This window comes from Pseudomonas sp. EpS/L25 (assembly GCF_001512295.1).
In the GTDB taxonomy this organism is placed as follows: Bacteria; Pseudomonadota; Gammaproteobacteria; order Pseudomonadales; family Pseudomonadaceae; genus Chryseomonas.
Window position 1 is genome coordinate 297886 of record NZ_LNUP01000011.1, and the last position, 55756, is coordinate 353641.

General features: G+C 65.4%; 55 protein-coding genes (2 of these 55 running past the window's edge). 36 read left to right on the forward strand and 19 right to left on the reverse strand.

Annotated elements, in window-relative coordinates; all coding sequences use genetic code 11:
* The 19 genes from yidC to AR540_RS10540 form a co-directional block, all read left to right on the forward strand.
* Positions 1 to 1371: the 3' portion of a membrane protein insertase YidC gene (gene yidC, locus AR540_RS10450; RefSeq protein WP_059228639.1), read on the forward strand. The gene continues 345 nt to the left of window position 1, outside the view; only the last 1371 of its 1716 coding nucleotides appear in the window; the start codon falls outside the window, past its left edge; its stop codon occupies positions 1369 to 1371.
* Positions 1372 to 1433: 62 nt separating this feature from the next.
* Complete coding sequence (gene mnmE / locus AR540_RS10455; protein ID WP_059228641.1) at positions 1434 to 2798, forward strand: tRNA uridine-5-carboxymethylaminomethyl(34) synthesis GTPase MnmE; 1365 nt, start codon at positions 1434 to 1436, stop codon at positions 2796 to 2798.
* A 443-nt stretch (positions 2799 to 3241) separates the two neighbouring features.
* Positions 3242 to 5134 (forward strand): tRNA uridine-5-carboxymethylaminomethyl(34) synthesis enzyme MnmG, encoded by a 1893-nt coding sequence (gene mnmG, locus AR540_RS10460; protein ID WP_059228643.1) that lies wholly within the window; start codon positions 3242 to 3244, stop codon positions 5132 to 5134.
* The gene (rsmG, locus tag AR540_RS10465) at positions 5134 to 5778 is read left to right on the forward strand and encodes a 16S rRNA (guanine(527)-N(7))-methyltransferase RsmG (protein WP_059228645.1); all 645 of its coding nucleotides are present in this window, start codon (positions 5134 to 5136) and stop codon (positions 5776 to 5778) included. The genes mnmG and rsmG overlap by 1 nt, the downstream gene beginning before the upstream one ends.
* 9 nt (positions 5779 to 5787) lie before the next feature.
* Complete coding sequence (locus AR540_RS10470; protein WP_059228648.1) at positions 5788 to 6582, forward strand: ParA family protein; 795 nt, start codon at positions 5788 to 5790, stop codon at positions 6580 to 6582.
* Positions 6583 to 6591: 9 nt separating this feature from the next.
* Entirely contained in the window at positions 6592 to 7464 is an 873-nt protein-coding gene (locus tag AR540_RS10475) for a ParB/RepB/Spo0J family partition protein (protein ID WP_059228650.1), read from the forward strand.
* Positions 7465 to 7610: 146 nt separating this feature from the next.
* Positions 7611 to 8015 (forward strand): F0F1 ATP synthase subunit I, encoded by a 405-nt coding sequence (locus AR540_RS10480; RefSeq protein WP_059228651.1) that lies wholly within the window; start codon positions 7611 to 7613, stop codon positions 8013 to 8015.
* Between the two features lie 17 nt (positions 8016 to 8032).
* Positions 8033 to 8896, forward strand: a complete 864-nt coding sequence (gene atpB / locus AR540_RS10485; protein WP_059228653.1) for a F0F1 ATP synthase subunit A — start codon at positions 8033 to 8035, stop codon at positions 8894 to 8896.
* A gap of 139 nt (positions 8897 to 9035) precedes the next feature.
* Entirely contained in the window at positions 9036 to 9293 is a 258-nt protein-coding gene (gene atpE, locus AR540_RS10490; protein ID WP_003097235.1) for a F0F1 ATP synthase subunit C, read from the forward strand.
* 55 nt (positions 9294 to 9348) lie between these two features.
* Complete coding sequence (locus AR540_RS10495) at positions 9349 to 9819, forward strand: F0F1 ATP synthase subunit B (protein WP_059228655.1); 471 nt, start codon at positions 9349 to 9351, stop codon at positions 9817 to 9819.
* Positions 9820 to 9831: 12 nt separating this feature from the next.
* A complete protein-coding gene (locus AR540_RS10500; RefSeq protein ID WP_059228660.1) occupies positions 9832 to 10368 on the forward strand; it encodes a F0F1 ATP synthase subunit delta in 537 nt (178 codons plus the stop codon).
* A gap of 18 nt (positions 10369 to 10386) precedes the next feature.
* Positions 10387 to 11931 carry a F0F1 ATP synthase subunit alpha gene (atpA, locus tag AR540_RS10505; RefSeq protein WP_017641467.1) on the forward strand — a complete coding sequence of 515 codons (1545 nt, stop codon included), beginning with the start codon at positions 10387 to 10389 and terminating at the stop codon, positions 11929 to 11931.
* Between the two features lie 48 nt (positions 11932 to 11979).
* Complete coding sequence (gene atpG, locus AR540_RS10510) at positions 11980 to 12843, forward strand: F0F1 ATP synthase subunit gamma (RefSeq protein WP_059228661.1); 864 nt, start codon at positions 11980 to 11982, stop codon at positions 12841 to 12843.
* Positions 12844 to 12873: 30 nt separating this feature from the next.
* On the forward strand, positions 12874 to 14250 hold the full coding sequence (gene atpD / locus AR540_RS10515; RefSeq protein ID WP_059228664.1) for a F0F1 ATP synthase subunit beta: 1377 nt from the start codon (positions 12874 to 12876) through the stop codon (positions 14248 to 14250).
* A 38-nt stretch (positions 14251 to 14288) separates the two neighbouring features.
* Positions 14289 to 14714, forward strand: a complete 426-nt coding sequence (locus tag AR540_RS10520) for a F0F1 ATP synthase subunit epsilon (RefSeq protein WP_007160117.1) — start codon at positions 14289 to 14291, stop codon at positions 14712 to 14714.
* Positions 14715 to 14868: 154 nt separating this feature from the next.
* A complete protein-coding gene (gene glmU, locus AR540_RS10525; RefSeq protein WP_059228665.1) occupies positions 14869 to 16236 on the forward strand; it encodes a bifunctional UDP-N-acetylglucosamine diphosphorylase/glucosamine-1-phosphate N-acetyltransferase GlmU in 1368 nt (455 codons plus the stop codon).
* Positions 16237 to 16290: 54 nt separating this feature from the next.
* Positions 16291 to 17061, forward strand: coding sequence for a DeoR/GlpR family DNA-binding transcription regulator (locus AR540_RS10530; RefSeq protein WP_059228667.1), 771 nt, complete (start codon positions 16291 to 16293; stop codon positions 17059 to 17061).
* Positions 17062 to 17128: 67 nt separating this feature from the next.
* A complete protein-coding gene (gene glmS / locus AR540_RS10535; RefSeq protein WP_059228669.1) occupies positions 17129 to 18964 on the forward strand; it encodes a glutamine--fructose-6-phosphate transaminase (isomerizing) in 1836 nt (611 codons plus the stop codon).
* A gap of 240 nt (positions 18965 to 19204) precedes the next feature.
* Complete coding sequence (locus AR540_RS10540; protein ID WP_059228671.1) at positions 19205 to 19840, forward strand: LysE family translocator; 636 nt, start codon at positions 19205 to 19207, stop codon at positions 19838 to 19840.
* A gap of 38 nt (positions 19841 to 19878) precedes the next feature.
* Here AR540_RS10540 and AR540_RS10545 read toward each other — a convergent pair whose 3' ends face one another.
* The gene (locus AR540_RS10545; RefSeq protein WP_059228673.1) at positions 19879 to 20229 is read right to left on the reverse strand and encodes a hypothetical protein; all 351 of its coding nucleotides are present in this window, start codon (positions 20227 to 20229) and stop codon (positions 19879 to 19881) included.
* 51 nt (positions 20230 to 20280) lie between these two features.
* Here AR540_RS10545 and AR540_RS10550 point away from each other — a divergent pair, with 51 nt between their 5' ends.
* Positions 20281 to 21237 (forward strand): CobW-like GTP-binding protein, encoded by a 957-nt coding sequence (locus AR540_RS10550; RefSeq protein ID WP_059228677.1) that lies wholly within the window; start codon positions 20281 to 20283, stop codon positions 21235 to 21237.
* 131 nt (positions 21238 to 21368) lie between these two features.
* The gene (locus AR540_RS26205; RefSeq protein WP_059228680.1) at positions 21369 to 22337 is read left to right on the forward strand and encodes an energy transducer TonB; all 969 of its coding nucleotides are present in this window, start codon (positions 21369 to 21371) and stop codon (positions 22335 to 22337) included.
* Here the strand turns inward: AR540_RS26205 and ybaL are convergent.
* The 5 genes from ybaL to AR540_RS10580 form a co-directional block, all read right to left on the reverse strand.
* Positions 22318 to 24057 (reverse strand): YbaL family putative K(+) efflux transporter, encoded by a 1740-nt coding sequence (gene ybaL, locus AR540_RS10560; protein WP_059228682.1) that lies wholly within the window; start codon positions 24055 to 24057, stop codon positions 22318 to 22320. The genes AR540_RS26205 and ybaL overlap by 20 nt on opposite strands.
* A gap of 74 nt (positions 24058 to 24131) precedes the next feature.
* A complete protein-coding gene (locus tag AR540_RS10565) occupies positions 24132 to 24614 on the reverse strand; it encodes an acyl-CoA thioesterase (protein WP_059228684.1) in 483 nt (160 codons plus the stop codon).
* Positions 24615 to 24676: 62 nt separating this feature from the next.
* Positions 24677 to 25435, reverse strand: coding sequence for an SDR family NAD(P)-dependent oxidoreductase (locus AR540_RS10570; protein WP_059228686.1), 759 nt, complete (start codon positions 25433 to 25435; stop codon positions 24677 to 24679).
* Between the two features lie 69 nt (positions 25436 to 25504).
* Positions 25505 to 25906: an SMI1/KNR4 family protein gene (locus AR540_RS10575; RefSeq protein WP_007160107.1), complete on the reverse strand. Its 402-nt coding sequence runs from the start codon at positions 25904 to 25906 to the stop codon at positions 25505 to 25507.
* Between the two features lie 180 nt (positions 25907 to 26086).
* Entirely contained in the window at positions 26087 to 26947 is an 861-nt protein-coding gene (locus tag AR540_RS10580) for a Tim44 domain-containing protein (protein WP_059228689.1), read from the reverse strand.
* A gap of 269 nt (positions 26948 to 27216) precedes the next feature.
* Between AR540_RS10580 and AR540_RS10585 the strand changes: the two genes are divergently transcribed.
* Entirely contained in the window at positions 27217 to 28977 is a 1761-nt protein-coding gene (locus AR540_RS10585; RefSeq protein WP_059228690.1) for a cation:proton antiporter, read from the forward strand.
* 180 nt (positions 28978 to 29157) lie between these two features.
* Here AR540_RS10585 and AR540_RS10590 read toward each other — a convergent pair whose 3' ends face one another.
* The 3 genes from AR540_RS10590 to AR540_RS10600 all read right to left on the reverse strand — a co-directional run bounded on the left by AR540_RS10590 (position 29158) and on the right by AR540_RS10600 (position 32403).
* Positions 29158 to 29586 (reverse strand): EamA family transporter, encoded by a 429-nt coding sequence (locus AR540_RS10590; protein ID WP_059228692.1) that lies wholly within the window; start codon positions 29584 to 29586, stop codon positions 29158 to 29160.
* A 2-nt stretch (positions 29587 to 29588) separates the two neighbouring features.
* Positions 29589 to 31757 (reverse strand): DNA helicase II, encoded by a 2169-nt coding sequence (gene uvrD, locus AR540_RS10595; RefSeq protein ID WP_059228694.1) that lies wholly within the window; start codon positions 31755 to 31757, stop codon positions 29589 to 29591.
* A 127-nt stretch (positions 31758 to 31884) separates the two neighbouring features.
* Entirely contained in the window at positions 31885 to 32403 is a 519-nt protein-coding gene (locus tag AR540_RS10600) for an Hcp family type VI secretion system effector (protein WP_059228695.1), read from the reverse strand.
* Between the two features lie 344 nt (positions 32404 to 32747).
* On the opposite strand from AR540_RS10600, the gene hexR reads away from it, so the two are divergent.
* A complete protein-coding gene (gene hexR, locus AR540_RS10605) occupies positions 32748 to 33617 on the forward strand; it encodes a transcriptional regulator HexR (protein WP_059228697.1) in 870 nt (289 codons plus the stop codon).
* Between the two features lie 74 nt (positions 33618 to 33691).
* The gene (locus tag AR540_RS26055) at positions 33692 to 33913 is read left to right on the forward strand and encodes a PA3496 family putative envelope integrity protein (protein WP_082706973.1); all 222 of its coding nucleotides are present in this window, start codon (positions 33692 to 33694) and stop codon (positions 33911 to 33913) included.
* On the opposite strand, the gene AR540_RS10610 is transcribed toward AR540_RS26055, so the two are convergent.
* The gene (locus AR540_RS10610; RefSeq protein ID WP_059229723.1) at positions 33843 to 34817 is read right to left on the reverse strand and encodes a LysR family transcriptional regulator; all 975 of its coding nucleotides are present in this window, start codon (positions 34815 to 34817) and stop codon (positions 33843 to 33845) included. The genes AR540_RS26055 and AR540_RS10610 overlap by 71 nt on opposite strands.
* Positions 34818 to 34954: 137 nt before the next feature.
* Here AR540_RS10610 and AR540_RS10615 point away from each other — a divergent pair, with 137 nt between their 5' ends.
* From AR540_RS10615 to AR540_RS10650, 9 genes are all read left to right on the forward strand, one after another.
* On the forward strand, positions 34955 to 36370 hold the full coding sequence (locus tag AR540_RS10615) for an acetyl-CoA carboxylase biotin carboxylase subunit (RefSeq protein ID WP_059228699.1): 1416 nt from the start codon (positions 34955 to 34957) through the stop codon (positions 36368 to 36370).
* Positions 36371 to 36380: 10 nt separating this feature from the next.
* The gene (gene oadA, locus AR540_RS10620) at positions 36381 to 38186 is read left to right on the forward strand and encodes a sodium-extruding oxaloacetate decarboxylase subunit alpha (protein ID WP_059228701.1); all 1806 of its coding nucleotides are present in this window, start codon (positions 36381 to 36383) and stop codon (positions 38184 to 38186) included.
* Positions 38187 to 38334: 148 nt separating this feature from the next.
* A complete protein-coding gene (locus AR540_RS26210; RefSeq protein WP_269085529.1) occupies positions 38335 to 38466 on the forward strand; it encodes a hypothetical protein in 132 nt (43 codons plus the stop codon).
* Between the two features lie 194 nt (positions 38467 to 38660).
* A complete protein-coding gene (locus AR540_RS10625; RefSeq protein WP_059228703.1) occupies positions 38661 to 39554 on the forward strand; it encodes a metal ABC transporter substrate-binding protein in 894 nt (297 codons plus the stop codon).
* The gene (locus AR540_RS10630) at positions 39551 to 40312 is read left to right on the forward strand and encodes a metal ABC transporter ATP-binding protein (protein ID WP_059228705.1); all 762 of its coding nucleotides are present in this window, start codon (positions 39551 to 39553) and stop codon (positions 40310 to 40312) included. The genes AR540_RS10625 and AR540_RS10630 overlap by 4 nt, the downstream gene beginning before the upstream one ends.
* Positions 40312 to 41166, forward strand: coding sequence for a metal ABC transporter permease (locus AR540_RS10635; RefSeq protein WP_153014215.1), 855 nt, complete (start codon positions 40312 to 40314; stop codon positions 41164 to 41166). Before AR540_RS10630 ends, AR540_RS10635 begins: the two co-directional genes overlap by 1 nt.
* Positions 41166 to 42011, forward strand: a complete 846-nt coding sequence (locus tag AR540_RS10640) for a metal ABC transporter permease (protein ID WP_059228709.1) — start codon at positions 41166 to 41168, stop codon at positions 42009 to 42011. Before AR540_RS10635 ends, AR540_RS10640 begins: the two co-directional genes overlap by 1 nt.
* Before the next feature lie 66 nt (positions 42012 to 42077).
* A complete protein-coding gene (locus AR540_RS10645; protein ID WP_059228712.1) occupies positions 42078 to 42512 on the forward strand; it encodes a CBS domain-containing protein in 435 nt (144 codons plus the stop codon).
* Between the two features lie 82 nt (positions 42513 to 42594).
* A complete protein-coding gene (locus AR540_RS10650; protein ID WP_059228714.1) occupies positions 42595 to 44538 on the forward strand; it encodes a TonB-dependent receptor domain-containing protein in 1944 nt (647 codons plus the stop codon).
* Positions 44539 to 44675: 137 nt separating this feature from the next.
* Here the strand turns inward: AR540_RS10650 and AR540_RS10655 are convergent, their stop codons facing one another.
* The 5 genes from AR540_RS10655 to AR540_RS10675 form a co-directional block, all read right to left on the reverse strand.
* The gene (locus AR540_RS10655; protein WP_236712044.1) at positions 44676 to 46031 is read right to left on the reverse strand and encodes a sensor histidine kinase; all 1356 of its coding nucleotides are present in this window, start codon (positions 46029 to 46031) and stop codon (positions 44676 to 44678) included.
* Positions 46032 to 46033: 2 nt separating this feature from the next.
* A complete protein-coding gene (locus AR540_RS10660; protein ID WP_059228716.1) occupies positions 46034 to 46756 on the reverse strand; it encodes a response regulator transcription factor in 723 nt (240 codons plus the stop codon).
* A gap of 66 nt (positions 46757 to 46822) precedes the next feature.
* The gene (locus AR540_RS10665) at positions 46823 to 47488 is read right to left on the reverse strand and encodes a GNAT family N-acetyltransferase (RefSeq protein WP_059228718.1); all 666 of its coding nucleotides are present in this window, start codon (positions 47486 to 47488) and stop codon (positions 46823 to 46825) included.
* A complete protein-coding gene (locus AR540_RS10670; RefSeq protein WP_059228720.1) occupies positions 47485 to 47934 on the reverse strand; it encodes a GNAT family N-acetyltransferase in 450 nt (149 codons plus the stop codon). The genes AR540_RS10665 and AR540_RS10670 overlap by 4 nt, the downstream gene beginning before the upstream one ends.
* Positions 47935 to 47947: 13 nt before the next feature.
* A complete protein-coding gene (locus AR540_RS10675) occupies positions 47948 to 48580 on the reverse strand; it encodes an FMN-binding negative transcriptional regulator (protein ID WP_059228722.1) in 633 nt (210 codons plus the stop codon).
* An 80-nt stretch (positions 48581 to 48660) separates the two neighbouring features.
* On the opposite strand from AR540_RS10675, the gene pdxR reads away from it, so the two are divergent.
* Positions 48661 to 50085, forward strand: a complete 1425-nt coding sequence (gene pdxR, locus AR540_RS10680; RefSeq protein ID WP_177339221.1) for a MocR-like pyridoxine biosynthesis transcription factor PdxR — start codon at positions 48661 to 48663, stop codon at positions 50083 to 50085.
* A gap of 4 nt (positions 50086 to 50089) precedes the next feature.
* Here the strand turns inward: pdxR and AR540_RS10685 are convergent, their stop codons facing one another.
* Positions 50090 to 50944 carry a LysR family transcriptional regulator gene (locus tag AR540_RS10685; protein WP_059228726.1) on the reverse strand — a complete coding sequence of 285 codons (855 nt, stop codon included), beginning with the start codon at positions 50942 to 50944 and terminating at the stop codon, positions 50090 to 50092.
* 138 nt (positions 50945 to 51082) lie between these two features.
* Here AR540_RS10685 and AR540_RS10690 point away from each other — a divergent pair, with 138 nt between their 5' ends.
* On the forward strand, positions 51083 to 52606 hold the full coding sequence (locus AR540_RS10690) for an MFS transporter (protein WP_059228729.1): 1524 nt from the start codon (positions 51083 to 51085) through the stop codon (positions 52604 to 52606).
* Here the strand turns inward: AR540_RS10690 and AR540_RS10695 are convergent.
* Together AR540_RS10695 and AR540_RS10700 are read right to left on the reverse strand one after the other, a co-directional pair.
* On the reverse strand, positions 52603 to 53409 hold the full coding sequence (locus AR540_RS10695; RefSeq protein ID WP_059228731.1) for an amino acid ABC transporter permease: 807 nt from the start codon (positions 53407 to 53409) through the stop codon (positions 52603 to 52605). The two genes, AR540_RS10690 and AR540_RS10695, sit on opposite strands and share 4 nt — an antisense overlap.
* The gene (locus AR540_RS10700) at positions 53406 to 54233 is read right to left on the reverse strand and encodes an ABC transporter substrate-binding protein (RefSeq protein WP_059228733.1); all 828 of its coding nucleotides are present in this window, start codon (positions 54231 to 54233) and stop codon (positions 53406 to 53408) included. Before AR540_RS10700 ends, AR540_RS10695 begins: the two co-directional genes overlap by 4 nt.
* 101 nt (positions 54234 to 54334) lie before the next feature.
* Here AR540_RS10700 and AR540_RS10705 point away from each other — a divergent pair, with 101 nt between their 5' ends.
* On the forward strand, positions 54335 to 55237 hold the full coding sequence (locus AR540_RS10705; protein WP_059228735.1) for a homocysteine S-methyltransferase family protein: 903 nt from the start codon (positions 54335 to 54337) through the stop codon (positions 55235 to 55237).
* A 65-nt stretch (positions 55238 to 55302) separates the two neighbouring features.
* On the opposite strand, the gene AR540_RS10710 is transcribed toward AR540_RS10705, so the two are convergent.
* Positions 55303 to 55756 carry the 3' portion of an SDR family NAD(P)-dependent oxidoreductase gene (locus AR540_RS10710; RefSeq protein WP_059228737.1) on the reverse strand. 299 nt of this gene lie beyond the right edge of the window, so only the last 454 of its 753 coding nucleotides appear in the window; its start codon lies off the right edge, out of view — the gene reads right to left on this strand; it ends in the stop codon at positions 55303 to 55305.

Here is a 55756-nt window from a genome sequence, read left to right on the forward strand (position 1 = left end):
GACAACGGCAACGAGCGCCTCTACCTGGCCCAGAGTGGCCTGACCGGTACCGACGGTCCCGACGCCAACAGCGCCGGTCGGCCACTGTACTCCTCGGCGCAGTCCAGCTATGTGCTCGCCGATGGCCAGCAGCAGCTGGTGGTGGATCTGAAGTACCAGGCCAATGGCGTGGATTACATCAAGAGATTCACCTTCCACCGTGGGCTGAAGGTCGACTGCTCGGATGCCGAGAAGGCGCAGAAGAAGATCACCTGCATCAACCCGGACGCCTACCAGATCCAGGTCAGCTACCTGGTCGACAACCAGAGCGCCAAGGCCTGGAACGGCGTGCTCTACGCCCAGCTCAAGCGTGACAACAGCGGCGATCCCTCGGCCACCACCGCCACCGGCGTGTCCACCTACCTGGGCGCCGCGGTCGGTACTCCCGCCGAGCCCTATCGCAAGGTGTCCATGAGCGACATGGACAAGCACCGCCTGCAGGAAACCGTGCAGGGTGGCTGGGTCGGCTGGCTGCAGCACTACTTCGTCACCGCCTGGGTGCCGAACCAGGACCAGCAGGACCAGCTCTATACCCGCAAGGACGGCCAGGGCAACTACATCGTCGGCTTCACCGGTCCGCAATTCAGCGTACCGGCGGGTGGCAAGGGCGAGACCTCGGTCACCCTCTACGCCGGTCCGAAGATCCAGGAACACCTGAAGACCCTGTCCCACGGTCTGGAACTGACCGTCGACTACGGCTTCCTGTGGTTCATCGCCCAGCCGATCTTCTGGCTGCTGCAACATATCCACAGCATCCTGGGTAACTGGGGCTGGTCGATCATCGTCCTGACCATCATCATCAAGCTGCTGTTCTTCCCGCTGTCCGCCGCCAGCTACCGCTCCATGGCGCGCATGCGTGCCGTCGGCCCGCGACTGCAGGCGCTGAAGGAACAGCATGGTGACGATCGCCAGAAGATGTCCCAGGCGATGATGGAGTTGTACCGCAAGGAGAAGATCAATCCGCTCGGTGGCTGCCTGCCCATCGTGGTACAGATGCCGGTGTTCCTGGCGCTGTACTGGGTGCTGCTGGAAAGCGTCGAGATGCGCCAGTCGCCCTGGATGTTCTGGATCACCGACCTGTCGGCCAAGGATCCCTACTTCATCCTGCCGATCATCATGGGCGGCACCATGCTGGTACAGCAGATGCTGAACCCGGCACCGCCGGATCCCATGCAGGCACGGGTGATGAAGATGATGCCCATCGTCTTCACCTTCTTCTTCCTGTGGTTCCCGGCCGGCCTGGTGCTGTACTGGATCGTCAACAACTGCCTGTCGATCCTGCAGCAGTGGTACATTACCCGGAAGATCGAGGCGGCCAGCAAGAAGGCCTGATCTCGCTCACCTATCCACACGACGCCCCTTGATTGGGGCGTCGTGCTTTCTGGAGGATCGTCATGGCTCTGCCTTCCGACAGCATCGCGGCCATCGCCACTGCCACCGGTCGTGGTGGCGTCGGCATCGTCCGCGTCTCCGGGCCCCTGGCCGCCCCCCTGGCGCGGGCGATCTGCGGCCGCGAGCTGCCCCCGCGACATGCCCACTACGGCAACTTCCTCGCCGCCGACGGCAGCGTGCTGGATGCCGGCATCGCGCTGTTCTTTCCCGGGCCGAATTCCTTCACCGGCGAAGACGTGCTGGAGCTGCAGGGCCATGGCGGCCCGGTGATCCTCGACCTGCTGCTGCGCCGCACCCTGGAAGAGGGGGCGCGTCTGGCCCGGCCGGGTGAATTCAGCGAGCGCGCCTTCCTCAACGACAAGCTCGACCTGGCCCAGGCAGAGGCCATCGCCGACCTCATCGAGGCCAGCACCGAACAGGCCGCACGCAATGCCCTGAGGTCGCTGCAGGGTGAATTCTCCCGGCGGGTGGAAAGCCTGGTCGAGCAGCTCATCCGCCTGCGCATCTACGTCGAGGCCGCCATCGACTTCCCCGAGGAGGAGATCGACTTCCTCGCCGATGGCAAGGTGCAGGGCCTACTGGAGGACGTCCAGGCGGAACTGTGCGACGTCCAGCGCGAGGCCAATCGCGGTGCCCTCTTGCGCGACGGCATGACCGTGGTGATCGCCGGTCGACCCAACGCCGGCAAGTCCAGCCTGCTCAATGCCCTGGCCGGGCGCGAGGCGGCCATCGTCACCGACATCGCCGGTACCACGCGGGATGTCCTGCGCGAACATATCCACCTCGATGGCATGCCGCTGCATGTGGTCGATACCGCCGGTCTGCGCGATACCGACGACCGGGTCGAGCAGATTGGGGTCCAGCGCGCCCTGGACGCCATCGCCAGCGCCGATCGCGTGCTGCTGGTGGTGGACGCCAGCGCTCCGGAAGCCCGGGATCCCCAGGCGCTCTGGCCGGAATTGCTCAGTACCCGGCCGCCGCTGGACAAGCTGACGGTGATCCGCAACAAGGCCGACCTTACCGGCGAGGCGACTGGCCTTGTCGCCCACGACGAGACGGTCGAGATCGCCCTCAGCGCCACCGATGGCCAGGGTGTCGAGGCCCTGCGCGAACACCTCAAGGCCTGCATGGGCTTCGAGCAGACCACTGAGGGCGGCTTCAGCGCCCGGCGCCGCCATCTGGACGCCCTGCAGCGTGCCGCCAGTGCCCTGGATCACGGCTATCGGCAGCTCACCCTGGCTGGCTCGGGCGAACTGCTGGCCGAGGATCTGCGCCAGGCCCAGCAGGTGCTTGGCGAGATCACTGGCGCCTTCAGCTCCGACGACTTGCTCGGCCGCATCTTCTCCAGCTTCTGCATCGGCAAGTAAGTCCCTCTCCGCTGTATCAGGCCTGTGCAATGCAGGCCTTGTCCGTCCTCACTTCCCCCTTCCAGAGCCCTGTTGATAAACCCGCCTGAGGTCTGCCCATAAATCGGTGCACGACCTGTCCATGACCTGCGTTGTGGATAAGCAGGCAAAGGATCCACAGGATGCTGAGAGCTTGTGATCACCCACCGCACAAGACGCGCACGGGGTTCAGGTTTTCCCCAGCCCAGGCCTGCAAAGGGTTGGACAAGCTTATCCACAGCGAAGGGCCTGCATATACATAAGCTCTATATCAGTCCTTTTAAACATTTCTTCCCTATTGTTTATATTGAGTCGCTACAGCGGTACCTGATCATTTTTTGGCCAGAGCCCTTCTGCAAGCTAAGCCCAGGCCTTATACTTGCCGGCTTTCCTTCGAATTCCTGCCAACAGGCACGAGGTGCGTGGTGGACTTTCCTTCCCGTTTCGACGTCATCGTGATCGGTGGCGGCCATGCCGGTACCGAAGCGGCCCTGGCGGCCGCCCGCATGGGTGTGCGCACCCTGCTGCTCACGCATAATGTGGAAACTCTCGGCCAGATGAGCTGCAACCCCGCCATCGGCGGCATCGGCAAGAGCCATCTGGTCAAGGAGATCGATGCCCTGGGCGGCGCCATGGCCGCGGCCACTGACCTGGCCGGTATCCAGTTCCGTATTCTCAACAGCCGCAAGGGACCTGCCGTGCGCGCCACTCGCGCCCAGGCCGACCGCGTGCTGTACAAGGCGGCGATTCGCTACACCCTGGAAAACCAGCCGAACCTGTGGATATTCCAGCAGGCCTGCGATGACCTCATCGTCGAGGGCGATCGTGTCGCTGGCGTGATCACCCAGATGGGCCTGAAATTCCATGCCGACAACGTGGTGCTGACCGCCGGGACCTTCCTCGGCGGTCTTATCCACATCGGCCTGCAGAACCACAGCGGTGGACGAGCCGGGGATCCGCCGGCCATCGCCCTGGCCCAACGCCTGAGAGAATTGCCGCTGCGGGTCTCGCGCCTGAAGACCGGCACGCCGCCGCGTATCGACGGTCGCTCGGTGGACTTCTCGGTGATGACCGAGCAGCCCGGGGATACCCCGCTGCCGGTGATGTCCTTCCTTGGCAATCGCGAGCAGCATCCGGCTCAGGTCAGCTGCTGGATCACCCATACCAACGCCCGTACCCACGACATCATCCGCGCCAACCTGGACCGTTCGCCCATGTACTCGGGGGTGATCGAAGGGGTAGGGCCGCGCTACTGTCCGTCCATCGAGGACAAGATCCATCGTTTCGCCGACAAGGACAGCCACCAGGTCTTCCTCGAGCCAGAAGGCCTGACCACCCATGAGCTCTATCCCAACGGCATCTCCACCTCGCTGCCCTTCGACGTGCAGCTCGAGGTGGTGCGCTCCATGCGCGGCATGGAGAACGCCCACATCCTGCGACCCGGCTACGCCATCGAATACGATTTCTTCGATCCGCGGGATCTCAGGTATAGCCTGGAGACCAAGGTCATCGCCGGGCTGTTCTTCGCCGGCCAGATCAACGGCACCACCGGTTACGAAGAAGCCGGCGCCCAGGGCCTCCTGGCCGGTGCCAACGCCGCGTTGCGCGCCCAGGGTCGTGAGGCCTGGTGTCCGCGCCGTGACGAGGCCTACCTCGGCGTGCTGGTGGACGACCTCATCACCCTGGGCACCCAGGAGCCCTATCGGATGTTCACCTCGCGCGCCGAATACCGGCTGATCCTGCGCGAGGACAACGCCGACCTGCGCCTGACCGAGAAGGGTCGGGAACTGGGCCTGGTGGACGACCAGCGCTGGGCACTGTTCGAGGCCAAGCGCGAGGGCATCGCCCTGGAAGAGCAGCGCCTCAAGGCCACCTGGATTCGTCCGGGCACACCCCAGGGCACGGCGGTGGCCGAGCGCTTCGGCACGCCGCTCAACCACGAATACAACCTGCAGAATCTGCTGGCCCGGCCGGAGATCGACTATGCCGGTCTGATGGCCGCGGTGGGCGAGACGCCGGCCGAGACCCAGGTCGCCGAGCAGATCGAGATCAAGACCAAGTACGCCGGCTACATCGATCGCCAGCAGGACGAAATCCAGCGCCTGCGCGCCAGCGATGCCGTGGTCCTGCCCGCCGAGCTCGACTACGCCAGCATCTCCGGCCTGTCCAAGGAGATCCAGCACAAGCTGGCCCAGGCCCGTCCCGAGACCCTTGGGCAGGCTTCGCGCATCCCCGGGGTCACGCCGGCGGCGGTCTCGCTGCTGCTGATCCACCTGAAGAAGCGCAGCGCCGGTCGCAGCCTGGAGCACAGTGCCTGATGGCCAGCGCGATCCAAGCCAACGAACTGCGCCAGGGCGCCGCGACCCTGGGCGTCACGCTCTCCGCCACGGTGGAAGAGCGACTGCTGGGCTACCTGGACCTGCTGGTCAAGTGGAACAAGGCCTACAACCTCACCGCGGTGCGCGATCCCAACGAGATGGTCTCGCGGCACCTGCTCGACAGTCTCAGCATCGTCCCCTACGTTACCGAAGGAAATTGGCTGGACGTGGGCAGCGGCGGTGGCATGCCAGGCATCCCCTTGGCGATCCTCTATCCCGAGTCGCGCTTCACCCTGCTCGACAGCAACGGCAAGAAGACCCGCTTCCTGACCCAGGCCAAGATCGAGCTGGGCCTGGCCAATCTCGAGGTGGTGCATGCCCGCGTCGAGGCCTACCAGCCCGACGCGCCCTTCACCGGCATCGTCTCGCGGGCGTTCAGCGCCATCGACGACTTCGCCAGCTGGACGCGCCACCTCGGTGACGACCAGACACAGTGGCTGGCGATGAAGGGGCTGCACCCCGACGACGAGCTGGCCAAGCTACCAGCGGATTTCCGGGTTGCGGCGGCGCACGTCCTCGCGGTTCCCGGTTGCCAAGGCCAGCGGCACTTGCTGATACTGCGCCGCACGATTGGAGAGGGGTAAGGCGGGGACATGGCCAAGGTTTACGCGATAGCCAACCAGAAGGGCGGAGTGGGCAAGACCACCACGTGCATCAATCTCGCCGCTTCCCTGGCCGCCACCAACCGGCGCAAGGTGCTGTTGATCGACCTCGATCCCCAGGGTAACGCCACCATGGGCAGCGGGGTGGACAAGCACGCCCTGGAGCATTCGGTGCTGGACGTCCTCACCGGCGCCTGTGGCCTGATCGACGCCATGCACTTCTCGGAGCACGGTGGCTACCAGCTGCTGCCCTCGAACCGCGATGTCACCGCTGCGGAAGTCGAGCTGCTGGAACTGCCCGGCCGCGAGAGTCGCCTGCGCGACGCCCTGGCACCGGTGCGGGACAACTACGACTTCGTGCTCATCGACTGCCCGCCGTCGCTGTCCATGCTGACCATCAACGGCCTGGTAGCCGCCGATGGCGTGATCATCCCCATGCAGTGCGAATATTTCGCCCTGGAAGGCCTGACCGACCTGATGGGCAGCATCCAGCACATCGCCCAGCGGCTCAATCCGCAACTGAAGATCGAAGGCCTGCTGCGCACCATGTTCGATCCGCGCATCGGCCTGGCCAACGACGTCGCCGCCCAGCTCAAGCAGCATTTCGGCGACCAGCTGTACGAAACCATCATTCCACGCAACGTCCGTCTGGCCGAAGCGCCCAGCTACGGTATGCCCGCCCTGGTCTACGACAAGAGTTCGAAGGGCGCCGTGGCCTATCTGGAGCTGGCCAGCGAGCTGGTCAAACGTCAGCGCAAGGCGGCTCGTACCGCCAAGACCGCCTAAGGAATCCCCATGGCTGTGAAGAAACGAGGACTGGGCCGCGGCCTCGATGCCCTGCTCGGTGGCGCCAGCGTCAAGGTCCTGCAGGAGCAGGCCGCCGCCGCACCGGTCAGCGAACTGCAATCGCTGCCGCTGGACATCATCCAGCGTGGCAAGTATCAGCCGCGTCGGCACATGGATCCGGTCGCTCTGGAAGAGTTGGCCAACTCCATCCGCGTCCAGGGGCTGATGCAACCCATCGTGGTACGCGCCATCGGCGAGGGTCGCTACGAGATCATCGCCGGCGAGCGCCGCTGGCGTGCCAGCCAGCAGGCTGGCCTGGACCGTATCCCGGCGCTGGTGCGCGACGTGCCCGACCAGGTGGCCATCGCCCTGGCGCTGATCGAGAACATCCAGCGGCAGAACCTCAATCCGCTGGAAGAGGCCATAGCCCTGCAGCGGTTGCAGGACGAATTCGAACTGACCCAGGCCCAGGTGGCCGAGGCCGTCGGCAAGTCGCGTTCGGGGGTCACCAACCTGCTACGCCTGCTGGCTCTGGCCGACGAGGCCAAGGAGCTGCTGGCCAAGGGCGAACTGGAAATGGGGCATGCCCGCGCCCTGTTGGGACTGCCAGCGAAACGCCAGGCCGAAGGGGCGCGGCACGTTGTCGCACGGGGTTTGACGGTACGCCAGACCGAGGCCCTGGTCCGCCAGTGGCTGAGCGGAGCCGAACCCACCGAGAAGCCGGCGGTCGTCGATCCCGACATCAGCCGTCTGGAGCAGCGGCTGGCCGAGCGTTTGGGGGCTAGCGTCCAGATCCGCCACGGCGAGAAGGGCAAGGGCCAGTTGGTGATCCGCTACACCTCTTTGGACGAACTTCAAGGCGTACTGGCGCACATTCGCTGACACAAATGGCTGTCAGCCTGGGCGGCAATCTGTCCGGGGTGGCTTGAACCACCCCTGGCACGCCCCTATACTTTGCCCGCTTTTTGTCGGCACAAAGCATGCCAGTGAAAACAACTATTAAGCCGACACCAGAGGACTTCGAGCCGATGGACCGCCGCACGCCCAAACGCCTGCCTTTCCATCACCAGCCTGCCTTTCGCCTGCTGCTCGTCCAACTGGCTGTCGCGTCGTGTGCCGCCGTTGTCTTGTTTTGCTTCGTCGGTAAGGTCGCCGGTTATTCCGGATTGTTGGGCGGGCTGATTGCCTGGCTGCCCAATCTGTATTTTTCGTTCAAGGCGTTCCGCTATCGCGGCGCCCATGCCGCCCAAGACATCGTCCGTTCTTTCTACTCGGGCGAGGCGGGCAAACTGATTCTCACGGCAGTGCTCTTTGCACTGGCGTTTGCCGGGGTAAAACCGCTTTCGGCTCCTGCACTGTTCGGCGTCTACCTGTTGACGCTGATGGTCAATGCCGGCGCCCCCCTGCTACTGAAAAAACCGACTAGACCTTAAAGGCATTCGAGGCACACATGGCAGCAGACTCCGCTTCGGCTTATATCCAGCACCACCTGCAGAACATGACCTATGGCCTGCACCCGGTGAACGGCTGGAGCTTCGCCCATACCCCCGCCGAGGCCAAGGCCATGGGCTTCTGGGCCTTCAACCTGGATACCCTGGGTTGGTCGGTCGCCCTTGGCCTGATCTTCCTGTTCATTTTCCGCAGCATCGCCAAGAAGGCCACCAGCGGCCAGCCCGGTCGTGTGCAGAATCTGGTCGAGATCCTGGTCGAGTTCGTCGATGGCAGCGTCCGTGACACCTTCCACGGCAAGAATGCCCTGATCGCACCCCTGGCCCTGACCATCTTCGTCTGGATCTTCCTGATGAACCTGATGGACCTGGTACCGGTGGACTGGCTGCCGATGCTGGCCATGGCCATCGGCGGTGACCACACCTACTTCCGCGTCGTGCCCACTACCGATCCGAATGCCACCCTGGGCATGGCCCTGTCGGTGTTCGCCCTGATCATCTTCTACAGCATCAAGATGAAGGGTATCGGCGGCTTCTTCGGCGAGTTGACCCTGCACCCCTTCAGCAGCAAGAACATGCTGCTGCAGATCATCCTGGTCCCGATCAACTTCCTGCTCGAATTCGTCACCCTGATCGCCAAGCCGATTTCGCTGGCACTGCGACTGTTCGGCAACATGTATGCTGGCGAGCTGATCTTCATCCTGATCGCCATCATGTTCGCCAACGGTCTGGCACTGGGTGGTCTGGGTATCGTGCTGCATTGGGCCTGGGCGGTGTTCCACATCCTGATCATCACCTTGCAGGCCTTCATCTTCATGATGCTGACCATCGTCTACCTGTCGATGGCGCACGAAGAAAGTCACTAAGGAATGGCCCCTGGACGCTGCTGACGGCGTCCGGAGGCGGTTCTGCCGTGAGTCCCGGGGGGCCTTGTCCGCCGGGTAACTTGGGAAAACTTTTTCGCTTCAACCTTAACCAAGACGACTAAAAAAGTCGGGAGGAAAGATGGAAACTGTAGTTGGTCTGACCGCGATCGCCGTTGCTCTGCTGATTGGCCTGGGCGCTCTGGGTACCGCCATTGGCTTTGGTCTGCTGGGTGGCAAGTTCCTCGAAGGCGCCGCTCGTCAGCCGGAAATGGTTCCGATGCTGCAAGTCAAGATGTTCATCGTCGCCGGTCTGCTCGACGCCGTGACCATGATCGGTGTTGGTATCGCCCTGTTCTTCACCTTCGCTAACCCCTTCGTTGGTCAGATCGCCGGCTGATCACCCTTCGGGGTGCAGGCAGGACTGATGGACAACGAACGAGCGAGGTGTTGGCGTGAACATTAATGCAACCCTGATAGGCCAGTCCGTTGCCTTCTTCATCTTCGTGCTCTTCTGCATGAAGTACGTGTGGCCGCCGATCATCTCGGCGCTGCGTGAGCGTGAGAAGAAGATTGCCGATGGCCTTGACGCTGCCAACCGCGCGGCTCGTGATCTGGAAGTGGCACAGCAGCAAGCCAACCAGAAAGTGAGCGAAGCCAAGGGCCAGGCAGCCGAGATCATCGAGCAAGCCAACAAGCGTGCCGCCCAGATCGTCGAGGACGCACAGGCCAAGGCCCGTGTCGAAGGCGAGCGGATCAAGGCGCAGGCTCAGGCTGAAATCGAGCAGGAAATCAACAGCGCGAAGGACGCCCTGCGTGCTCGCGTCGGTCTGCTGGCCGTGGCCGGCGCCGAGAAGATCCTCGGATCGACCGTTGATGCCAATGCTCATGCCCAGTTGGTCGACCGACTGGCAGCGGAAATCTAAGCGAGGCCACCAATGGCAGAACTGAACACGCTGGCCCGGCCCTATGCCAAGGCGGCTTTCGAGTTCGCACAGGCCCAGCAGCAGCTGACCCAATGGTCGGCAGCGCTCGGGCTGCTCGCCGCGGTATCCCAGGACGGGACCGTGCGCCAGCTGCTTCAGCAGCCGCAGTTGACCGCGGACGCCAAGGCCGGATTGCTCATCGACGTATGTGGCGATCAGCTGGATGCACAGTCCCAGAACTTCGTTCGGACCGTGGCAGAAAACGACCGGATCGACCTGTTCCCGGCCATCGCCGAGATCTACGAGGCGTACAAGGCCGAACAGGAAAAATCCATTGAGGCGGAAGTCACCAGTGCTTTCGCCTTGAGCGACGAACAGCAAGACAAACTCGCCAAGGCTCTCAGCGCAAGGCTAGGTCGACAAGTGCGACTAAATGCATCCGAGGATGCGAGCCTGATCGGTGGTGTGGTTATCCGCGCCGGCGACTTGGTAATCGATGGCTCCGTTCGCGGCAAGCTCGCGCAACTGGCCGAAGCGTTGAAACCTTGAGTTTGAAGGGGCAGTAGCATGCAGCAACTCAATCCTTCCGAAATTAGTGAAATCATCAAGGGTCGCATCGACAAGCTCGACGTGACCTCGCAAGCCCGCAACGAAGGCACCATCGTCAGCGTCTCCGACGGTATCGTGCGCATTTTCGGTCTGGCCGACGTCATGTACGGCGAAATGATCGAATTCCCCGGCGGCATCTATGGCATGGCACTGAACCTGGAGCAGGACTCCGTCGGCGCCGTGGTCCTGGGTAGCTACCTGGGTCTGGCCGAAGGCATGAGTGCCAAGTGCACCGGCCGCATCCTGGAAGTCCCGGTCGGTCCGGAACTGCTGGGGCGCGTCGTCGACGCCCTGGGCAACCCCATCGATGGCAAGGGTCCGCTGAACGCCAGCGCCACCGACGCCGTCGAGAAGGTCGCACCGGGCGTGATCTGGCGTCAGTCGGTCGACCAGCCGGTGCAGACCGGCTACAAGGCCGTCGATGCCATGATCCCGGTCGGCCGCGGTCAGCGTGAGCTGATCATTGGTGACCGTCAGATCGGCAAGACCGCCATGGCGATCGATGCCATCATCAACCAGAAGAACAGCGGCATCCGCTGCGTCTACGTCGCCATTGGTCAGAAGCAGTCGACCATCGCCAACGTGGTGCGCAAGCTGGAAGAGAACGGCGCTCTGCACAACACCATCGTGGTGGCAGCCAGTGCGTCCGAATCGGCTGCCCTGCAGTTCCTCGCGCCCTACTCGGGTTGCACCATGGGCGAATACTTCCGCGACCGCGGTGAAGACGCCCTGATCGTCTATGACGATCTGTCCAAGCAGGCCGTGGCCTATCGCCAGATATCCCTGCTGCTGCGTCGTCCGCCGGGCCGTGAAGCCTATCCCGGCGACGTGTTCTATCTCCACAGCCGTCTGCTCGAGCGCGCTTCCCGCGTCTCCGCCGACTACGTCGAGAAGTTCACCAACGGCGCCGTAACCGGCAAGACCGGCTCGCTGACCGCGCTGCCGATCATCGAGACCCAGGCCGGCGACGTGTCCGCCTTCGTTCCGACCAACGTGATCTCCATCACCGACGGCCAGATCTTCCTGGAAGCCGGCCTGTTCAACTCGGGCATCCGCCCGGCGGTCAACGCCGGTGTCTCGGTATCCCGTGTGGGTGGTGCGGCCCAGACCAAGATCATCAAGAAGCTGTCCGGCGGTATCCGTACCGCGCTGGCCCAGTACCGTGAACTGGCGGCCTTCGCCCAGTTCGCCTCGGACCTGGACGAAGCCACCCGCAAGCAGCTCGAGCATGGTCAGCGCGTCACCGAGCTGATGAAGCAGAAGCAGTACGCGCCCATGTCCATCGCCGAGATGTCCCTGAGCCTGTACGCCGCCGAGCGTGGTTTCCTGAGCGATGTGTCCCTGGACAAGATCGGTAGCTTCGAGCAGGCCCTGATCGCCTACTTCAACCGCGATCACGCCGACCTGATGGCCAAGATCAACGTGAAGGGCGACTTCAACGACGAGATCGACGCCGGCATCAAGGCGGGAATCGAGAAGTTCAAGGCCACGCAAACCTGGTAAGCCGCGACGGGGGCGCCAGCCCCCGTTTGCCAACCCGATAGGTGTCACATGGCAGGCGCAAAAGAGATTCGCGGCAAGATCGCGAGCATCAAAAGCACACAGAAGATCACCAGCGCCATGGAAAAGGTTGCGGTCAGCAAGATGCGTAAGGCTCAGGCCCGCATGGCTGCCAGCAAACCTTATGCCGAGCGCATCCGCGCTGTGATCGGCCACCTGGCCAATGCCAACCCCGAGTACCGCCATGCCTTCATGGTGGAACGCGAGGTCAAGCGCGTCGGTTACATCGTGGTCAGCTCCGATCGGGGTCTGGCCGGTGGTCTGAACACCAACCTGTTCAAGGCTCTGGTCCGCGACATGAGCGACCAGCGCGGCAAGGGTGTGGAAATCGATCTGGCGGTGATCGGGGCCAAGGGTGCCTCCTTCTTCCGCAGCTTCGGCGGCAACGTGGTCGCGGCCATCAGCCACCTTGGCGAAGCCCCGGCGATCGGCGACCTGATCGGCAGCATCAAGGTGATGCTGGATGCCTACCTGGACGGCCGTATCGACCGTCTGTACGTGGTGTCCAACGTCTTCGTCAACACCATGACCCAGAAGCCGACCATCCAGCAGCTGGTACCCCTGGTACCGACCGAGGGCGGTGAGCTGCAGGGCAAGCATTGGGACTACCTCTACGAGCCCGACGCCAAGACCCTGCTCGACGGTCTGCTGGTGCGCTACGTGGAATCCCAGGTGTACCAGGCCGTGGTCGAGAACGCTGCCAGCGAACAGGCCGCGCGGATGATCGCGATGAAGAACGCCACCGACAACGCCGGCGATCTCATCAAGGAGCTGCAGCTGGTCTACAACAAGGCTCGCCAGGCTGCGATCACCCAGGAAATTTCGGAAATCGTCGGCGGCGCCGCCGCGGTCTGACGGACAGCTTAAACATTCGAGGAACGCGAAATGAGTAGCGGACGTATCGTACAAATCATCGGCGCCGTGATCGACGTGGAATTCCCGCGCGACGCGGTACCGCGCGTCTATGACGCCCTCAAGGTGCAGGGTGCCGAAACCACCCTGGAAGTCCAGCAGCAGCTGGGCGACGGCGTGGTCCGGACCATCGCCATGGGTAGCACCGAAGGCCTCAAGCGTGGCCTGAACGTGGGCAACACCGGCGAGGCCATCAAGGTCCCGGTCGGCGTCAAGACCCTCGGCCGCATCATGGACGTGCTGGGCAACCCCATCGACGAAGCCGGCCCCATCGGCGAGGAAGAGCGCTGGGAAATCCACCGCAAGGCCCCGTCCTATGCGGAGCAGGCCGGTGGTAACGATCTGCTGGAAACCGGCATCAAGGTCATCGACCTGGTCTGCCCCTTCGCCAAGGGCGGCAAGGTCGGCCTGTTCGGCGGCGCCGGCGTGGGCAAGACCGTCAACATGATGGAACTCATCCGTAACATCGCCATCGAGCACAGCGGTTATTCCGTGTTCGCCGGCGTGGGCGAGCGTACCCGTGAAGGGAACGACTTCTACCACGAGATGAAGGACTCCAACGTTCTGGACAAGGTCGCCCTGGTCTATGGCCAGATGAACGAGCCGCCGGGCAACCGTCTGCGCGTGGCCCTGACCGGCCTGACCATGGCCGAGAAATTCCGTGACGAAGGCCGTGACGTCCTGCTGTTCGTCGACAACATCTACCGCTACACCCTGGCCGGCACCGAAGTGTCCGCGCTGCTGGGTCGTATGCCGTCCGCGGTGGGCTATCAGCCGACCCTGGCCGAGGAAATGGGTGTCCTGCAGGAGCGCATCACCTCCACCAAGCTGGGTTCGATCACTTCCGTACAGGCCGTCTACGTCCCTGCGGATGACTTGACCGACCCGTCCCCGGCGACCACCTTCGCCCACCTGGACGCCACCGTGGTTCTGTCCCGTGACATCGCCTCCCTGGGTATCTACCCGGCGGTCGATCCCCTGGACTCCACCTCGCGCCAGCTGGACCCGAACGTGATCGGCCAGGAGCACTACGATACCGCTCGCGGCGTCCAGTACGTGCTGCAGCGCTACAAGGAGCTGAAGGACATCATCGCGATCCTGGGCATGGACGAACTGTCCGAGTCCGACAAGCAGCTGGTATCCCGTGCTCGTAAGATCCAGCGCTTCCTGTCCCAGCCGTTCTTCGTGGCCGAGGTCTTCACCGGTTCGCCCGGCAAGTACGTGTCCCTCAAGGACACCATCGCCGGCTTCTCCGGGATCCTGCGTGGCGACTACGATCACCTGCCCGAGCAGGCGTTCTACATGGTCGGCGGCATCGACGAAGCCATCGAGAAAGCCAAGAAACTGTAACTGCCGCGCCCGGCGACGGGCGCTCTTAGAGGCATGCTATGGCCAAGACAGTCCAATGCGACATCGTCAGCGCGGAAGGGGAAATCTTCTCCGGCGCGGTGGAGATGATCATCGCCCACGGCCACCTGGGTGATCTGGGTATCGCCCCGGGCCATGCGCCGCTGCTCACCGATCTGAAACCGGGCCCCATCCGCCTGGTCAAGGCCGGGGGCGCCGAGGAGGTGTTCTACATCTCCGGCGGTTTTCTGGAAGTGCAGCCGAATGTCGTCGAAGTACTGGCCGATACCGCCAGCCGCGCCGGTGACATCGACGAAGCTGCCGCTCTGGAAGCCAAGCAGCGCGCCGAGGCAGCCCTGAGCGACAAGGGCACGGAGTTCGACTACACCGCTGCCGCGACACAGCTCGCCGAAGCCGCCGCCCAGCTGCGCACCATCCAGCAGCTCAAGCGGCAGGCCAAGCGCTAAGCGCCAGGTCAGGCTGTAACGACAAGGGTAGCTTCGGCTACCCTTTTCTTTTGTCGCCCGAAAAGCGCGGCGAGCAATTCCATGTGGTCGGACTTGAAGGTACCCGTTGTCTTCGGTCTGCGACCCGTCTCTTCCTCCTGTCTCCGAGGTTCCGATGTCCCTGGAAATCGTCATCCTGGCTGCTGGCCAGGGCACCCGCATGAGATCCGCTCTACCCAAGGTGCTGCATCCCGTAGCCGGTCGCAGCATGCTGGGGCATGTCCTCGACCGCGCCCGTGAACTGCAGCCGGCCGGCATCCACGTCGTCATCGGTCACGGTGCCGACCAGGTCCGCAGCCAGCTGGCCGCCGACGACGTGAGCTTCGTGGTCCAGGCCGAGCAACTGGGTACCGGTCATGCCGTGGCCCAGGCGGCGCCGGCGCTGACGGCGGAGCGGGTACTGATCCTCTATGGCGATGTACCCCTGATCCAGACCGAGACCCTGGAGCGCCTGCTGCAGCAGGTGGATGATGCTCATCTGGCGCTGCTGACCGTGGAGCTGGAAGATCCCACCGGCTATGGCCGCATCCTCCGTGACGACCAGGGACGGGTGACCGCCATCGTCGAGCACAAGGATGCCAGCGATGCACAGCGCGCCATCCGCGAAGGCAACACCGGCATCCTCGCGGTACCGGGCCGGCGTTTGGCCGACTGGCTGGGCCGGCTATCCAACAGCAATGCCCAGGGCGAGTACTACCTGACCGACGTCATCGCCCTGGCGGTGGCGGACGGCCTGACCATCGCCACCAGCCAACCGGCGGATGCCATGGAAGTCCAGGGCGCCAACGATCGCCGGCAACTGGCGCAGTTGGAACGGCACTTCCAGCTGCGCGCCGCCGAACGCCTGATGTTGCAGGGGGTGACCCTGCTGGACCCTTTGCGCTTCGATCAGCGTGGCCAGGTCGAGGCCGGCCGCGACGTGTCCATCGACATCAATGTCATTCTCGAAGGACGGGTGGTACTGGAAGACGGCGTGAGTATCGGTCCGAATTGCGTGATTAAGGATAGCCTGCTCAAGCGCGGCGCCATCATCAAGGCCAACAGCCATCTGGATGGCGTGGTGGTGGGTGAGGGCGCCGACGTCGGTCCCTTCGCCCGACTGCGTCCCGGGAGCGAACTGGGTGCCAAGGCCCACGTGGGCAACTTCGTCGAGCTGAAGAATGCTCATCTGCAGGATGGCGCCAAGGCCGGCCATCTCACCTACCTGGGGGATGCCAGCATAGGACCGGGCAGCAACATAGGCGCGGGCACCATCACCTGCAACTATGACGGCGCCAATAAGTTTCGAACCGAAATTGGTGCGGACGTCTTCGTCGGTTCCAACAGTTCCCTGGTGGCGCCGGTTACCCTGGGTGCAGGGGCGACCACGGCTGCGGGTTCGGTCATCACTGAAGATGTGCCAGCGGCCACTTTGGCGCTGGGCCGTGCACGCCAGATCAACAAGAGTGGCTGGCAGCGTCCGAAAAAGACCCTCAAGACTTGACGTCGGGCGCAGATTAGGTTTTGATTCGATCCATTATCTTTCGAATCGAAATTTATGACTCGCCGCAATACCGCCCAGCGTCGCCATGCCATCCTCGCCCAACTCCAGGCGCTGGGCGAGGTGAGTGTCGATGAGCTGGCCCGCCAGCTGGAGACGTCCGAGGTGACCATCCGCAAGGATCTGGCCGCCCTGGAGCGGAACGGCCTGCTGCTGCGTCGCTATGGCGGCGCGGTGGCCATGCCCCAGGAACTGCTGGCCGAGGCACCGCCCCAGGCGTCACCTTTCAAGCAGGCCATCGCACGGGCCGCCGCCCAGCGTCTGCGTGAACATGCGCGGATCATCGTCGACTGTGGCAGCACCACGGCGGCGCTGATTCCGCAGCTCGATCGGCGTCCCGGTCTGGTGGTCATGACCAATTCCCTGCAGGTGGCCATGGCCCTGCGCGAGCTGGAGCAGGAGCCCATGCTGCTGATGACCGGCGGCACCTGGGATCCGCATTCGGAATCCTTCCAGGGTCAGATCGCCGAGCAGGTGCTCCGATCCTATGACTTCGACCAACTGTTCATCGGTGCCGATGGCCTCGATCCGGAGCGCGGCACCACCACCTTCAACGAGCATCTGTCGCTGTCGCGAGTGATGGCCGAGGTCGCGCGGGAGGTGGTGGTCATGGCCGAAGCGGACAAATTGGGCAGGCGAATTCCCAATCTGGAACTACCGTGGGAAAAGGTGGACGTCCTCATCACCGATGAACGCCTGTCGCCCGAGGCGGCACAGGCAATCGAAAGGCGCGGTGTGCAGGTCGTCCGCGCCGCTGTGGAACACTAGACAATCGAGTCATCCACAGTGGGCGCTGGAAAGTCGCTGTGGATAAGACAGGCAACGGGAGGTAAGCATGTGTGGAATCGTCGGCGCCATTGCCGAGCGTAACATCACCGCCATTCTGGTCGAGGGCCTCAAGCGCCTGGAATATCGCGGCTACGACAGCGCCGGCCTGGCGCTGCTGGATGCCCAGGGCGAGTTGCAGCGCCTGCGCCGCATCGGCAAGGTCAGCGAACTGGAAGCAGGTCTGCTCGCCGATCCCCTGGCTGGTCGCCTGGGCATCGCCCATACCCGCTGGGCCACCCATGGCGCACCCACCGAAGCCAATGCTCACCCGCATTTCTCCCGGGGTGACGTGGCGGTGGTGCACAATGGCATCATCGAAAACTATGAAGCGCTGCGCTCCCAGCTCAAGGAGCGTGGCTACGTCTTCACCTCCCAGACCGATACCGAGGTCATCGTCCACCTGCTGCACCTCAAGCTGCAGGAAAGCGGCGACCTGACCGCGGCGCTCCAGTCGGCGGTCAAGGAATTGCATGGTGCCTATGGCTTGGCGGCGGTCTGGCGCCAGCAGCCGGATCGCCTGGTGGCGACCCGCAGTGGCAGTCCCCTGGTGATCGGCCTGGGCCTGGGCGAGAACTACCTGGCTTCCGACCAACTGGCGCTGCGTCAGGTGACCGATCGCTTCGTCTACCTGGAAGAGGGCGACGTGGCCGAGATCCGCCTGGATCAGGTCCGCCTCTGGGACGTGAACGGCATGCCGGTCCAGCGCGAGACGGTGCAGTACCACGAAGGCAGCGAGGCGGCCGACAAGGGCGCCTATCGTCACTTCATGCTCAAGGAGATCCACGAGCAGCCCAGCGTGGTCCAGCGCACCCTGGAAGGGCGCCTGGGTGACGGGCAGGTGCTGCCCGAGGCCTTCGGGCCGGCGGCGTCCGAGTTGTTCGCCAAGGTACGCCAGGTACAGATCGTCGCCTGTGGTACCAGCTTCCATGCCGGTTCGGTGGCGCGCTACTGGATCGAGGAGTACGTGGGCATTCCCTGCCAGGTGGAGGTGGCCAGCGAGTTCCGCTATCGCCGCGTCGCTGTCAGCCCGGACACCCTGTTCGTCACCATCTCCCAGTCCGGCGAGACCGCCGATACCCTGGCCGCGCTACGCATGGCCAAGCAATCCGGCTATCTGGGCAGCCTGGCGATCTGCAACGTGGCGACCAGTTCCCTGGTGCGCGAATCCCAGCTGAGCTTTCTGACCCAGGCCGGTCCGGAGATCGGCGTGGCCTCGACCAAGGCCTTCACCACCCAGCTGGTCTCTTTGCTGCTGCTGACCCTGAGCCTTGGCCGTTGCCAGCAGCGCCTGGATGTCGCTGTCGAAGCCGAACTGGTGGCCGAGATGCGTCGCCTGCCGGCGCGCCTGGATGAAGCCCTGGCCATGGACAAGACCGTGGAGAAGCTGGCGGAGTCCTTCGCGGAGAAGCACCACACCCTGTTCCTGGGGCGTGGCGAGCAATATCCGGTGGCGATGGAAGGGGCACTCAAGCTCAAGGAGATCTCCTACATCCACGCCGAGGCCTATCCGGCCGGCGAGCTCAAGCATGGTCCCCTGGCGCTGGTGGATGCCGACATGCCGGTAGTGACCGTGGCGCCGAACAACGAACTTCTGGAGAAGCTCAAGTCGAACCTGCAGGAAGTGCGGGCGCGGGGTGGCCAACTGATCGTCTTCGCCGACGAGCGTGCCGGCTTCGAGGATGGCGAGGGCACGCGCATCGTGACCATGCCGCATATCCACGACGCCCTGTCGCCGATCCTTTACACGATCCCGTTGCAGTTGCTGTCCTATCACGTGGCCGTGTTTAAGGGTACCGATGTGGATCAGCCGCGCAACCTGGCCAAGTCGGTGACGGTGGAGTAACAGGTTTCACGTGGAACCTTGTTGCTGGTAGAAGAAGACGCCGTCGCAGGAATGGATAGGATTGGCTGTCCCTTTCTGCACGGCTGCTGAGCGATCTCCAGCGCTGCTTGACTGGGGCTCGCCCACTGGTGGAGCGGGTCTGGAAGAAAAATTGGGTCGGCGATTTGCCGACCATGTATCAGCAGAATAGTGGACGGTTGCTGCCCGCTGCTGGCTGGCGTCTCAAGGTGAGGTCCGAGGATGTTGCTCCACGATTGGTTCGGTTTTGTCGCAGTAGCCATGCTGGTTACCCTGACCCCCGGTCCTGGGGTGATCATGGCGCTATCCAATTCGGTAGCCTACGGGCCGCGGCGGGCAATGCTCGGCTCGGTCGGCAATGCCTGCGGCTTGCTGGTGATCTCGACCGCGACCAGTGCTGGGTTGGGGGTAATACTGCAGGCCTCGGCTACGGCCTTCCTGCTGCTAAAGGTGCTTGGCGCGAGCTATCTGATCTACCTGGGTATCAAGCAATGGAAAAGTCGCAGCAGCGCCTTCGACACCCTCGATCAGCCGGGAAGGCGTGTCCTCACCAACCATAGACTGCTCTTCAACGGCACGATCGTGGCGCTGACCAACCCCAAGGCGATCCTGTTCTTTGCTGCGTTCCTGCCGCAATTCATCCGCCCGGGTAGTGACTCGCACACGCAGTTGGGCATTCTGGTACTGACCTTTGCAGCCTGCTCGGTGCTTTCCCACCTCTTCTATGTGATCCTGGCTCAGGTGCTACGGCGCACGCTTGCCGCACCCAATCGTGTACGGTTGCTGAACCGGCTGTTCGGCGCTTCGTTCGTGGCGCTGGGGACAAGCCTGTTCACCGTTCAAGCCAAGGTCGCCTGAGCATCGGGCAGAGGTTCACTTCTCCTGGCAGGATTCGTTCAGGGCACGCGCCAGTTGCCCTGGTTCTGCTGGCGACAGGCGACGGCCAGGAAGCGGCCGTCGCCGGGTTCGCCGTAGTAGTGGATGTCTTGCCGATAGGGCACGCCGGGGCTGCGTGCGCCCTGGCAGATGCCGATCTCGCCCACTGGGCAGCGGTCGACGAAGCTCACCTCTGTCTGCTGGCCCGGCAGCTGCGGCTGGCAGAAACCTTCGCGGAACAGCTTGGCGGGGATGTCGATGTTGCTCTGGCAGATCTGCACGTCCAAACTGCCCTGACGGCTGCGAATCACGCAGGCGTCGGCCAGCGCCAATGACGGCAACAGCACCAGGGTGATCAGCAACCGCCGCATTCCATCCATCCTCCCACGCAAAATCGCCACTCTAGCATTCGACCTCCCGCCATGCGCCTCGCCAATATCAAGACCCATGTGATCGCCGGTCCCCTGGGGGCCGGCAAGACCACCCTGATCCGCCAGCTGTTCGCCCAACGGCCGAGCGACGAGCGGTGGGCGATCCTGGTCAACGAGTTCGGCCAGGTGGGCCTCGATGCGGCGCTCATGGCCCAGGACGACGAGGAGCTGAGCATCGCGGAAGTCCCCGGTGGTTGCCTCTGTTGCATCCAGGGCGTGCCCCTGCAGGTGGCCCTGACGCGATTGCTCAGACGTGCAAGACCTCATCGCCTGTTCATCGAACCCTCCGGCCTGGGCCATCCCGCCAGTCTCTACCGCCAGCTCCAGGCGCCGCCCTGGGACGGGGTGCTGACCCTGCAACCCCTGATTTGGGTGGTGGATGCCGGGCAACTGCTCGAGGGTCAGCCCGTGCCCGATGCCCAGCAACAGGCACTGGAGCAGGCCGGACTGATCGTGCTCAACAAGAGCGCGGGCCTGGACCGAACGCTCTTGCCTCCACTGCTGGGCGACAGATCGCTGTATTGGACCGATGGGGGTCGAGTCACCCTGGCCGAGCTGCCCCAGACTACCGATGAGCTACCGCGCAGCGGTGAATTGCCCGAGCCGGTTGCCGCACCCAGTCCGCAGGCGCTGGTACTGCCCAATCGCCCGCTGCGCTTCAGCCATACCCAGGAGGGACGTCATGCCGTCGGTTGGCGCTGGCATCCCCGGCACAGCTTCGATGGACCGGCGCTGTCGGCTCTTCTGGCCGGACTTCCCGGTCTGCTCAGGCTGAAAGCCGTCCTGCAACTGGAGGACGGCTGGCAGGCCTACAACGGTCTGGCAAAACAGGCTAGCTGGGAGCCTACTCTGTGGCGGCGCGATAATCGGCTGGAATTGATCTTGGAGCAGATGCCGGACCTAGAGGCCCTCGAAAAAGGCCTGCGCGGGACCATTCGCGACATTTGAGGTTGCCAAATTTGTTCAGCCAATGATAATGATTATTAAATTTACTTCCTCTGCGTATTGCTCCCATGGCTCCGACGTCTCTTGCCAAGCCTGAACCTCTCGTAGTCGCTGCGCGTGCCGATGGTGATGAAGTGGAATCCGTCCAGGGCCCCGTCAGGGCCGCCTTGGCCGGCGACGTGGAGCCCGTGGCAGGGGTCAATGCCAAGCGTAGCGAACCCTCGGCCACCATCCTGTCGTTCCGGATGCCGGAACGTAACGAAGAGATCCTCACCCCGGTACTGACTCCGGTAGGCGCTGCCGAACCGAGCGAGCAGCCACCGCGCGGTCGTGGCTGGGGCGTTGCCTCGGTGCTGTCGCTACTGATGCATGCCAGCATGGCGGCAGCACTGTTCCTGGTAGTCCAGGCACCGCCGGAGCTGAAGATCGCCAAGGGCGACGAGCCGATGCAGGTCAGCTTCATCCAGCTCCCCAAACCGACTCCCGAGCCGCCGGCGCCCACCCCGGCACCACCGGCACCGCCGCCGCCTCAGCCCGAGCCACCAGCACCGGAGCCGCCCAAGCCCGTGGAACCACCAAAACCGGTGGAACCACCCAAGCCGGTGGTGGAAAAGCCCAAACCGAAGCCTAAACCCAAGCCGATCGAGCACAGCCAGCAGAAGCCGTTGCCGAAGAGGGTCGAGCCCGCTCCTGAACCGGTGGCGACAACCGCACCCGCGCCGGCACCGACGCCTGCACCTGCCGCCGCGGCCGCATCCAGCCAGCCTTCCCCGGCCGCCGCTCCTTCCGGTCCGCCGAAGACCGCGGGTATTCCTACCGGCAGCATCGACGATGCCGATATCCGGCCGATCAAGATGACGCCGCCTGAGTATCCGGAGATGCTGCGTCGTCGCGGCGTGGGTGGCGAGGTAAGGGTGATGTTCACCGTCACCGCCGAGGGCCGGCTGGCCGATATTCAGGTGCTGGAAGCCTCCAACAAGCAGCTGGAGCGTGCGGTACTGGAGGTGCTCGGCGAGTGGCGCTTCGCTCCCAGCGTCTCCGGCGGTCAGATCGTGCCGCGCAAGGCCACCAAGACCTTCAACTTCAAGATCCAGCGCCGCTAGGTTGCGGAGCCCTGTGGGGCTCCGCTTCGTGTTCACCAGGTCGCTCCAGGCCCAGGTAGCGGAACATGCCATGGGCGATCTCACGTTCCCCCATGATGACTTCGTCCACGCCGTGGTTTTCCAGGTGACGAATCTCGTCATCGTGATGAGCGCGGGCGAGGATGTGCAGGCCTGGCGCCAGCTCCCGTGCCCGGCGGGCGATCTCCGCGGCTTCGAAGCCGTTGGGAATGGCCAGCAGCAGCGCCCGGGCTTCCTGGAGCTTCGCCCGTGCCAGCACCTTTTCCCGGGTCGCATTGCCCAGGATCGCCCTGAAGCCCTTCTGGCGTAGCGCCGTGACATGCTCGGGCTCGTCGGCGATGACGATCAGCGGCGGCCCCGCGTCATCCAGGCGCTCGCAGATGTAGCGGCCGACCCGGCCGTAGCCCACCAGTACCAAGTGCCCCTGTTGCACGACGGTGTCAGGCTGGTCGTCGTCCAGTTCCGGCGCATGCTTGCCCTTGACGTTGACCAGTCGACGCCCCTCACGACGCTCCATCCAGGGCTGCAGCAGATCGATGCCATGGAACAGCAGCGGATTGAGGATGATGGAGATGATCGCCGCGGCCAGGATGAGATCGTGGGCGCCCTGGTCGAGCAGCTTCAGCGACAGGCCGAGGCTGGCGAGGATGAAGGAGAATTCACCGATCTGGGCCAGGCTCGCGGCGATGGTCAGGGCCACGCTCAGCGGTCGACGATAGGCGAGGACAATCAGCGCCGCGGCGATGGATTTGCCGAAGACGATCACTGCCACCGTGGCCAGCACCGCCCAGGGTTGCTCCAGCAGGATCGCTGGATCGAAGAGGCTGCCCACCGAGAAGAAGAACAGCACGGCGAAGGCTTCGCGCAACGGCAGTGAATTTTCCGCGGCATCATGGCTGAGTTCCGATTCGTTGAGTACCACCCCGGCGAAGAAGGCGCCCAGGGCGAAGGACACGCCGAACAGCGCCGCCGAGCCGTAGGCGATACCCATGGCGATGGCCAGGGTCGCCAGGGTGAACAACTCTCGCGAGCCGGTGCGGACCACCCGGGCCAGCAGCCAGGGAATGGCCCGCCGACCCACCACCAGCATCAGGGCAATGAAGGCCCCCACCTTGAGGGCGGTGAGGCCCAGTTCGAGTACCAGGCTGTTCTCTCCCTGCGCCCCGGCCTCCCCGCCCAGCGGCCCGGCCAGTGCCGGCAGGACCACCAGCGCCAGTACCATCAGCAGGTCTTCGACGATCAGCCAACCCACGGCGATACGGCCGCGACGGCTTTCCACCATCTGGCGTTCTTCCAACGCCCGCAGCAGTACCACGGTACTGGCGACCGACAGCGACAGGCCGAAGATCAGACCGCTGCCCAGGCTCCAGCCGAGGAAATGGCTGACGCCCATGCCCATGAGGGTGGCGACCGCGATCTGGACGATGGCACCGGGGACGGCGATGCGCCTGACCGCCAGCAGATCCCTGATGGAAAAATGCAGGCCCACGCCGAACATCAGCAGGATGACGCCGATCTCGCTCAGTTCCTTGGACAACTCGGGATCGGCGACGAAGCCGGGGGTGAAGGGGCCGGCAGCGACGCCGGCCAGCAGATAGCCGGCGATCGGTGGCAGTCGCAGCCGGGTGGCCAGGGTGCCGAAGGCGAAAGCCAGGACCAGGCCGATCGCCAGGGTGGAGAGCAGAGGGGTGTCGTGCGGCATGGCAGGCTCCGGGAGGGGAGTTGCCAGATCCTGGAGCCGCTGCCGTCGAACGACGGCGACCTAGCCGGCAAAACTCAAAGGGTGTCCTTGAGTGCCTGATAGCGCTCCTGAAGTTCCCGACGAATCTGCCGCCGCTGCTGGGCTTGCACACAGCGCCGCTTCTCGTCCGCCGTTGCGGGTTCGAGTTGGGGAACCGGGCAGGACTTGCCGTCTTCGTCCACTGCGACCATGGTGAAGAAACAGCTGTTGGTATGGCGTACCGAGCGCTGCTGGATATTTTCGGTGATGACCTTGATGCCGATTTCCATGGACGTGGTACCGGTGTAGTTCACCGACGCCATGAAGGTCACCAACTCACCCACGTGGATGGGTTCGCGAAAGATCACCTGGTCCACTGACAGGGTGACCACGTAGCGACCGGCATAGCGGCTGGCGCAGGCGTAGGCCACTTCGTCGAGATACTTGAGCAGGGCGCCCCCGTGGACCTTGCCCGAGAAGTTGGCCAGGTCCGGGGTCATCAGGATGGTCATGCTCAACTGGTGGTTGCCGGCTTCCAAGGGCGAATCCTCGAGGGGGAAATTCTGTAGACGGCGCGCTGGCGCCGTCTGTCACACGCCTTTCAGCGACCGGCGGAAAGACCGAAGTCGATCGGCAGATCGGCTCCGGAAATCGCTGCCGCCTGGGGCTGGCAGAGGAAGTAGACGAACTCGGCCACTTCCTCGGGCTGGATGAAGCGAGCGGTATCGCCCTGGGGATAGCGATTGAGCAGGTTGCGGCGGTAGCCCGCGGGATCGCCGCTGCCATAGTGGGCAGCCTGGAAGTCCAGCATGGGGGTGTCGATGTCGCCGGGGGAGACGGCATTGACCCGTACCCCATCGCGGGCGAGCTCCACCGCCAGATTCTGGCTGAAGAAGCGCACAGCGGCCTTGGCTGCGCCGTAGGCGGCCGCTCCAGCGATCGGTTGGCGACCGGCGCCGCTGGCCACGTTGATGATGACGCCGCGATTTTCCTTGAGGAAGGGAATGGCGGCCGAGCACATGAAGAAGGTGGCCTTGAGATTGACCGCCATCACCAGGTCGTAGTCCTCTTCGCCGAAGGTTTCCACCTCGCCTTCGCGCCAGATGCCGGCGGCGTTGATCAGGGCATCCAGCCGCCCGGTGCGGGCCATCACCTTGCTGACCAGGCTACGGCATCCCTCGGCACTGGAAATGTCGGCGGTCACGCTGGAGTCCAGGCCGACGATGCCGTTCAGTCCGTGCAGGCCCTCGGCATCGCGGTCGGCCGCGGCGACGCGCCAGCGACTCTGGGCGAAACGCTGCGCCAGGGCGCGGCCGAGGCCGCCAGCGGCGCCGGTGATCAGGACGACGGGAGTGCTCATGACGCATCCTCCGGAAGTGATGGCCTTATCCAGACCTGCGCAGGGCAGGGTCGTTCAGTGCCGGTCTCGTCAGCTTTCCAGCCAGACGTCGCGTGCCCAGACCCACACCGAATCCCAGGATTCGTCGGTCAGGTCGCCGTCTTCCCACAGCAGTACCTCGCCTTCCTGGCTGACGCAGTAGTAGCCGTCGTCGCTGGCGCAGAGAGGAATGTACTCTCGCGGCAGGCCTTCGTCCCAGGCGGTGGCGGCGACTTCCGGCAGATAGGTGTGGGACTGGGGATCGGTAACGGTCACCGGCTCGATGCGGCCATAGACCACGTCGCTGACGGTCAGCAGGAATTCGCGGAATTCCGGCGGCAGGCTGATGAGCAGTTCTTCCTCGATCTCGACCAGCAGGTCTTCATCGGGCAGCTCCAGGGGCACCGGGACGGGTTCGTTTTCTTCACGCAGGCGTTCGATGACGTCTTCCATAGCAGGCCTCTCTCGAAATGCGCACCGGATGGAATAGGGAAGAGGCGCGCAAGGTTAGCAGTTCAGTCCGGGATAACGGCAGTTTCCCTGCGGACTTGATAGCGTTTTCGAGAGATGGTCGGCGTCGCGAGGCCATGAAAAAGCCCGGCGTAGAGCCGGGCTTCTCGATACCGCGTTCGCTTAGGCGTTCTGGCGGATACCGGCCAGCAGCCAGGGCTGGTTCTCACCGGCCATGCGCTCCATGCGCCAGCTCTCGCTGAACGGCTGGCCCTGGTCGAAGCGCGACTCCTTGGAAACGCCATTGAAGGTGATGGTGGCGATGGTCTTGCCCTGCAGATCCTCGACCCCGTCCAGGGTGGCGTTGAGGTTCTCGATGTAGGTGGACTGGAAGCCTTCACCCAGGGCAGCGCGCTCGTCACGCAGCCACTGCAGCATCTGCGGGGTGACGAACTCGGCGATCTTGTCCATCTCGTTGGCATCCCAGTGCTGCTGCAGGCTCATGAAGTGCTCACGACCCGCGGCCACGAAGCGCTCGGCATTGAACCAGCTCGGCGCATCGATCACCGGAGCGGCACCGGCAGCGGCGCCACCGAACAGACCACCGTTGGTGGGCTGAGTCGGCATCTCACGCTGCAGCGGGGCATGGCCGGCAACGGCGGGTTGCGGGCCGGCCTGCTGCTTGCGACGGGCGATCAGGCGGAAGATCACGAAGGCGATGAGCGCCAGGATCAGGAAGTCGAAGAACTGGAAGCCTTCGAAGCCGTCACCCATGAACATGGAGGCCAGCAGACCACCGGCAGCGATGCCGGCCAGCGGGCCGAGCCAGCGGGAAGCGCCACTGGCCGGACGGGCGGCGGCGGCAGCGCCGGCACCGGCGGCGGGTGCAGCCATGCCAGGTTGCTGCGGCGGCGCAGCCTGGCGGGTCTGGTGGATGGGCGCGGCGCCAGCGGACTTACCGCCGCCCATGCGTTTGGCGTTGGCGTCCAGGCTGAGCGTGAGGCCCAGGCAGAGGATCATGAAGAAGCTCATCAGGCGTTGCATGTGGTGTTCTCTCAGTGAAGAGTCTGGTGTTGGATACATCTTGCGCTGCCCGGTCAAGTACAGCCAGCGTGAATTGTTTCGGTATTTTGCCCTGTCGGTTTTCCGGCACTGCGGCCGAAGCGGGCCGCTCCTGGCGGAAATCTCCAGGCACATCAATCTATTACAGATTTTTGCAGCATCCGTCACAAGAGGTTGCAGGTGCTAGTCTTGAACTCCAGTCAGCGCAGGTGTCGGGAGAATGCCCGGCCCGTCAAAGGAGGGCCCGGCCGATGCACGCTCTAGCTTTCATCCAGGACATGGCGGTCATCATGCTGGTGGCCGGCGTGGTGACCATCCTCTTCCACCGCTTCAAGCAGCCCGTGGTACTGGGCTACATCCTCGCCGGCTTCATCATCGGACCCCACACCCCGCCCTTCGGTCTGATCCACGACGAAGAAAGCATCAAGACCCTCGCCGAAGTGGGGGTGATCTTCCTGATGTTCAGCCTTGGCCTGGAGTTCTCCCTGCGCAAGCTGTTCCGCGTCGGCGCCACCGCCTTCATCGCCGCCTTCCTGGAGATCAGCCTGATGCTCTGGCTGGGCTACCAGGTGGGGCAACTCTTCGGCTGGTCGCACATGGATTCGCTGTTCCTCGGCGCCATCCTGGCCATCTCCTCGACCACCATCATCGTCAAAGCGCTCAACGAGCTGAAGATGAAGCACGAGCGCTTCGCCCAGCAGATCTTCGGCGTGCTGATCGTCGAGGATATCCTCGGCATCGGCATCATCGCCCTGCTGTCGGGCCTGGCGGTGAGTGGCTCGGTGGAACCGGGAGCAGTGGCCGCGACCCTGGGCAAGCTGAGCCTGTTCATGATCGTGGCCCTGGTCATCGGCATCCTGCTGGTACCGCGCCTGCTGGCCTACGTGGCCACCTTCGATAGCAACGAGATGCTGCTGATCACGGTGCTGGGACTGTGCTTCGGCTTCTGCCTGCTGGTGGCCAAGCTGGAGTACAGCGTGGTGCTGGGCGCCTTCCTGATCGGCGCCATCATGGCCGAGTCACGCCAGTTGCTGAAGATCGAGAAGCTGGTGGAGCCCCTGCGCGACATGTTCAGCGCCATCTTCTTCGTCGCCATCGGCCTGCTGCTCGATCCCAAGGTACTGGTCGAGTACGCGTGGCCGATCACCGTGATCAGCGTCGTCGTGGTACTGGGCAAGATCCTCGCCTGCAGCCTGGGCACCCTGATCGCCGGCAACGATGGCCGTACCTCGCTGCGGGTAGGCATGGGCCTGGCGCAGATCGGCGAGTTCTCCTTCATCATCGCCACCCTGGGCATCACCCTGGGCGTCACCAGCCATTTCCTCTATCCGGTGGCGGTGGCTGTCTCGGCGGTCACCACCCTGCTCACGCCCTATCTGATCAAGGCGGCCGATCCGTTGGCCCTGTGGATCGGCAGCTGGTTGCCGCAGCCGCTGCAGCGGGTACTGGGGGTCTATGGCGAGTGGTTGCGCAGCATCCAGCCCCAGGGGGAGAAGGCGATACTGGCCGGGATGATGAGACGCATCCTGCTGCAGGTCGGTATCAACCTATCGTTGGTCATCGCCATCTTCCTCGGCGGCACCTATTTCGCCGGCGGCCTGGCCGGCTGGCTGAGCACCTGGATCACCGATGCCGACATGCAGAAGGCCTGCATCTGGGGTGGCGCGCTGCTGCTTTCGCTGCCCTGCCTGATCGCCGCCTACCGCAAGCTCAAGGCACTGGCCATGCTGATGGCCGAACTCAGCGTGCGCCAGACCCAGGCCGGACGCTACACCCAGCCGGTGCGACGGCTGGTCAGCGAGCTTATCCCGCTGCTGTCGCTGGCTGCCATCCTGGTGCTGCTCGCCGCCCTGAGCAGCAACATCCTGCCACGCGGCGAGTGGCTGCTGCTGATCGCGGTGGTGGCGGTGGGGGTGATCGCCCTGCTGTGGCGCTGGTTCATCCGCGTGCATTCGCGGTTGCAGATCGCCTTCATCGAGACGCTGGAGCAGGACAAGGGCGGTCAACACTAGGGCGTATTTCCCGTTCGCAGGCATTGCCGCCCGGGGATCGACGGGGCAGAATCGCTCTAAGTCGGTCGTTTGAATAGGCGTGCCGATGGCAAAGGATTGCACAATGCAGGAAATGGGCTTGGCCGCCTTCTGCCATCCGGCAATCTCCCACCGGTGGTCAGGCCTGTTTCCTGCGCCCTTTCAGGGCCTCCAGGCGAGGAGTAATACGCCGCCGCCGATGGCGGCGATGCCGCACCACTGGCGCAGGTCCAGGCGCTCACCGAGCAGCGCCACACCGAAGATGGCCACCAGTACCACGCTCAACTTGTCCACCGGCGCTACCAGCGAAGCCGGACCGAGCTTGAGCGCCCGGTAATAGCACAGCCAGGACAGGCCGGTCGCCACGCCCGAGAGCAGCAGGAACAGATAGGTACGGCCGGTGATGCTGGCCAGGGGCTGCGCCTGACCGGTGGCTGCGACGATGGCCGCCAGGACCACGACCACCACCAGGGTGCGCAGCAGGGTGGCGAAGTCGGCGTTGACGTGCTCCACGCCCAGCTTGCCGAAGATGGCGGTGAGGGCGGCGAAGGCCGCCGCCAGCAGGGCCCAGAACAGCCAGGAGCTGGTCATGACTAGAGAGGCTCGAGCTTGGCGTAGCTCACCATGAGCCACTTGCTGCCTTCGTCCTTGAAGTTCACCTGTACCCGGGCATGGGCGCCGGAGCCTTCGTAGTTGAGGATGACCCCTTCGCCGAACAGCGCGTGGCGCACCGGCTGGCCGAGGCTGAAGGTGGTTTCCGGGACCGGCGCCTGGGCGAAGGGACTGGGGCGGCTGCCGGCGAAGGGCTGCTTGACCGCATTGGACAACCGCACCTCTTGGATCAGGCCATCCGGCACCTCGCGGACGAAGCGCGAGACCTTGTTGTAGGTCTCGCTGCCATAGAGGCGACGGGTCTCCGCATAGCTCATCACCAGCCGGCGCATGGCGCGGGTGATGCCCACGTAGGCCAGGCGACGCTCCTCTTCCAGACGGCCGGGTTCTTCCAGGCTCATCTTGTGCGGGAACAGGCCTTCCTCCATGCCGGCGAGGAACACCAGGGGAAATTCCAGGCCCTTGGCACTGTGCAGGGTCATCAGCTGAACGCTGTCTTCGTGGCTGTCGGCCTGGGTGTCTCCGGACTCCAGGGCGGCGTGGTCGAGGAAGGCCGCCAGGGGCGTCATCTCCTCGTCACCGCTGAAGTCGAAGGAGCGGGCGGCACTGACCAGTTCTTCCAGGTTCTCTACCCGGGCCTGGCCCTTTTCGCCCTTCTCTTCCTTGTGGAAGGTGACCAGGCCGGTCTGCTCGATGATCTGCTGCACGAGGTTGTGCAGGGACAGGTCCTCGGCCTTGAGCGCCAGGGTGTCGACCAGTTCGACGAAGGCGTTGAGCGCCGCAGCGGCGCGACCGGAGACCGCGCGGGCGCCGACCAGGTCGTGCAACGCCTGCCACAGCGAGGTGTTCTGGGCCCGCGCGGCGCTGCGCAGGGCTTCCACGGTCTTCTCGCCGATGCCCCGTGGCGGTACGTTGATCACCCGCTCCAGGGCGGCGTCGTCGTGGCGATGCTGGATCAGCCGCAGGTAGGCCATGGCGTTCTTGATCTCGGCACGCTCGAAGAATCTCAGGCCACCGTAGATGCGATAGGGGATCTTCTCGCGCAGCAGTGCCTCTTCCAGCACCCGCGACTGGGCGTTGGATCTATAGAGGATGGCCATTTCGCGGCGCGTGGTGCCCTTCTTGAATTCGCTCTCGATGGTCTCGACGATGTAGCGCGCTTCGTCGTGTTCGTTGAAGCCGGCGTAGAGGGTGATGGCCTCGCCTTCGCCGGTATCGGTCCACAGCTCCTTGCCGAGGCGGCCGAAGTTATGGGCGATCAGGCCGTTGGCAGCCTTGAGGATGGTGTCGGTAGAGCGATAGTTCTGCTCCAGGCGGATGATCTCCGCGGAGAAGTCCTCGTTGAACTGCTGGATGTTCTCGATCTTGGCGCCGCGCCAGCCATAGATGGACTGGTCGTCGTCGCCCACCACCATGAGGCTGGCGCCGTTCTGGGCGAGCAGCTTGAGCCAGGCGTACTGGACGGCGTTGGTGTCCTGGAATTCGTCCACCAACAGGTGCTGGAAGCGCCGCTGGTAGTGCTCCAGCAGGCTGGGGCTGTTGCGCCAGAGATCCAGGGCGCGCAGCAGCAACTCGGAGAAGTCGATCACCCCGGCGCGAGCGCAGGCCGCTTCATAGGCCTCGTAGATGCTGCGCATGGTGCTGAGGAAGAGGTCTCCCGCGGCCTGGATATGCTGCGGACGCAGGCCCTCGTCCTTCTGGCCGTTGATGAACCACTGCGCCTGGCGCGCCGGCCAGCGCTGCTCGTCGAGGCCCAGCTCGCGGATCACCCGCTTGACGATGCGCTGCTGGTCGTCGCTGTCGAGGATCTGGAAATTCTGCGCCAGCCCCGCTTCCTGCCAGTGGGCGCGCAGCAGGCGGTGAGCGAGGCCGTGGAAGGTGCCGACCCACATGCCCTGCGGACTCATGCCCAGCAGCTGCTCGATGCGATGGCGCATCTCGGCGGCGGCCTTGTTGGTGAAGGTCACCGAGAGGATGGAGTGCGGCGAGGCGCGCTCGACCTGGATCAGCCAGGCGATGCGATGCACCAGCACCCGGGTCTTGCCCGAGCCGGCACCGGCCAGGACCAGTTGGCGCCCCAGGGGCGCGGCCACGGCTTGGCGTTGGGCATCGTTGAGGGAGTTGAGCAGCAGCGAGATGTCGTCGTTCATCGCCGCATTCTACCGACGCGGGGAAAGGAGCGCCAAACCAGACGGATGGGAGGGGTAGGGCAGGGTCTTTGAATCTCCGTCCAGCAGGCTGGACGGAGGCTGAAGCAGGACGGCCGCGGGCGCGCTATCAGGCAGCGATCGGCGAACGCCAGTCGTCGGAGCCGGAGGTACCGGAGACTTCGTGGGTCCAGACGATCTTGCGGTAGGTGAAGTAGACGTCTTCCAGGTGGGTGAAGTGGGCCATGCTCGGGTCCTGGCAGTTGGGCATGCGCGACTGGACGTCGACGATGATGGCGTCTTCCAGTTCGATGGTGAAGTAATGCTCCTGGGTGCCGGTGGCCGAGGTGCGGTACCACTCCAGGCGGCACTTGTTCAGGCGTTCGCCGGAGGTCAGGGCGTTGAAGATCAGCGGCGAGGCCTTGTCGAAGACCTTGGTGATCATCAGCGGCTTGTGCACGCGCTGGCCGGTGGGCTGGCCGGACTGGGGATCGCGCGGGATGATCACCTGGTGGTTGAAGGCCTGGACCAGGATCTGGTCTTCGTGACCTTCCTGGAAGATGTTGCCGACCGAATCCTCGGTGAAGGTGCCGGCGGTGATCAGGCCTTGCTTGGTGCCTTCGAGGGACAGATACGCGGGTGTTGGCATGATGCTCTCCTTGCCTGGTTGATGGGCTTCATGGCCCGGGTGACCCGTTACCGAACAAACGCCATGCCAGCTAATGAAAATCCTTTTCAATCAGCGACTTGGAGAAAATACGCGGCGTCAGGGCAGGGCGACTGTGCGCGGGTGCTCAAGGAGTTGCGCAGAAGCTTGCGCGCGGCTGGAAAAAAGTTGTCCTGCGGTCGGTAGTCCGGCCTGGCGAAGGCTACGCAAAGCCTGGCGCGACGCCCCGTGCGGCCGTGCTGAATCGTAATGAGCAAGAGCCTTGGCAGACGTTATGTAGTATAAGTGCCACGCACTACATCCCCTCTGCTAGACGAGATACGCCTGTGAACCTCATGCAACACATTGCTCAATCCCGCCACCTGCTGCGCAAGTCGGAGCTCAAGGTCGCCGAGCAGGTGATGGTGGATCCGGCAGCGGTCATGCACAGCTCCATGGCCGATCTGGCCCATAACGTCGGCGTGAGCGAGCCCACCATCGTGCGCTTCTGCCGCGCCATCGGTTGCGATGGCTTCCAGGATCTCAAGCTGCGCCTGGCGCAGAGCCTGGCGGCGGGGGCCAGTTTCGGCCAGTTCGCCATCCATGAGAACGATGCGGTGGAGGACTTCAGCCTGAAGATCTTCGACACCACCCTGCATACCCTGATGGACGTGCGCGAGCGGCTGGACATGCGGGCGCTGGAGACGGCCATCGAGGCCATCGCCAGGGCGCAGCGGGTGATGTTCTACGGCTTCGGTGCCTCGGGTTCGGTGGCCAACGACGCCCAGCACAAGTTCTTTCGCCTGCAATTGAGCGCTACCGCCTATTCCGATCCGCACATGCAGGCCATGTCGGCGGCGACCCTGACGCCTTCCGACGCCGCCATCTGCATCTCCCAGTCGGGGCGCTCCAAGGACCTGTTGATCACCGCCAATCTGGTTCGTGACAACGGCGCCGCGCTGATCACCATCTGCCCGGGGCAGACGCCGCTGGCCGACCTGGCCACGGTGAACATCGCCATCGACGTGCACGAGGACACCGACATCTATGTGCCCCTGACCTCGCGCATCGCCCACCTGGTGGTGATCGATGTCCTGGCCATGGGCGTGGCCATGTCGCGCGGGCCGGCACTGGTCGAACATCTCAAGGGCGTCAAGCGCAGTCTGCGCAGCCTGCGGCTGTCGTCGAAGTCGACCAAGCACAGCGACACCCAATAGTCGTCTTACTGTCGCCAAACGGTCACCTGCAAGGGGGAAGCTGCCCATTCCGATCCCAGCCCGGAGGAATAGGCATGACCGCTCTCGTCCAGGAATCCAGCCTTCGTCTCGACAGCAAGACTCGCAGAAAGCTACAGGATCAACGGCGGATGAAGTTTCGCCGCGCCATCGAAGCCCGCGCCGAAGAACAGCGCCTCGCGGTCGAGCTCGATGAGCTGCTGTTTCTCAATCAGCTGCTGGACGAGCGCCAGGCCCAGCGCCGACAGCAGGTTCCAGCGCAATACCTAACGCATTGATCAGGCTGCGCTGACTGCGCAGATAGTCGACGAAGGCCCGGGCCACCGGCGACAGCGGCTTGCCGCGCGAATGGACCACGCACCAGGAGCGCCGCAGCGGCAACTCGGCGACTTCCAGCTCCACCAGGCTGCCGGCGGCGAGATCGCTGCGAATGGCCTGGCGCGGCAGCAGCGCCAGGCCGAGGCCGGCACGGACCGCTTCGCGTTGCGCCTCGAAGGCGCCGATCTCCAGTTGCTCGGCGAAGTGGGCACGTTTCTGCTTGAGATAGTCCTCGCAGGCCTGGCGCGTGCCTGAGCCGACTTCGCGTACCAGCAGCGGATAGGCCGTCAGGTCGCGCAGACTGAGACCGTTGCGTCCGGCCAGGACATGGCCCGGACGCGCCACGGCGACGATGGCATTGTCCAGCAGCGGCAGGAACTCCAGGTCCGCGTTGCTTGGCACTCCGGACATCAGCGCCACGTCCTCGCGATTCTCCGTCAATCGCCGCAGCACCCGGGCATGGTTGCCCACGGTCAGCGCCAGGTCGACCTGGGGATGGCTGCTGCGGAACTGGCTGAACAGGTGGGGCGCCAGGTATTGGGCGCTGCTCTCCACCCCCAGCCGCAGCTGGCCGTGCAGGGCCCCGCGCAGGTTCGACAGCTGCATGTCCAGGCTGCCCAGCCGGGCGAAGAGATCGCGACCGGTCTGGCGCAGGGCCTCGCCGGCCTCGGTGAGGTAAAGGGTGCGATTGACGTAGTTGAACAGCGCGGCGCCCACCACCTCTTCGAGCTGGCGTACCTGCAGGCTCACCGCCGGCTGGGTCAGCGCCATGATGTCGGCCGCGCGACTGTAGGAGCGCGCCTCGCAGACGGCCTCGAACACCTGCAATTGGCGAAAGGTGAGCCGCATCAGTGGCTTGCGCATGGGCATCGACGAGATCCATAAGTGATTCCTTATGAAGTATCCAACAATTATTTATTTTCCATAAGAGAGACCCTGGCGTAGCTTCGAATCACCGGCAATAACAAGGGCTGCAAACCGCAGCAGACAAGGAGCCAGGTGTGATCAAGAAGATACTCATCGCCAACCGGGGCGAGATCGCGGTCCGCATCGTGCGGGCCTGTGCCGAGATGGGCATCCGCTCGGTAGCGGTCTACTCCGACGCCGATCGTCAGGCGCTCCACGTGAAACGTGCCGATGAAGCCCATGGGATCGGCAGCGATCCGCTCGAGGGTTATCTCAATCCGCGCAAGCTGGTGAACCTCGCCGTGGAAACCGGCTGCGATGCCCTGCATCCCGGCTATGGCTTCCTCTCCGAGAACGCCGAGCTGGCGGAAATCTGCGCCCAGCGTGGCATTCGCTTCATCGGGCCGTCCGCCGAGGTCATCCGCCGCATGGGTGACAAGACCGAGGCTCGACGCAGCATGATCGCCGCCGGCGTACCCTGCACCCCGGGCACCGAAGGCAACGTGGCGGATCTCGCCGAAGCCCTGCGCGAAGGCGATCGCATCGGCTACCCGGTGATGCTCAAGGCCACCTCCGGTGGAGGCGGTCGCGGTATCCGCCGCTGCAACTCCCGCGAGGAGCTGGAACAGGCCTATCCGCGGGTGATCTCCGAGGCGACCAAGGCCTTCGGCTCGGCCGAAGTGTTCCTCGAGAAGTGCATTGTCAATCCCAAGCACATCGAGGCGCAGATCCTCGCCGACAGTCACGGCAACACCGTGCACCTGTTCGAGCGCGACTGTTCCATCCAGCGGCGTAACCAGAAGCTGATCGAGATCGCGCCCAGCCCCCAGCTCACCCCCGAGCAGCGCGCCTACATCGGCGACCTGGCGGTACGCGCGGCCAAGGCGGTGGGCTACGAGAACGCCGGTACCGTGGAATTCCTGCTCGCCGAGGGCGAGGTGTATTTCATGGAGATGAACACCCGGGTGCAGGTGGAGCACACCATCACCGAGGAGATCACCGGCATCGACATCGTTCGCGAGCAGATCCGCATCGCTTCCGGCCTGCCGCTGTCCTTCGCCCAGGAAGATGTTCTGCACCGCGGTTTCGCCCTGCAGTTCCGCATCAACGCCGAAGACCCGAAGAACAACTTCCTGCCGAGCTTCGGCAAGATCACCCGCTACTACGCCCCGGGCGGACCGGGGGTGCGCACCGACACCGCCATCTACACCGGCTATGTGATCCCGCCGTACTACGACTCCATGTGCCTCAAGCTGATCGTCTGGGCGCTGACCTGGGAAGAAGCCATGGATCGTGGCCTGCGCGCCCTGGACGACATGCGCGTGCAGGGGGTGAAGACCACCGCGCCCTATTACGAAGCCATCCTGCGTGATGCGGAATTTCGCAGCGGGCGCTTCAACACCAGCTTCGTGGAAAGCCATCCGGAGCTGACCCAGTACTCGATCAAGCGCAATCCGACGCACCTGGCCATCGCCATCGCCGCCGCCATCGCCGCCCATGCCGGTCTGTAAGGACAGAACAATGAAAAGCATCCAGATCACCGACACCATCCTGCGCGACGCCCACCAATCGCTGCTGGCGACCCGCATGCGCACCGAAGACATGCTGCCGATCTGCGCCAAGCTCGACCAGGTCGGCTACTGGTCGCTGGAAGTCTGGGGCGGGGCGACCTTCGACGCCTGCGTGCGCTTCCTCAAGGAAGATCCCTGGGAGCGCCTGCGCCAGCTGCGCCAGGCGCTGCCGAATACCCGTCTGCAGATGCTCCTGCGCGGCCAGAATCTGCTCGGCTACCGGCACTACAGCGACGATGTGGTCGAGGCCTTCGTCGAGCGGGCCGCGGCCAATGGCATCGACGTCTTTCGCATCTTCGATGCCATGAACGATGTGCGTAACCTGGAGACCGCCATCCGTGCGGTCAAGGCCAGCGGCAAGCACGCCCAGGGCACCCTCTGCTACACCACCAGCCCGGTGCACACCGTGAGCGCCTTCGTCGACCAGGCCAGGCGCATGGCCGACCTGGGCGTGGATTCCATCGCCATCAAGGACATGGCCGGCTTGCTCACGCCCTATGCCACCGGCGAGCTGGTCAAGGCGCTCAAGGAGGCCCTGAGCCTCGATGTGGTGGTGCACTCCCACGACACCGCCGGGGTGGCCGCCATGTGCCAGCTCAAGGCGGTGGAGAACGGCGCCGACCGCATCGACACGGCCATCTCCAGCCTGGCCTGGGGTACCAGCCATCCGGGCACCGAATCCATGGTCGCCGCCCTGCGTGATACCCCCTACGACACCGGGCTGGATCTGGAACTGCTGCAGGAGATCGGCCTGTACTTCCATGCGGTGCGCAAGAAGTACCACCAGTTCGAGAGCGAATTCACCGGGGTCGACACCCGGGTGCAGGTCAACCAGGTGCCGGGCGGCATGATCTCCAACCTGGCCAACCAGTTGCGCGAGCAGGGCGCCCTCAATCGCATGAACGAGGTGCTGGAAGAGATCCCGCGGGTGCGCCAGGACCTGGGCTATCCGCCCCTGGTGACCCCGACCTCGCAGATCGTCGGTACCCAGGCCTTCTTCAACGTGCTGGCCGGCGAGCGCTACAAGACCATCACCAACGAGGTGAAGCTCTATCTGCAGGGTCGCTACGGCAAGGCGCCGGGCGCCATCTGCGAGCAGCTGCGCAAGCAGGCCATCGGCCAGGAAGAGGTGATCGAGGTGCGTCCGGCCGATCTGCTCAGCCCCGAGCTGGCACGGCTGCGCGCCGAGATCGGTGACCTGGCCAAGCGCGAAGAGGACGTGATGACCTTCGCCATGTTCCCCGACATCGGGCGCAAGTTCCTCGAAGAGCGCGCCGCCGGCACCCTGGTGCCGGAAGCCCTGCTGCCCGTGCCGTCGGCCGATGGCGTGGCGGCGGTGGGCGGCCAGGGCGTGCCGACCGCCTTCAGCGTCGACGTGCACGGCGAGACCTACCAGGTGGACATCACCGGCATCGGCCTCAAGAGCGAGGGCAAGCGGCACTTCTACCTGTCCATCGACGGGGTGCCGGAAGAGGTGGTGTTCGAAGCCAGTGGCGACTTCGTCGCCGAGGGTGGGCAGCGGCGGCGCCAGGCGGAGCGGTCGGGCGACGTCAGCACCACCATGCCGGGCAACATCGTCGAGGTGCTGGTCAAGGAGGGCGACCAGGTCAAGGCCGGGCAGGGCGTGCTGGTCACCGAAGCCATGAAGATGGAGACCGAGATCCAGTCCCCCATCGCCGGTACCGTCACCGCGGTGCGGGTGGCCAAGGGCGATCGGGTCAATCCGGGCGAGGTGTTGATCGAAATCGAAGGCTGAGATCACTTCGATTTCCCTTGGGGGCCGATAGGCCCCCTTTTTTTATGGGCATTCGCTATCCATTCGATTGATAAAAAGCACTAACACCTTTCGATAGGGTCTGCTATTTAATATAGCCAAGGCTATAACGATCCCGGGAGGATTCGCGATGCTGAAAGATCTCAAAAGACGCGCCCTGCGTGGCCTGCTGGACAAGCTGCTGGACCAGCCCGTCGAACGTCGCCCGCTGGCTGTGCAGCCCGAGCGCTCGCGCGATCTGTCGGCCCACACTGCTCACTGATCCCTGCTGATCTGGCGGAGACCGCTGCGCCTCTGCGCCGCTCATCAGCGCCTCCGTTGCGTCCTGGCCGAGGCGCTTTTCCTCTACTTGTCTCCTTCATTCGCCCTCTTCATCCAAGGTTACAAAGTCCCGGTGCACGTTCGATAGGTTGTGCTATCTAATATAGCCAAGGCTATGAATTCGTGGGGCGGCAGATGCTGAAGAAGACGAGACGCTGGGCGCTGGCGGGACTGCTGGGGTTGTTGCTCGGCAATGCCGCCCAGGCCGCCGAGCCGTTCAAGGTGGTTACCACCTTCACGGTGATCGCCGACATGGCGAGCAACGTGGCGGGGGATGCCGCCCAGGTGGAATCCATCACCAAGCCCGGCGCCGAGATCCACAACTACCAGCCCACCCCGGGCGATCTGCTCAAGACGCGCGATGCCCAACTGGTGCTGTGGAACGGCCTGAATCTGGAGCTCTGGTTCGAGCGCTTCTTCAGCCGCATGAAGGACGTGCCCAGTGCGGTGGTTTCCCAGGGCGTCGCGCCCATCGCCATCGCCCAGGGCCCCTATGCCGGCAAGCCCAATCCCCATGCCTGGATGTCGCCGCAGGCAGCGCTGGTCTACGTCGACAACATCCGCGAGGCCCTGGTGCAGCACGATCCGGCCAATGCCGAGACCTACCGGCGTAACGCCGAGGCCTACAAGGCACGCATCACGACCACCCTCGACCCTCTGCGCCAGCAATTGCGGGCGATTCCCGAACAGCGCCGCTGGCTGGTGTCCAGCGAGGGTGCCTTCAGCTACCTGGCCCGCGACCTGGGGCTCAAGGAGCTCTATCTCTGGCCGATCAACGCCGATGCCCAGGGCACGCCGCAGCAGGTCCGCCGGGTGATCGAGACGGTGCGCGCCGAGCGGATTCCGGCGGTGTTCAGCGAGAGTACCGTTTCCGCCGCGCCGGCCGAGCAGGTGGCGCGGGAGAGCGGCGCCCGCTATGGCGGAGTGCTCTATGTGGATTCCCTGAGCGCCGCCGATGGGCCGGTGCCCACCTATCTCGACCTGCTGCGGGTCACTACCGAAACCCTGGTCAAGGGGCTGGCGCCATGATCGCCCTCGACGGGGTCAGCGTGACCTATCGCAATGGCCACACCGCCCTGTGCGACGCCAGCCTGGTGGTGCCTGGCGGTTCCATCACCGCCCTGGTGGGGGTCAATGGCAGCGGCAAGTCCACCCTGTTCAAGGCGATCATGGGCTTCGTGCCCCTGCGCAGCGGCCAGGTACGGGTCGATGACCTGCCGGTGGCGCAGGCGCTCAAGCGCAACCTGGTCGCCTACGTGCCCCAGAGCGAAGACGTGGACTGGGACTTTCCGGTGCGGGTGGAAGACGTGGTGCTCATGGGCCGCTATGGCCGGATGAATTTCCTGCGCCTGGCCCGCGCCGCCGATCACCAGGCGGTGGGCGCCGCCCTGGCCCGGGTAGGGCTGACCGAGTTGCGCAAGCGGCAGATCGGCGAACTTTCCGGTGGCCAGAAGAAGCGGGTCTTCCTCGCGCGCGCCCTGGCCCAGAACAGCCGGGTGATCCTGCTGGACGAACCCTTCACCGGGGTGGACGCCACCTCCGAGCGCGCCATCATCGAATTGCTCCAGGCCCTGCGCGCCGAAGGGCGTTCGATGCTGGTGTCGACCCATGATCTGGCCAGCATCGAGCGCTTCTGCGACCGCACCGTATTGCTCGATCGCACCGTGCTGGCCCAGGGGCCGACGGCCGAGGTCTTTACCCGCGAGAACCTGGAACGCACCTTTGGCGGCGCCCTGCGCCTGTTCGAGGCTGGCCAGGCGGCGCCGCGGCGCCGGGAGCGTGCCTGATGGAAGGGCTGCTGGAACCCCTGGCCTACGGCTACATGAGAAACGCCCTGGGCGCAGCGGCGCTGGTGGGCGGACTGTGCGCCTTCCTTTCCGCCTACCTGATGCTCAAGGGCTGGTCGCTGATCGGCGATGCCCTGTCCCATGCCGTGGTGCCTGGCGTGGCCGGCGCCTATCTGCTCGGCCTGCCGCTGGCCCTCGGCGCCTTTCTCGCCGGCGGCGCGGCGGCCGGGGCCATGCTCGGCCTACGGCAGTACACGCGGCTCAAGGAAGACGTCATCATCGGCCTGATCTTCAGCGCCTTCTTCGGTGGCGGGCTGTTCCTCGTCTCGTTGGCGCCGGTCGCGGTGGACATCCAGACCATCGTCTTCGGCAACATCCTGGCCATCACCCCCGAGGCCAGTCGCCAGCTGCTGATCATCGCCGCCATCTCCCTGCTGGTTTTGCTGCTGAAGTGGCGCGACCTGCTGCTGGTGTTCTTCGACGAGGGCCAGGCGCGCGCCTGCGGCCTCAATCCCACCGGCTACAAGCTGCTGTTCTTTACCCTGCTGGCGCTGAGCACCGTGGCGGCCATGCAGACGGTGGGCGCCTTTCTGGTCATCGCCCTGGTAGTGACGCCGGGGGCGACGGCCTATCTGCTCAGTGATCGCTTCTCGCGGGTGGTGCTGATCAGTGTGGCCATTGGGGTCGGCAGCGGACTGCTGGGCACCTATCTCAGCTACTTCCTCGACGGCGCCACCGGTGGCTGCGTGGTGGTCTTGCAGACCCTAATCTTCCTGCTGGCCTTCGTCCTGGCGCCGCGTCACGGCCTGCTGGCCAACCGCCGGCGGGCGCGGCAGACGGCGGAGGCGGGCTGATGGACTGGTTGCGGCTGACCGTCGAGGTCGACTTCATGCGCCAGGCGCTGCTGATGGCCGTGCTGGTAGCGATCCCGACGGCGCTGTTGTCGTGTTTCCTGGTGCTCAGGGGCTGGGCGTTGCTGGGCGATGCCATCGCCCACGCGGTGTTTCCCGGCCTGGTGCTGGCTTCGGCGCTGGGCGCACCGCTGGTGGCGGGTGCCTTCATCGCCGGGCTGGGCTGCGCCCTGGCGACCGGCTATCTCAGGCGCCACAGCCGGGTAAAGCAGGACACCCTGATGGGCGTGGTCTTTTCCGGGATGTTCGGCCTGGGCCTGGTGCTGCACGCCAGGCTGCCTACCGAATTGCACCTGGACCACATCCTGCTCGGCGATCTGCTGGGGGTCACTCCAGAAGCCTTCTGGCAGATGGTGGTGATCGCGGCCGTGGTGGTGCTGGTCCTCGTCTGCCGCTGGCGCGATCTGCTGGTGCTGGCCTTCGATGCCGCCCAGGCGCGGGCGCTGGGACTGCGGGTGGACCTGCTGCACTACGGCCTGCTCGGCCTCATCGCCCTGACCGTGGTCGGCGCCCTGCAGGCCGTGGGCATGGTACCGGTGGTGGCATTGCTGATCGCCCCGGGGGCAACGGCCTTTCTGCTCACCCGCTCCTTTGGCATGATGCTGCTGGTAGCCACGGCGCTGGCGGTGACGGCGGCCCTGGGCGGCGTGCTGCTGAGCCTGGCCTGGGACAGCGCACCGGCGCCGACCATGGTGGTGTTGCTGACCGCCGGCTTCCTGCTCGCCCTGGCATGGCGCCTGTGGCGGGATGGACGTCGCTCGGGCGATAAGGGCGTTCAATCGGCCTGATGTAATCGGTTGACTGGCCTGGCCAGGCGCTCCCGGTCACGCTCGCCTTCCCTCAGGAGAACCATCATGAAAACCGTTGCCCAGTTACTCGCCGCCAAAGCCCAGCAGGACGTCTACACCACCACGCCGGAAGCCTCGGTGCTCGAAGCGCTGCAACTGATGGCCGACAAGAACGTCGGGGCACTGCCGGTGATGCGCGGTGGCGAATTGGTGGGCATCGTCAGCGAGCGTGACTACGCCCGCAAGATGGTGCTGCAGGGGCGTTCCTCCTACGCCACCCCGGTGAGCGCCATCATGACCGCCGCGGTGATCATCATCCTGCCGTCGCAGAGTGTCGCCGAGTGCCTGGCGCTGATGACCGAACATCGCCTGCGTCACCTACCGGTAATGGGGAACGGCCAACTGATCGGCCTGCTGTCCATTGGTGACCTGGTCAAGGAAATCATGGTCGAACAGGCCGCGCTGATCCGCCAGCTGGAAGGCTACATCCGCGGCGAGTGAAGGCGGCTGTCTCAACCTGTCCCAAATTCCGTAACGACAATCATTACCATCCGTGTCCTTTCTCGTCTGGAGGGCACGTTGTATGGCAAGGTCGCACCCGTTCATCCTCACACCTTTGGCTCTGGGCCTGGCGCTGGCCAGCCTGGCGGCCGGCGCCGAGGAGATCACTGAACTCGATACCACGGTGGTCACCGCATCCGGCTTCGAACAGCGGCTGGAGGACGCCCCGGCGTCGGTCACGGTGATCGATGCCGAAACCCTGCGCAAGCGTCCGATCCGTGACCTGGGCGATGCCCTGCGCGACGTCGAGGGCGTGGTGGTCAACGGTTCGGCCAACGAGACCGATATCTCCATCCGCGGCATGCCTGGTGATTACACCCTGATCCTGGTCGACGGCAAGCGCCAGAGCGCCCGGGAGTCGCGGGTCAACGGCAACCGCGGCTACGAGCAGAGCTTCATTCCGCCAGCGGCCGCCATCGAGCGGATCGAAGTGGTGCGCGGGCCGATGTCGTCGCTATATGGCTCCGATGCCATCGGTGGGGTGATCAACATCATCACCAAGAAGAATGTCGCGCAGTGGCATGGCTCCCTGACCACCGACTATATCGCCCAGCAGCACAAGGAGCAGGGCAATTCGCGGCAGGGCCAGTTCTTCCTCGGCGGTCCGCTGCATGCCGACCTGCTCGGCCTGCAACTCTGGGGCCGCTACCTGGATCGCCAGGCCGACGACGACGTCCAGCAGACCCGGGGTTTCAGCAAGGCGCGCCACCGCGACCTGACCGGGCGCCTGGTGTTCACCCCGAACGAGGATCACGAGATCCTGCTGGAAGCCGGCCAGACGCGCCTGCGCAATGGCGATGGCCTGAGCAATGACTGGGCCACCCGCCAGCAGGACAACGACCGCGATCACTGGTCGGTGAGCCATACCGGGCACTGGCAGGGCGGGATGCGCTCGGACGTCTCCCTGGCGCACGAGGAAACCTCGCGTGAAGGCCTGGCCACGCCGGCGCAGACCGACGTCTTCGGACGCAAGCCGCAGGTGAACAACACCGTACTGGATGCCAAGCTGGTGACCCCGCTGGACGATCACCTGCTCACCACCGGTCTGCAGTACAACCACGGCGAGGTGCAGGACTGGAACCAGGGGCTGAACGACCGTCGCCAGTACTCCTTCTCGGTGACCCAGCGGGCGCTGTTCGCCGAGGACGAGTGGGCCATCACCGACAGCTTCGCCCTCACCGGCGGGCTGCGCCTCGACGACCACGAACAGTACGGCAAGCACTGGAGCCCGCGGCTCTATGGCGTCTGGCACGCCACGCCCCAGTGGACCTTCAAGGGCGGCGTCTCGCGTGGCTTCAAGGCACCGGAGATCCGCGCCGTGGTGCCCGGCTACGCCTATCTGCGGCGCAATCGCTTCGTCATGCTCGGCAACCCGGACCTCAAGCCGGAAACCAGCACCAACTACGAGGTGGCGGCGCTCTGGTCCAACCGCCGCAACCTCGAGGCCGCGGCGACGCTGTTCTACAACGACTTCCAGGACAAGCTCTCCACCGTCACCACCACCGAGCGCTGGAACGGCTATATCCGCATGGATCGCATCAACGTCGACGAGGCGGTGATCCGTGGCGTGGAGCTGAGCGGCGGTTGGGACATCACCAAGGCCCTGCGCCTGGGCGGCAACTTCACCTACCTGGACTCCGAGCAGCGTAGCGGCCCCAACAAGGGTGCGCCCCTGTCGCTGACCCCCGAGCGCAAGGCCAATCTGCGCCTGGACTGGACCCTGACGGACCGGCTCAACCTGTGGACGGCGCTGGACTACTACGGCGAGGAGTACGACGCCACCCTGACTGCCGAAGCGGCGCCGGCCTACACCACCTGGGACGTTGGCGGCGGCTTCGTGGCGACGCGCAACCTGAGCTTCAATGCGGCGATCCGCAACCTGAACGACCGCCGCCTGGACGACGAGACCTATGGCACGGTGAACTACGGCCGGCATCTGTGGGTGAGTGCGACTATGAGTTTCTAACTGGATGAGTGTTGGGTTTAGCTGAGCAACTGTCCTTTGACGTAACCCCTTGATCGCGGCCATGGGCCGCTCCTACAGGCGCATCCGACCCTTGTAGGAGCGGCCCATGGCCGCGATTTTGGTTGGGCTGATCTAAATCAAATCGCTAGCGGCAGGATCACCCGCGCGCACAGGCTGCCCTCTGGACGGTTGTGCAGCTGCAGCTCGCCGCCATGGGCGAGGATGCAGGCCCGGGCGATGGCAAGGCCCAGGCCGAGCCCGCGGGTGGAGTCCTGGCCCGGAGGCCGGTAGAAGGGTTCGAAGACCCGTTCCAGCTGGTCCTCCGGCAGGCCGGGACCGTCATCGAGGATGTCTAGCCGGAGTAGCTGTGGCGCGGGACGCGACAGCTCGAGCGTAGCGCTGCCGCCGTGTTGCAGGGCATTGTCGAGCAGATTGCCCAGGGCACGCTTGAGCGCCAGTGGGCGACCCCGGAGCGGGAACGGTCCGTCCTCCGGCCAGGTCACCGGCTGGTCCAGCGCCTGGTAGCGCTCGCGCAAGTCCTGCAGCAGGGCGCTCAGGTCGATATCCTGGTGGACCTCGGTCTGGCGCTCGCCACGGATGAAATCCAGGGTCTCCTGCACCATGGCGTCCAGCTCGCCCAGGCTTTCCTCCATATCGTCCCGTTCGGCCGAGGGTTCCAGCAGGGCCAGCTGAACCCGCAGCGCGGCCAGCGGGGTATTGAAGTCATGGCTGATGGCGGCCAGCATGCGCACCCGGTCGTCCAGGTGGCGCAGCAGCCGCTCCTGCATCAGCTCGAAGGCCGCCGCCAGCTCCCGTGCCTCGCGCGGCCCCCGGCGGACGTCCAGGCGACTGCGCTCGCCCCGGCTGAGTCCCTCGGCGGCGCGGGTGAGTTGCCGTAGCGGACGCACCAGTTGCCCGATCAGCAGCCAGCCGAGCAGCAGCACCGGTACGGCGCCCAGTAGCAGCGACCAGCCCAGGGCGGTCAGCCAGCCATCGCTGCGCGCCGGATACTGCACGGCATTGAGCCAGCGGCCGTCGGGCAGGGCCAGGCTACTGCGCAGCTGCAGGGGCGCCCAGCCGGCGGCGGTCAGCGGCGAGGCACGGGCGGCCTCGCCGGCGGTGCTTTCCAGTTGCATCACCAGGCCGTCTTCGAGTTGCCCCAGGCGCCGCGCCAGATCGCGGGCCAGGCGGCGTTCTTCGGTGAGCATGGGGAAGGGGGCCACCTCGGGCGTCGCGGCCACCCAAAGTCGCGCCGGTGGTTCGGCCAGCACCCGCAGCAGGGCGTCCGCCTGCGCCGCGGGCAGGCGGTCGACCGCTGTCCGAGCGACCGCCAGGCGCTCCAGGGCCTGGCCGTAGGACAACGGGTGGACCAGCGAACCGGTCTGGTGCAGCACCAGTGCCGCGGCGGCGTGCGCCAGCAGCAGGGTGGCGCAGAACAGCAGGCAGAGGCGCGGCGTGATGCCCTGCAACCAGCTCCGCCAGGGCGTGACCACGGCTAGTCCAGCGCCTCTACCGGACAATCCAGCAGATAGCCGCGGCCCCAGACGGTACGCAGGGGCGACTCGCCGGATGCACTGGCCAGGCGCAGCCGCAGGCGACTGACCTGGCGATCCAGGGAGCGGTCTTCCAGCTCGCGATCGGGCGCTCGCACCTGGGCCAGTAGCCGATCACGATGCAGTACGGCCTGGGGCTGACGCAGGAAGGCCAGCAGCAGCCGGGCCTCGGCCTGGCCCAGGCGGCGGGCGCTGCCGTCGGAGTGGCACAGGCATTGGGTGAGGGGGACGTAGTGCCAGTCGGCGAAGCGATAGGTTGCCGCGGGTGCGGGCTCGCTCGGGACCGCCGGGGCGGTCGCCTGGTAGCGCCGGTGCAGGGTACGGATCCGCGCCACCAGTTCGCGTGGCTCGAAGGGCTTGGTCAGGTAGTCGTCGGCGCCCTGTTCCAGGCCGAGTACGCGGTCGTCCACCTCGCCCCGGGCGGTCAGCAGGATCACTGGCGTTGCGCTGCGTTCGCGCAGCTCGCGGCAGAGGCTGAAGCCGTCGCCGTCCGGCAGCATCACGTCGAGGACGATGACGTCGAAGCGCTGCTCGGCGAGCAGCGCCTGCATTCGTGCGGCGTCGGCCGCGGTGGTGGCTTCGAGACCCTGGCGCCGCAGATAGAGGGCCAGGGGTTCGCGCAGCTTGCGGTGGTCGTCGACGAGCAGGACGTGGATGGCGGTCACGGCGATCGGGCTGGTGGTAGCAACCGCTCTAGGATAGCGCTTTGCCACCGTCCTTGGTATTGCTTCTCATTTGCCGGATGCGACTGCCAGGACGCTGAGTTGACGCCCGTCGGCCGCGAAGTTGTCCGCCGCCAGCCAACGTTCGAAGCCGGCCTTTACCTGCGGCCATTCCCCGTCCAGCAAGCTGAACCAGGCAGTGTCGCGATTGCGGCCCTTGACCACCCGATGCTGGCGGAAAAGGCCTTCGTAGCTCAGGCCCAACCGTTCGGCGGCTCGCTTCGAGCGGGCGTTGGCGTTGTCGCATTTCCATTCCAGTCGGCGATAGCCCAGGGCGAAGGCTTCCTGCATCAGCAGATACAAGGCTTCGGTGGCCAGGGGCGTGCGCTGCAGGCGGCCACCGAAGGCGACGTGGCCGATCTCGATGCTGCCGTGCTCCGGGACGATGCTCATCAGGCTGAGTTGCCCCAGGGCGCGGCCGTCACGCGGGTCCACCACCGCATAGAACAGCGGATCGCGGCCCTGGGCCAGGTTGGCCAGCCAGGCGTCGAAGGCAACCCGCTCGGTGAAGGGGCCGTAGGGCAGGAAGTCCCAGAGCGCCGGGTCGTCGGCGTGCAGGGTTTGCCAGAGGTCGGCACCGTGGCGCGCCGGATCGAGGGGCTCCAGGCGCACATGGTGCCCGGGCAGCAGGCGAGGTTGGGGCACGCGGGCAGGGGTCCAGGCGAGGGTGGTCATGGGCGGTCTCCCAACAGGTGGCGGTACTGGATGAACCCGGAGCGGGCGGCGATGCGGTCATAGAGCTGGCGCCCCGGGTAGTTGGTTTCCTGGGTCAGCCAGTGCACCCGATCGCAGCCAGCGGCCGCGGCACGGGCGTAGACATGCTCGATCAGGGCGCGCCCCAGGCCGCCGCCGCGATGGCCCTCGGCGACATAGAGATCCTGCAGGTAGCAGTAGTCGGCTTCGGTCCAGCAGGAGCGGTGGTAGATGAAATGCACCAGCCCCAGGGCGCGATCACCCTCCCAGGCCAGGGCGCCATGCATGGGTTCGCTGGGGTCGAGCAGGCGCTGCCAGGTGCGGGCATAAGTGGCTTCCGGGAGGACGGTCTCGTAGAAGGCCAGATAGGCCTGCCAGAGGTCGTGCCAGACGCCGTGGTCGGCCGGGGTGAGAGGGCGAATGGTCATGGGGGGTCCGGGGTCAGGATAGGGCGGTCATCAGTCCGGCAAGGGCCTGGGCGCTTGGATCGATACTGGCGGCCAGGCCCCGGCGGACGCCTTCGCGGTCGGCGGCGTTGCGGTTCTGGCTGAGTTTGGCGATGCCGTGAAGACGGTCGATGGGCAGGCGCAGGCCGCGGATGGCGCGCAGCATGCCCTGCAGGTAATCCGTGGGTGCATCCGCTACCCGCCAGGGCACGGACCGTCCGCCTTCGTGCTGGTCGGTGAGGCGCTCCAGCAAGGGCAGCAGGCGCTCGGGGTCATCGAAGACCTCGACCGTGCCGCGGGCGTGCACCGCCTGGTAGTTCCAGGTCGGGACGACCCGCCCGTGCTCGGCCTTGCTCGGATAGAGGGCCGGGCTGACATAGGCTTGCGGCCCCTGGAAAACCGCCAGCACCCGCCCATCCTCGACCATCGCTGCGGCCTGGGGATTGCTGCGTGCCAAATGGCCATAGAGGGTGCCGTAGGGGCCCTCGTCTGGGTCCAGCCAGAGGGGCAGGTGGCTGACCAGCGGACCGCTGGCGCTCTGGCTGACCAGCAGCGCCAGGGCCTGGGCCTCTAGCTGCCGATGCAGGCTGGGCAGGTCGTCGAGACGGAAAGCGGGATTGGGGTACATGGGGGAGGTCTCCAGCGGCGTCTCACCATGCTAAGGTCGGCTTTGGCTCCCTGTAAGAGCCACTTCCTGCGACTTCGAGGGTGCCAATCATGCTGGGATTCGATCCCTCGGGTCTGCTGCTGGAACCGGGCCAGGGCCTGGCCCGCCAGCTCTATCAAGGCTTGCGCGGGCGCATCCTGGCCGGCGAACTCGCGGCCGGGGTAAGGCTGCCGGCCAGCCGTGAAATGGCGCGATTGCTGGGTATCTCGCGCAACACCGTGACCGCCGCCTACGAACAGCTGCTGGCCGAAGGCTTTCTCGATAGTCATCTGGGCGATGGCACCTACGTGGCCGGCACGGCCCAGGCGCTGGCACGTCAGACGGACGCCGTACCGACGGCGCCGCAGGCCCTTGCCAGCGTCCCCCCTGGCGCGCCGCGTGCCTTCCGCGTCGGGTTGCCGGCGGTGGACCTGTTTCCCTTCGCCACCTGGGCACGCTTGCAGCAGCGCTTCTGGCGCCAGCCGGATGCGGCGCTGCTGGGCTATCGGGAGCCCGGCGGCGAGCCGCGTCTACGCCGGCTGCTGAGTGCCTATCTGCGCCAAGCACGGGGACTGGTCTGCGCGCCCGAGCAGATCCTCATCACCAGCGGGGCGCAGCAGGCCATCGAACTGTGCGCCCGGCTGCTGCTGGCCCCTGGCGCCCTGGCGGCGATGGAAGACCCAGGCTATCGCGCGGCGGGCCTGGCGCTGCAGAGCGGTGGCGCGCGCTTGCAAGGGGTCGCGGTGGATGGCGCCGGGCTCAGGGTCGAGCAACTGGCCGAGCAGCGAGACTGCCGGCTGGTCTATGTCACGCCCTCGCACCAGTATCCCACCGGCGCCGTGCTCTCCCTGCCAAGGCGGCTGGCGCTGCTCGACTGGGCGCGGCAGGCAGACGGCTGGATCGTCGAGGACGACTACGACGGCGAGTATCGCTACCAGGGCGCGCCGCTGGCGCCCCTGGCCGCGCTGGATCGCCATGGCCGGGTGCTCTATGTCGGTACCTTCTCCAAGATCGCTTTTCCCGGCCTGCGCCTGGGCTATCTGGTGGCGCCGCCCGCGCTGGTGCCGGCGCTGCTGGCCTTGCAACGGGCCGGCATTCGCCACCTGGACAGCGCCACCCAGACGGTCGTGGCCGACTTCATCGAGCAGGGCCATTTCCAGCGCCATATCCGCCGCATGAGACGCGCCGCGCGCAGTCGGCGCGATGCCCTGCTGGCCGGCTGGCCCCAGGTCACCGGCTGCGCCGCGCCGGACGTCCCGGTGGCCGGCTTGCACCTCTGCCTGCCGGTGGCGAGCCTGGCCCGAGAAGCCGAGCTGGTGGCCCAGGCGGCAGCGGTCGAGGTGGAGCTCAATCCCCTGTCGCGCTACTGGCTACCCGAAGGCCCAACTCCGCCCGACACCCGCGCTGGTTTGGTACTGGGCTTTGCGGCGGTGCCGGAGGTGCGGATCGCCGAGGCGCTGGCGAGGTTGCGGGGGGCCTGGACTTGAGTCGCTAGCCCTGCCGCCGATGCTCCCCGAAGGCCGCGGTAATGGCCCTGAGGGTCGCCCGGGTACGGGGATCGGTGAGCGACGAATGCAGCTCGATGGCCTGGGAGGGGATGGCGGGCAAGCCCAGTGCCGGGCCGACGTCCACCAGGTTGGCCGTTGCGAGCCGGCGCGGAAAGGCGGCCACGGCGAGACCGGCGGCGAGGGCCGCGGCGACCGCCGAGGTGCCACCGACGAAGACGCTGGTCCAGGGAATGCCGGCCGCGTCCAATAGCCGGTTGGCCGGATCCCGCACGGCGCACTGGGTCAGGTAGCTGGCGAGGCGCAGGGGCTCGCCGGGGCGCGGCGCGAAGTCCGCCGCGGCGTACCAGCCGAAGTGCTCGGGGCCGAGCACTTCGCCCTGCCGACGGTCGTCGTCGCTGCGGATGATGACGGCGTCGAATTCGCCCTGGTCGTAGGCGCTCAACAAGGCGGGGGCATCGTCTACCGAGACCTCCAGGGTCAGGCACGGATCGAGGGCCTTGAGCCGGGCCAGCAGGGTAGGCACCTCGGGACCGAAGAGGTGGATGGCGATGCCCAGGGTGAAGCGCCGATGCGGCTGGTCGCTCAAGGCCGCCAGGGCCTGCTCGTGGGCGAAGAGGAAATCCCGCGCCCGCGGTAGGAAGCGCTCCCCGCCGACCGACAGGCGCACCTGGCGCGGCGTGCGCTCGAGCAGCCGCTCGCCCAGGCGATTCTCCAGTCGCTTGAGCTTGACGCTGAGGGCGCCTTGGGTCGAGCCGAGTAGGTCCGCTGCCCGGGTGAAACTACGCAGCTCGGCGATGGTGACGAAGGCCTGTACCGCGTCGACATCGAGACTCTTCATGTATCCATCCACTTTTGTTGTCACTGAAATATCCAGCTATACGATTGTTAAATAAACCGTCGCCCGGCATGTTCGCAACCTCTAATTGTTCGGCGTCGGCCCGCGCCCTGGCCGACAATTGTCCGGAGGTCTCCCGCGATGCCGTCACCTTCTCCGTCCCGCAAGAACCTGGCCTTGGTCGCCATCTGCCTGTCGGCGCTGATGCTCGGCCTGGAGATCACCAGCATCCCCGCCATCCTGCCGCTGTTGGAGGGCGCGCTGCCGGCCGACTTCCGGCAACTGCAATGGATCATGAACGCCTACACCCTGGCCATGAGTGCGGTGCTGATGGCCATGGGTACCCTGGGCGATCGCTGTGGTCGCAAGCGCGTCTTCATCGCGGGTACCCTGGTCTTCGGGCTGGCGTCCCTGGCCTGTGGTCTGGCGCCCTCGGCACCGGCGCTGATCGGCGCGCGCTTCCTGCAGGGCCTGGCCGCGGCGGCGATGCTGGCCTGCCAGATCGCCTTGTTGTCACAGCAATTCCCCTCGGGCGCCGAGCGCGGCCGGGCGTTCGGCTATTGGGGGATCGTCTTCGGCGCCGGCCTCGGGTTCGGGCCGCTGGTCGGAGGTGCCCTCGCGACCCTGGCGAGCTGGAACTGGGTGTTCCTGATCCACGTCGGTCTCGCCGCGGTCACCGTCGCCTGCGCCCTGGGTGGCCTTGAGGAGTCGGCCAATCCCGCGGCGCAGCCCCTGGACCTTGCGGGCATGCTCACCCTGTCACTGGCGGTGTTCGGCGGCGTCTATCTGATCATCCAGGGGCCGGCCACAGCTGCCGTCGGGTGGCTGGGGTGGGGCCTGAGCCTGGGGTGCCTGTTGCTCTTCGTCGTCATCGAGCGACGCCAGACCCAGCCCATGTTCGATTTCGCCGTGTTGCGCGTCCGGCGTTTCAGTGGCGCGCTGCTGGGCGCCAGTGGCATGAATTTCAGTTTCTGGCCCTTCGTCGTCTATCTGCCGCTCTATCTGCAAGCCGTGCTGGGCCTGGACGCCCTGGCCACGGGTGGGATGGTGCTGGCCTACACCCTGCCCACCGTCCTGGTACCGCCACTGGCGGAGCGCCTGCTGTTGCGTCATGGCCCCGGTCTGGTCATTCCCCTGGGGCTCGGTCTGATCGGCCTGGGCTTCGCCCTGCTCAGTCTGGCGGTGACCCAGGGGGCTGACCAGGTGCCCGCGTTGGTGCCCGGCTGCCTGCTGGCCGGTATCGGTGTGGGTCTGACCAATACCCCGGTGACCAACACGGCCACGGCGGCTTTGCCCGTAGAACGGAGCGGCATGGCTTCGGGGCTGGACATGAGCACGCGGATCATTGCCCTGGCGCTGAATATCGCGCTCATGGGCGCCATCCTGCTGGGTGGCGTCGCGGCACACTTGGATACGGCGGCGACAACGCTGGATGGCAGCGGACTTGAGTCGCTGGCCGAGGCCATTGCCGCCGGTAACCTCGGAGTGGCGCAGGTCCAGGGGGTCGACCTATCGCTGGCGCGCGCCGCGCTCGGTCAGGGAGTCGGTTGGGTGACCAGCTATGCCGCGGCCTGCGCCTGCGGTTTCGCGTTACTGAGTTTCCGGCTGCTGCGCCCGGCGCGATCTGGGCGGTGTCAGTGCCTAGCGAAAGGTGGCGAGCCCTAACGTCCCCGATACGCTTTCCCATAATGCCGCTCCAGGCGCGACTGGGCGAATTCCATGGCCAGCGACAGCAGCCAGTAGAGCACCGCCGCGGTGGTGAGCATCTCCAGGTAGCGATAGCTGGAGCGGCCGTAGGACTGGGCGAGGAACATCACTTCCCAGACGCCCATCACCGAGACCAGGGAGGAGTCCTTGAGCATGGAGATGAACTGGCTGGTGGTGGGCGGGATGATGCTGCGCATGGCCTGGGGCAGGGTCACGCGCCAGAAGATCACCCGCGGTGCCAGACCCAGAGCCAGGGCCGCCTCGCGCTGACCGGCGGGAACGCCGAGCAGGCCGGCACGGAAGATCTCGCTGAGGTAGGCGCCGTAGTTCAGCGACAGGGCGAGGATGCCGGCGCTGATGGCGCCGGGCACCACACCGATCTGCGGCAGGCCCAGGTAGATCAGCAGGATCTGGATCAGCAGCGGGGTGCCGCGAAAGAAGGAGGCATAGAAGGTCGCCACGCCATAGGCCAGGGCGCTGGACGACAGCCGTCCCAGCGCCGCGGCGAAGCCCAGCAGCACCGATACGGCGATGGAGCAGAGGCTGAGGAACAGCGTCAGGGCCGCGCCCTGCAGGAAGCCATTGGGCCCCAGGCGCCAGCCCACCAGATTGGGTAGGCGTGGCCAGACGCTGGCGAACTTGAGATCGAAGCCGAGTACGAAGACCACGCCCCCGGCCAGCAGCGCCAGCCAGGTCAGCCAGACGCGGGTACGAAAGCTCAGCCAGGGGCGCTGTTGGGCAGGAGGCGGAAGCTCACTCATTTGGCTTGGGTGATGTCGGCGCCGATCCACTTCTCGGAGAGGCGCTTCAGGGTACCGTCCTGGCGCAGGCCCTCGATGATCTCGCGCAGCTTGGCGGCGAATTCCGGATCGCCCTTCTCGATGGCCACGGCGTTGGGCTCGGCATAGAGCGGCGCACCGGCCAGCTTGAACTTGGCGTCCTGGGCGATACGCGGCTGGGCGGTCACCAGGTTGGTCAGCACCGCGTCCAGGCGCTTGCCGGCGCCCAGGGCCAGGTCCTGGAAGGCGACGTTGTCGTCGGGGAAGGGCACCACCTGGACGTCGTCGAAGGGATAGCTCAGGGGCTTGTCTTCCTGGCCTTCGATGGTGAGGTCCTTGTTCAGGTAGCTCTCGTAGGACGAGGCGCTGGTGACGCCGACCTTCTTGCCGGAGAGGTCCTTGGCGCCGTGGATGCGGTCGTCACCGGCGTTGACCACGATCACCGCCGGCGAGGCGTAGTAGTCGACCGGGAAGTCGAACACCTGGGCGCGCGCCTGGCTCGGCGTCATGGAGCAGATGCAGACGTCGTAGCGACCGCTCCAGCGCCCGGCGGCGATCACGTCCCAGGACGGTGTTTCCAGGCGCAGCTTCACGCCCAGCTTGTCGGCCACCGCCTTGGCCACGTCGACGTCGAAGCCCTCCAGCTGGTTCTGGGCGTTGAGTTGGGAGAAGGGCGGATAGCTCTCCATGAGCACATTGACCAGCTCGCCCTTGGCCTTGATTCGATCCAGGGTGGCGCCGGCCGAGGCCGAGGTGGCGACCAGCGCCAGGGTCAGGCCGAGGGCCGATAGCAGAGCGGTTCTCATGGAGGGCATCCTTTGCAAAGGGTAAGAGGGCCTGGTATTAGAGAGATATGAGAACCGATATTGAACTCTGTTTTGGTTATAAGGGAAAGTGAAATAGCTATATGGCCGATATGAATCTCGTTCTTCTCGACGGCGGCATGGGCCGCGAGCTACAGCGCCGCGGCGCGCCTTTCCGCCAGCCGGAGTGGTCGGCCCTGGCCCTGAGCGAGGCGCCGGAGCAGGTGGAAGCCGTGCACCGTGCCTATATCGAGGCCGGCGCCCAGGTGATCACCAGCAACAGCTATGCGGTAGTGCCCTTCCATATCGGCGAGGCGCGTTTCGCCACCGAAGGCGAGGCCTTGGCCGCGCGGGCCGGCGAATTGGCGCGTCGTGCCGTGAGGGCCAGCGGGCAACAGGTGCGGGTGGCGGGCTCCCTGCCGCCGCTGTTCGGCTCCTATCGCCCCGATCTGTTCGAGCCGGCGCGGGTCGACGAGGTGCTGCAACCGCTGATCCGTGGCCTGGCGCCCCATGTCGATCTCTGGCTGGCGGAAACCCAGAGCGCCCTGGCCGAGGTGCGTGCCATCGCCGCCGGGCTGCCCGACGATGGCAAGCCGCTGTGGCTGTCCTTCACCCTGAAGGACGAAGACGTCGACGAGATCCCACGGCTGAGATCCGGTGAGCCGGTGGCCGCCGCCGCGCAGCTGGCGGTGGAGCTGGGCGCCGGGGCCTTGCTGTTCAATTGCAGCCAGCCCGAGGTGATGGCCGCGGCGCTGGATACCGCGCGTGAAACCTTCGCTGCGGCAGGTATCGCGATTCCCTTCGGCGCCTATGCCAACGCCTTCCCGCCCCAGCCGGAAGAGGCCACCGCCAACGACGGCCTCGACCTTCTGCGCCCGGACCTGGATCCGCCCGGCTACCTGAGCTTCGCCCAGGACTGGCAGGCGCGCGGCGCGAGCCTGATCGGCGGCTGCTGCGGCATCGGTCCGGAGCATATCGCGATGCTGAATCAGCGGCTGCGTGGCTGATTGCAGTCGGCAACAAGGCGGACCGTGCCCTTGGCACCGTCCGCCTTGTTCATCGCAACGGCTGTCTAGACCTGCGCCTGGCCACCATCGGCGAACAGCTCGGCGCCGTTGACGAAACTGGAGTCGCTGGAGGCCAGGAACAGCGCGACCTTGGCGATCTCCTCCGGCTCGCCGACCCGGCCCAGGGGGATCTGGCTGGCCAGGTGGTCCAGCAGGCCCTGTTGCTGGGCGGCATCCGGGCCGGCCAGCTCCACCAGGCCCGGGGTGCGGGTGGCGCCCGGACTCAGGATGTTGACGCGGATACCGCGGCCCTGCAGCTCCAGGATCCAGTTGCGGGCGAAGGCGCGCACCGCGGCCTTGGAAGCGCCGTAGACGCTGAAGGCCGGGGTGCCGGTGCTGGCGGCGGTGGAGCCGGTGAGGATTACCGAGGCCTGGTCCGCCAACAGCGGCAGGGCCTTCTGTACGGTGAACAGCGTGCCTTTGACGTTGCGGTCGAAGGTGTCGTGGTAGTGGGCTTCG

What these genes read in the sequence shown, in the direction of transcription:
- AR540_RS10635 (WP_153014215.1), top strand. Translation starts at nt 40,312, where the DNA reads ATGGAAGGGCTGCTGGAACCCCTGGCCTACGGCTACATGAGAAACGCC.
- AR540_RS10705 (WP_059228735.1), top strand. Translation starts at nt 54,335, where the DNA reads ATGGCCGATATGAATCTCGTTCTTCTCGACGGCGGCATGGGCCGCGAG.
- glmU (WP_059228665.1), top strand. Translation starts at nt 14,869, where the DNA reads ATGTCCCTGGAAATCGTCATCCTGGCTGCTGGCCAGGGCACCCGCATG.
- AR540_RS10480 (WP_059228651.1), top strand. Translation starts at nt 7,611, where the DNA reads ATGGACCGCCGCACGCCCAAACGCCTGCCTTTCCATCACCAGCCTGCC.
- atpB (WP_059228653.1), top strand. Translation starts at nt 8,033, where the DNA reads ATGGCAGCAGACTCCGCTTCGGCTTATATCCAGCACCACCTGCAGAAC.
- AR540_RS10685 (WP_059228726.1), bottom strand. Translation starts at nt 50,944, where the DNA reads ATGAAGAGTCTCGATGTCGACGCGGTACAGGCCTTCGTCACCATCGCC.
- ybaL (WP_059228682.1), bottom strand. Translation starts at nt 24,057, where the DNA reads ATGCCGCACGACACCCCTCTGCTCTCCACCCTGGCGATCGGCCTGGTC.
- mnmE (WP_059228641.1), top strand. Translation starts at nt 1,434, where the DNA reads ATGGCTCTGCCTTCCGACAGCATCGCGGCCATCGCCACTGCCACCGGT.
- AR540_RS10675 (WP_059228722.1), bottom strand. Translation starts at nt 48,580, where the DNA reads ATGTACCCCAATCCCGCTTTCCGTCTCGACGACCTGCCCAGCCTGCAT.
- AR540_RS10700 (WP_059228733.1), bottom strand. Translation starts at nt 54,233, where the DNA reads ATGAGAACCGCTCTGCTATCGGCCCTCGGCCTGACCCTGGCGCTGGTC.
- atpG (WP_059228661.1), top strand. Translation starts at nt 11,980, where the DNA reads ATGGCAGGCGCAAAAGAGATTCGCGGCAAGATCGCGAGCATCAAAAGC.
- AR540_RS10650 (WP_059228714.1), top strand. Translation starts at nt 42,595, where the DNA reads ATGGCAAGGTCGCACCCGTTCATCCTCACACCTTTGGCTCTGGGCCTG.
- AR540_RS10600 (WP_059228695.1), bottom strand. Translation starts at nt 32,403, where the DNA reads ATGCCAACACCCGCGTATCTGTCCCTCGAAGGCACCAAGCAAGGCCTG.
- AR540_RS10640 (WP_059228709.1), top strand. Translation starts at nt 41,166, where the DNA reads ATGGACTGGTTGCGGCTGACCGTCGAGGTCGACTTCATGCGCCAGGCG.
- AR540_RS10580 (WP_059228689.1), bottom strand. Translation starts at nt 26,947, where the DNA reads ATGCAACGCCTGATGAGCTTCTTCATGATCCTCTGCCTGGGCCTCACG.
- AR540_RS10550 (WP_059228677.1), top strand. Translation starts at nt 20,281, where the DNA reads ATGCGCCTCGCCAATATCAAGACCCATGTGATCGCCGGTCCCCTGGGG.
- atpD (WP_059228664.1), top strand. Translation starts at nt 12,874, where the DNA reads ATGAGTAGCGGACGTATCGTACAAATCATCGGCGCCGTGATCGACGTG.
- AR540_RS10545 (WP_059228673.1), bottom strand. Translation starts at nt 20,229, where the DNA reads ATGCGGCGGTTGCTGATCACCCTGGTGCTGTTGCCGTCATTGGCGCTG.
- AR540_RS10520 (WP_007160117.1), top strand. Translation starts at nt 14,289, where the DNA reads ATGGCCAAGACAGTCCAATGCGACATCGTCAGCGCGGAAGGGGAAATC.
- AR540_RS26210 (WP_269085529.1), top strand. Translation starts at nt 38,335, where the DNA reads ATGCTGAAAGATCTCAAAAGACGCGCCCTGCGTGGCCTGCTGGACAAG.
- atpE (WP_003097235.1), top strand. Translation starts at nt 9,036, where the DNA reads ATGGAAACTGTAGTTGGTCTGACCGCGATCGCCGTTGCTCTGCTGATT.
- AR540_RS10645 (WP_059228712.1), top strand. Translation starts at nt 42,078, where the DNA reads ATGAAAACCGTTGCCCAGTTACTCGCCGCCAAAGCCCAGCAGGACGTC.
- AR540_RS10475 (WP_059228650.1), top strand. Translation starts at nt 6,592, where the DNA reads ATGGCTGTGAAGAAACGAGGACTGGGCCGCGGCCTCGATGCCCTGCTC.
- AR540_RS10590 (WP_059228692.1), bottom strand. Translation starts at nt 29,586, where the DNA reads ATGACCAGCTCCTGGCTGTTCTGGGCCCTGCTGGCGGCGGCCTTCGCC.
- AR540_RS10695 (WP_059228731.1), bottom strand. Translation starts at nt 53,409, where the DNA reads ATGAGTGAGCTTCCGCCTCCTGCCCAACAGCGCCCCTGGCTGAGCTTT.
- AR540_RS10575 (WP_007160107.1), bottom strand. Translation starts at nt 25,906, where the DNA reads ATGGAAGACGTCATCGAACGCCTGCGTGAAGAAAACGAACCCGTCCCG.
- AR540_RS10540 (WP_059228671.1), top strand. Translation starts at nt 19,205, where the DNA reads ATGTTGCTCCACGATTGGTTCGGTTTTGTCGCAGTAGCCATGCTGGTT.
- AR540_RS26055 (WP_082706973.1), top strand. Translation starts at nt 33,692, where the DNA reads ATGACCGCTCTCGTCCAGGAATCCAGCCTTCGTCTCGACAGCAAGACT.
- glmS (WP_059228669.1), top strand. Translation starts at nt 17,129, where the DNA reads ATGTGTGGAATCGTCGGCGCCATTGCCGAGCGTAACATCACCGCCATT.
- rsmG (WP_059228645.1), top strand. Translation starts at nt 5,134, where the DNA reads ATGGCCAGCGCGATCCAAGCCAACGAACTGCGCCAGGGCGCCGCGACC.
- AR540_RS10690 (WP_059228729.1), top strand. Translation starts at nt 51,083, where the DNA reads ATGCCGTCACCTTCTCCGTCCCGCAAGAACCTGGCCTTGGTCGCCATC.
- AR540_RS10530 (WP_059228667.1), top strand. Translation starts at nt 16,291, where the DNA reads ATGACTCGCCGCAATACCGCCCAGCGTCGCCATGCCATCCTCGCCCAA.
- AR540_RS10585 (WP_059228690.1), top strand. Translation starts at nt 27,217, where the DNA reads ATGCACGCTCTAGCTTTCATCCAGGACATGGCGGTCATCATGCTGGTG.
- uvrD (WP_059228694.1), bottom strand. Translation starts at nt 31,757, where the DNA reads ATGAACGACGACATCTCGCTGCTGCTCAACTCCCTCAACGATGCCCAA.
- AR540_RS10610 (WP_059229723.1), bottom strand. Translation starts at nt 34,817, where the DNA reads ATGCGCAAGCCACTGATGCGGCTCACCTTTCGCCAATTGCAGGTGTTC.
- AR540_RS10500 (WP_059228660.1), top strand. Translation starts at nt 9,832, where the DNA reads ATGGCAGAACTGAACACGCTGGCCCGGCCCTATGCCAAGGCGGCTTTC.
- AR540_RS10630 (WP_059228705.1), top strand. Translation starts at nt 39,551, where the DNA reads ATGATCGCCCTCGACGGGGTCAGCGTGACCTATCGCAATGGCCACACC.
- AR540_RS10665 (WP_059228718.1), bottom strand. Translation starts at nt 47,488, where the DNA reads ATGACCACCCTCGCCTGGACCCCTGCCCGCGTGCCCCAACCTCGCCTG.
- AR540_RS10625 (WP_059228703.1), top strand. Translation starts at nt 38,661, where the DNA reads ATGCTGAAGAAGACGAGACGCTGGGCGCTGGCGGGACTGCTGGGGTTG.
- oadA (WP_059228701.1), top strand. Translation starts at nt 36,381, where the DNA reads ATGAAAAGCATCCAGATCACCGACACCATCCTGCGCGACGCCCACCAA.
- AR540_RS10570 (WP_059228686.1), bottom strand. Translation starts at nt 25,435, where the DNA reads ATGAGCACTCCCGTCGTCCTGATCACCGGCGCCGCTGGCGGCCTCGGC.
- atpA (WP_017641467.1), top strand. Translation starts at nt 10,387, where the DNA reads ATGCAGCAACTCAATCCTTCCGAAATTAGTGAAATCATCAAGGGTCGC.
- AR540_RS10670 (WP_059228720.1), bottom strand. Translation starts at nt 47,934, where the DNA reads ATGACCATTCGCCCTCTCACCCCGGCCGACCACGGCGTCTGGCACGAC.
- AR540_RS10470 (WP_059228648.1), top strand. Translation starts at nt 5,788, where the DNA reads ATGGCCAAGGTTTACGCGATAGCCAACCAGAAGGGCGGAGTGGGCAAG.